Annotated in this window: 54 protein-coding genes and 2 pseudogenes (2 of these 56 only partly in view); 35 read left to right on the top strand and 21 right to left on the bottom strand. The window is 55.9% G+C overall.

Going from position 1 to position 57521, the window contains the following annotated elements; genetic code table 11:
- The 3 genes from ACR0EV_RS07710 to ACR0EV_RS07700 all read right to left on the bottom strand — a co-directional run.
- A protein-coding gene (locus ACR0EV_RS07710; RefSeq protein ID WP_171647122.1) for an IS6 family transposase crosses the window boundary here: on the bottom strand, positions 1-409 show its 5' portion. Its footprint begins 275 nt before the window's first position; the window shows 409 of its 684 coding nt (coding positions 1-409); its start codon is at positions 407-409; its stop codon lies beyond the left edge, outside the window.
- 813 nt (positions 410-1222) lie between these two features.
- On the bottom strand, positions 1223-2332 hold the full coding sequence (locus tag ACR0EV_RS07705; protein WP_480799553.1) for a ParB/RepB/Spo0J family partition protein: 1110 nt from the start codon (positions 2330-2332) through the stop codon (positions 1223-1225).
- Positions 2329-3636: an AAA family ATPase gene (locus ACR0EV_RS07700; protein WP_171095421.1), complete on the bottom strand. Its 1308-nt coding sequence runs from the start codon at positions 3634-3636 to the stop codon at positions 2329-2331. Before ACR0EV_RS07700 ends, ACR0EV_RS07705 begins: the two co-directional genes overlap by 4 nt.
- Positions 3637-4026: 390 nt before the next feature.
- On the opposite strand from ACR0EV_RS07700, the gene ACR0EV_RS07695 reads away from it, so the two are divergent.
- The 5 genes from ACR0EV_RS07695 to ACR0EV_RS07675 all read left to right on the top strand — a co-directional run bounded on the left by ACR0EV_RS07695 (position 4027) and on the right by ACR0EV_RS07675 (position 9195).
- Positions 4027-4788, top strand: coding sequence for a DnaA N-terminal domain-containing protein (locus ACR0EV_RS07695; RefSeq protein ID WP_480799552.1), 762 nt, complete (start codon positions 4027-4029; stop codon positions 4786-4788).
- Between the two features lie 263 nt (positions 4789-5051).
- A complete protein-coding gene (locus tag ACR0EV_RS07690; protein ID WP_480799551.1) occupies positions 5052-5927 on the top strand; it encodes a helix-turn-helix domain-containing protein in 876 nt (291 codons plus the stop codon).
- Positions 5928-6136: 209 nt separating this feature from the next.
- Entirely contained in the window at positions 6137-7300 is a 1164-nt protein-coding gene (locus tag ACR0EV_RS07685; RefSeq protein ID WP_480799550.1) for an LLM class flavin-dependent oxidoreductase, read from the top strand.
- 96 nt (positions 7301-7396) lie between these two features.
- On the top strand, positions 7397-7924 hold the full coding sequence (locus tag ACR0EV_RS07680; RefSeq protein WP_480799549.1) for a flavin reductase family protein: 528 nt from the start codon (positions 7397-7399) through the stop codon (positions 7922-7924).
- A 140-nt stretch (positions 7925-8064) separates the two neighbouring features.
- Complete coding sequence (locus tag ACR0EV_RS07675; protein ID WP_480799548.1) at positions 8065-9195, top strand: CobW family GTP-binding protein; 1131 nt, start codon at positions 8065-8067, stop codon at positions 9193-9195.
- A 61-nt stretch (positions 9196-9256) separates the two neighbouring features.
- Here ACR0EV_RS07675 and ACR0EV_RS07670 read toward each other — a convergent pair whose 3' ends face one another.
- Positions 9257-9964, bottom strand: coding sequence for a GntR family transcriptional regulator (locus tag ACR0EV_RS07670; RefSeq protein WP_480799547.1), 708 nt, complete (start codon positions 9962-9964; stop codon positions 9257-9259).
- 463 nt (positions 9965-10427) lie between these two features.
- Between ACR0EV_RS07670 and ACR0EV_RS07665 the strand changes: the two genes are divergently transcribed.
- The 3 genes from ACR0EV_RS07665 (at position 10428) to ACR0EV_RS07655 (ending at position 12430) form a co-directional block, all read left to right on the top strand.
- Positions 10428-11318: a dihydrodipicolinate synthase family protein gene (locus ACR0EV_RS07665; protein WP_480799546.1), complete on the top strand. Its 891-nt coding sequence runs from the start codon at positions 10428-10430 to the stop codon at positions 11316-11318.
- Between the two features lie 222 nt (positions 11319-11540).
- Complete coding sequence (locus ACR0EV_RS07660) at positions 11541-11891, top strand: hypothetical protein (protein WP_480799545.1); 351 nt, start codon at positions 11541-11543, stop codon at positions 11889-11891.
- Positions 11888-12430 (top strand): RES family NAD+ phosphorylase, encoded by a 543-nt coding sequence (locus ACR0EV_RS07655; protein ID WP_480799544.1) that lies wholly within the window; start codon positions 11888-11890, stop codon positions 12428-12430. The genes ACR0EV_RS07660 and ACR0EV_RS07655 overlap by 4 nt, the downstream gene beginning before the upstream one ends.
- Before the next feature lie 114 nt (positions 12431-12544).
- On the opposite strand, the gene ACR0EV_RS07650 is transcribed toward ACR0EV_RS07655, so the two are convergent.
- Both ACR0EV_RS07650 and ACR0EV_RS07645 read right to left on the bottom strand, forming a co-directional pair.
- Complete coding sequence (locus tag ACR0EV_RS07650; protein WP_480799543.1) at positions 12545-14614, bottom strand: lipase family protein; 2070 nt, start codon at positions 14612-14614, stop codon at positions 12545-12547.
- Positions 14615-14964: 350 nt separating this feature from the next.
- Positions 14965-15945, bottom strand: coding sequence for a helix-turn-helix domain-containing protein (locus ACR0EV_RS07645; RefSeq protein WP_480799542.1), 981 nt, complete (start codon positions 15943-15945; stop codon positions 14965-14967).
- Between the two features lie 268 nt (positions 15946-16213).
- Between ACR0EV_RS07645 and ACR0EV_RS07640 the strand changes: the two genes are divergently transcribed.
- From ACR0EV_RS07640 to ACR0EV_RS07630, 3 genes are all read left to right on the top strand, one after another.
- Positions 16214-17869: a sulfatase-like hydrolase/transferase gene (locus ACR0EV_RS07640; RefSeq protein ID WP_480799541.1), complete on the top strand. Its 1656-nt coding sequence runs from the start codon at positions 16214-16216 to the stop codon at positions 17867-17869.
- Positions 17870-17940: 71 nt separating this feature from the next.
- Complete coding sequence (locus ACR0EV_RS07635; protein ID WP_480799540.1) at positions 17941-18693, top strand: porin family protein; 753 nt, start codon at positions 17941-17943, stop codon at positions 18691-18693.
- 90 nt (positions 18694-18783) lie between these two features.
- Entirely contained in the window at positions 18784-19644 is an 861-nt protein-coding gene (locus ACR0EV_RS07630; RefSeq protein WP_480799539.1) for a tyrosine-protein phosphatase, read from the top strand.
- Between the two features lie 51 nt (positions 19645-19695).
- Here ACR0EV_RS07630 and ACR0EV_RS07625 read toward each other — a convergent pair.
- Together ACR0EV_RS07625 and ACR0EV_RS07620 are read right to left on the bottom strand one after the other, a co-directional pair.
- A pseudogene (locus tag ACR0EV_RS07625) lies at positions 19696-19830 on the bottom strand (IS6-like element ISPmar1 family transposase); the annotation flags it as partial.
- Between the two features lie 36 nt (positions 19831-19866).
- Positions 19867-20027 (bottom strand): annotated as a pseudogene (locus ACR0EV_RS07620) (IS6 family transposase); the annotation flags it as partial.
- A gap of 273 nt (positions 20028-20300) precedes the next feature.
- Here ACR0EV_RS07620 and ACR0EV_RS07615 point away from each other — a divergent pair.
- Genes ACR0EV_RS07615 through ACR0EV_RS07595 form a run of 5 tightly spaced genes read left to right on the top strand, consistent with a single transcriptional unit; the run spans position 20301 to position 24385 of the window.
- The gene (locus ACR0EV_RS07615; RefSeq protein ID WP_480799538.1) at positions 20301-21002 is read left to right on the top strand and encodes an SDR family oxidoreductase; all 702 of its coding nucleotides are present in this window, start codon (positions 20301-20303) and stop codon (positions 21000-21002) included.
- 7 nt (positions 21003-21009) lie between these two features.
- Positions 21010-21834, top strand: a complete 825-nt coding sequence (locus tag ACR0EV_RS07610; protein WP_480799537.1) for a pyrroline-5-carboxylate reductase — start codon at positions 21010-21012, stop codon at positions 21832-21834.
- On the top strand, positions 21831-22592 hold the full coding sequence (locus tag ACR0EV_RS07605; protein WP_480799536.1) for an SDR family NAD(P)-dependent oxidoreductase: 762 nt from the start codon (positions 21831-21833) through the stop codon (positions 22590-22592). The genes ACR0EV_RS07610 and ACR0EV_RS07605 overlap by 4 nt, the downstream gene beginning before the upstream one ends.
- A complete protein-coding gene (locus ACR0EV_RS07600) occupies positions 22592-23347 on the top strand; it encodes an SDR family NAD(P)-dependent oxidoreductase (protein ID WP_480799535.1) in 756 nt (251 codons plus the stop codon). The genes ACR0EV_RS07605 and ACR0EV_RS07600 overlap by 1 nt, the downstream gene beginning before the upstream one ends.
- 21 nt (positions 23348-23368) lie before the next feature.
- Entirely contained in the window at positions 23369-24385 is a 1017-nt protein-coding gene (locus ACR0EV_RS07595) for a proline racemase family protein (RefSeq protein WP_171095402.1), read from the top strand.
- A gap of 155 nt (positions 24386-24540) precedes the next feature.
- Here the strand turns inward: ACR0EV_RS07595 and ACR0EV_RS07590 are convergent, their stop codons facing one another.
- The 7 genes from ACR0EV_RS07590 to ACR0EV_RS07560 form a co-directional block, all read right to left on the bottom strand.
- Positions 24541-25032 carry a DUF2165 family protein gene (locus ACR0EV_RS07590; RefSeq protein ID WP_171670887.1) on the bottom strand — a complete coding sequence of 164 codons (492 nt, stop codon included), beginning with the start codon at positions 25030-25032 and terminating at the stop codon, positions 24541-24543.
- Positions 25033-25084: 52 nt separating this feature from the next.
- On the bottom strand, positions 25085-26746 hold the full coding sequence (locus ACR0EV_RS07585; protein WP_480799534.1) for an ABC transporter substrate-binding protein: 1662 nt from the start codon (positions 26744-26746) through the stop codon (positions 25085-25087).
- Between the two features lie 88 nt (positions 26747-26834).
- Positions 26835-27719, bottom strand: coding sequence for a TauD/TfdA dioxygenase family protein (locus ACR0EV_RS07580; protein WP_480799533.1), 885 nt, complete (start codon positions 27717-27719; stop codon positions 26835-26837).
- Positions 27720-27728: 9 nt separating this feature from the next.
- Complete coding sequence (locus ACR0EV_RS07575; protein WP_480799532.1) at positions 27729-29135, bottom strand: FAD-binding oxidoreductase; 1407 nt, start codon at positions 29133-29135, stop codon at positions 27729-27731.
- A complete protein-coding gene (locus ACR0EV_RS07570; protein ID WP_480799531.1) occupies positions 29132-30382 on the bottom strand; it encodes an amidohydrolase family protein in 1251 nt (416 codons plus the stop codon). Before ACR0EV_RS07570 ends, ACR0EV_RS07575 begins: the two co-directional genes overlap by 4 nt.
- Positions 30379-31173, bottom strand: a complete 795-nt coding sequence (locus ACR0EV_RS07565; protein ID WP_480799530.1) for a creatininase family protein — start codon at positions 31171-31173, stop codon at positions 30379-30381. Before ACR0EV_RS07565 ends, ACR0EV_RS07570 begins: the two co-directional genes overlap by 4 nt.
- Positions 31170-31868 (bottom strand): glutamine amidotransferase-related protein, encoded by a 699-nt coding sequence (locus ACR0EV_RS07560; RefSeq protein WP_480799529.1) that lies wholly within the window; start codon positions 31866-31868, stop codon positions 31170-31172. Before ACR0EV_RS07560 ends, ACR0EV_RS07565 begins: the two co-directional genes overlap by 4 nt.
- A gap of 128 nt (positions 31869-31996) precedes the next feature.
- On the opposite strand from ACR0EV_RS07560, the gene ACR0EV_RS07555 reads away from it, so the two are divergent.
- From ACR0EV_RS07555 to ACR0EV_RS07545, 3 genes are all read left to right on the top strand, one after another.
- A complete protein-coding gene (locus tag ACR0EV_RS07555; protein WP_480799528.1) occupies positions 31997-32386 on the top strand; it encodes a RidA family protein in 390 nt (129 codons plus the stop codon).
- Positions 32387-32594: 208 nt separating this feature from the next.
- The gene (locus ACR0EV_RS07550; protein ID WP_480799585.1) at positions 32595-34535 is read left to right on the top strand and encodes a CocE/NonD family hydrolase; all 1941 of its coding nucleotides are present in this window, start codon (positions 32595-32597) and stop codon (positions 34533-34535) included.
- 154 nt (positions 34536-34689) lie between these two features.
- Entirely contained in the window at positions 34690-36717 is a 2028-nt protein-coding gene (locus tag ACR0EV_RS07545) for a DEAD/DEAH box helicase (protein ID WP_480799527.1), read from the top strand.
- A 119-nt stretch (positions 36718-36836) separates the two neighbouring features.
- Here the strand turns inward: ACR0EV_RS07545 and ACR0EV_RS07540 are convergent, their stop codons facing one another.
- Positions 36837-37934, bottom strand: a complete 1098-nt coding sequence (locus tag ACR0EV_RS07540) for a Gfo/Idh/MocA family protein (RefSeq protein ID WP_480799526.1) — start codon at positions 37932-37934, stop codon at positions 36837-36839.
- A gap of 12 nt (positions 37935-37946) precedes the next feature.
- Positions 37947-38657 (bottom strand): GntR family transcriptional regulator, encoded by a 711-nt coding sequence (locus ACR0EV_RS07535; RefSeq protein WP_480799584.1) that lies wholly within the window; start codon positions 38655-38657, stop codon positions 37947-37949.
- Positions 38658-38764: 107 nt separating this feature from the next.
- Here ACR0EV_RS07535 and ACR0EV_RS07530 point away from each other — a divergent pair, with 107 nt between their 5' ends.
- From ACR0EV_RS07530 to ACR0EV_RS07500, 7 genes are all read left to right on the top strand, one after another.
- Positions 38765-39919, top strand: a complete 1155-nt coding sequence (locus tag ACR0EV_RS07530; RefSeq protein WP_480799525.1) for an LLM class flavin-dependent oxidoreductase — start codon at positions 38765-38767, stop codon at positions 39917-39919.
- Positions 39919-40809, top strand: a complete 891-nt coding sequence (locus ACR0EV_RS07525) for an aldo/keto reductase (protein WP_480799524.1) — start codon at positions 39919-39921, stop codon at positions 40807-40809. Before ACR0EV_RS07530 ends, ACR0EV_RS07525 begins: the two co-directional genes overlap by 1 nt.
- A complete protein-coding gene (locus ACR0EV_RS07520) occupies positions 40809-41324 on the top strand; it encodes a flavin reductase family protein (RefSeq protein ID WP_480799523.1) in 516 nt (171 codons plus the stop codon). The genes ACR0EV_RS07525 and ACR0EV_RS07520 overlap by 1 nt, the downstream gene beginning before the upstream one ends.
- 53 nt (positions 41325-41377) lie before the next feature.
- Positions 41378-41965: a TRAP transporter small permease gene (locus tag ACR0EV_RS07515; RefSeq protein WP_480799522.1), complete on the top strand. Its 588-nt coding sequence runs from the start codon at positions 41378-41380 to the stop codon at positions 41963-41965.
- On the top strand, positions 41966-43255 hold the full coding sequence (locus ACR0EV_RS07510) for a TRAP transporter large permease (protein ID WP_480799521.1): 1290 nt from the start codon (positions 41966-41968) through the stop codon (positions 43253-43255).
- 24 nt (positions 43256-43279) lie between these two features.
- Positions 43280-44347, top strand: a complete 1068-nt coding sequence (dctP, locus tag ACR0EV_RS07505; protein WP_480799520.1) for a TRAP transporter substrate-binding protein DctP — start codon at positions 43280-43282, stop codon at positions 44345-44347.
- A gap of 69 nt (positions 44348-44416) precedes the next feature.
- Positions 44417-45121, top strand: a complete 705-nt coding sequence (locus tag ACR0EV_RS07500; protein WP_480799519.1) for a phytanoyl-CoA dioxygenase family protein — start codon at positions 44417-44419, stop codon at positions 45119-45121.
- A gap of 4 nt (positions 45122-45125) precedes the next feature.
- Here ACR0EV_RS07500 and ACR0EV_RS07495 read toward each other — a convergent pair whose 3' ends face one another.
- On the bottom strand, positions 45126-45596 hold the full coding sequence (locus tag ACR0EV_RS07495; protein WP_171236618.1) for a tetratricopeptide repeat protein: 471 nt from the start codon (positions 45594-45596) through the stop codon (positions 45126-45128).
- Between the two features lie 15 nt (positions 45597-45611).
- Between ACR0EV_RS07495 and ACR0EV_RS07490 the strand changes: the two genes are divergently transcribed.
- Positions 45612-46880, top strand: coding sequence for a cytochrome-c peroxidase (locus ACR0EV_RS07490; protein ID WP_480799518.1), 1269 nt, complete (start codon positions 45612-45614; stop codon positions 46878-46880).
- Here ACR0EV_RS07490 and ACR0EV_RS07485 read toward each other — a convergent pair.
- Both ACR0EV_RS07485 and ACR0EV_RS07480 read right to left on the bottom strand, forming a co-directional pair.
- Complete coding sequence (locus ACR0EV_RS07485; RefSeq protein ID WP_480799517.1) at positions 46877-47722, bottom strand: TauD/TfdA dioxygenase family protein; 846 nt, start codon at positions 47720-47722, stop codon at positions 46877-46879. The genes ACR0EV_RS07490 and ACR0EV_RS07485 overlap by 4 nt on opposite strands.
- 115 nt (positions 47723-47837) lie before the next feature.
- On the bottom strand, positions 47838-48467 hold the full coding sequence (locus ACR0EV_RS07480) for a response regulator transcription factor (RefSeq protein ID WP_480799516.1): 630 nt from the start codon (positions 48465-48467) through the stop codon (positions 47838-47840).
- A gap of 219 nt (positions 48468-48686) precedes the next feature.
- On the opposite strand from ACR0EV_RS07480, the gene ACR0EV_RS07475 reads away from it, so the two are divergent.
- The 6 genes from ACR0EV_RS07475 to ACR0EV_RS07450 all read left to right on the top strand — a co-directional run bounded on the left by ACR0EV_RS07475 (position 48687) and on the right by ACR0EV_RS07450 (position 55380).
- Positions 48687-49928 carry a pyridoxal-phosphate-dependent aminotransferase family protein gene (locus ACR0EV_RS07475; RefSeq protein WP_480799515.1) on the top strand — a complete coding sequence of 414 codons (1242 nt, stop codon included), beginning with the start codon at positions 48687-48689 and terminating at the stop codon, positions 49926-49928.
- Positions 49929-49956: 28 nt separating this feature from the next.
- On the top strand, positions 49957-51153 hold the full coding sequence (locus ACR0EV_RS07470; protein ID WP_171187159.1) for a malate--CoA ligase subunit beta: 1197 nt from the start codon (positions 49957-49959) through the stop codon (positions 51151-51153).
- Complete coding sequence (sucD, locus tag ACR0EV_RS07465; RefSeq protein ID WP_171187157.1) at positions 51153-52040, top strand: succinate--CoA ligase subunit alpha; 888 nt, start codon at positions 51153-51155, stop codon at positions 52038-52040. The genes ACR0EV_RS07470 and sucD overlap by 1 nt, the downstream gene beginning before the upstream one ends.
- Positions 52040-53011 carry a 2-hydroxyacid dehydrogenase gene (locus ACR0EV_RS07460; protein WP_480799514.1) on the top strand — a complete coding sequence of 324 codons (972 nt, stop codon included), beginning with the start codon at positions 52040-52042 and terminating at the stop codon, positions 53009-53011. Before sucD ends, ACR0EV_RS07460 begins: the two co-directional genes overlap by 1 nt.
- A 78-nt stretch (positions 53012-53089) precedes the next feature.
- Positions 53090-54385 carry a serine hydroxymethyltransferase gene (glyA, locus tag ACR0EV_RS07455; RefSeq protein WP_480799513.1) on the top strand — a complete coding sequence of 432 codons (1296 nt, stop codon included), beginning with the start codon at positions 53090-53092 and terminating at the stop codon, positions 54383-54385.
- A 17-nt stretch (positions 54386-54402) separates the two neighbouring features.
- Positions 54403-55380, top strand: a complete 978-nt coding sequence (locus tag ACR0EV_RS07450; protein WP_171669743.1) for an HpcH/HpaI aldolase/citrate lyase family protein — start codon at positions 54403-54405, stop codon at positions 55378-55380.
- 86 nt (positions 55381-55466) lie between these two features.
- On the opposite strand, the gene ACR0EV_RS07445 is transcribed toward ACR0EV_RS07450, so the two are convergent.
- Positions 55467-55943 carry an Lrp/AsnC family transcriptional regulator gene (locus ACR0EV_RS07445; RefSeq protein WP_480799512.1) on the bottom strand — a complete coding sequence of 159 codons (477 nt, stop codon included), beginning with the start codon at positions 55941-55943 and terminating at the stop codon, positions 55467-55469.
- A gap of 87 nt (positions 55944-56030) precedes the next feature.
- On the opposite strand from ACR0EV_RS07445, the gene ACR0EV_RS07440 reads away from it, so the two are divergent.
- Both ACR0EV_RS07440 and ACR0EV_RS07435 read left to right on the top strand, forming a co-directional pair.
- On the top strand, positions 56031-57041 hold the full coding sequence (locus ACR0EV_RS07440) for a pyridoxal-phosphate dependent enzyme (protein WP_480799511.1): 1011 nt from the start codon (positions 56031-56033) through the stop codon (positions 57039-57041).
- Positions 57034-57521, top strand: the 5' portion of a protein-coding gene (locus ACR0EV_RS07435; RefSeq protein ID WP_480799510.1) for an amidohydrolase. The gene runs 637 nt beyond the window's last position; the window shows 488 of its 1125 coding nt (coding positions 1-488); the start codon lies at positions 57034-57036; its stop codon lies off the right edge, out of view. Before ACR0EV_RS07440 ends, ACR0EV_RS07435 begins: the two co-directional genes overlap by 8 nt.

Here is a 57521-nt window from a genome sequence, read left to right as displayed (position 1 = left end):
CGCTTTTGTCGATGACAATTTTCCGTGGCAAACCGTTCGCCTCAAGCGCACGAGCGAAGAACTTGGTCGCAGCCGCTTTGTTCCGGCGCTTGGATAGCATGAAATCAAGGGTCTTTCCGTGTTTGTCGATAGCGCGATAGAGATAAACCCACTCACCCTTCACCTTCACATAGGTCTCATCCATGCGCCATGAACGGTCGGCAGGGCGCTTTTTGTACCGTGAAGCATCAGCTACAAGACCGGCATATCGACTCACCCAACGGTTCAGTGTTGCATGATCCAGTTCAACGCCACGTTCCGCCATGATTTCTTCCAGATCCCGGTAAGACACACCGTATCGGAGATAGAAGAAAACAGCATACAAGATCACTTCTTTCGGAAAGTGTGCACCCTTGAATGAGATTGTCACGGTCTGCTCCTGTAATTTGGAGCATGCGCTACCAAAACTAAGCTTGACCTGACAGGTGGGAACAAAGTTTGCGACAGAACCTCCGAGGTCTCGCCCATGCGCCACGAACTCTGTATTGGACCCTTCTTTGACTGCGTGCTCATCCTATACTAAGAAAATTTCTAATGCTCTTTATTTGGCTATTTTGGTTATTAGTATGAGGCCTATGTAGCGGCCCAATGTGCGTCATCAACGGTCCGGACACTGCAAGTGCATCGCAAGGTCAAAAGTCCCGATTAGCAATACATCTGCCTTGCCATTCGTCTCCATTAAAACACGAGGTTCTCTCAAAACTCTGCGAACCCCAATCTGTGAAGCGCGATGCGCTGTCTTGCGGGCATATGCCCGCATTCTCGAGGGAATCGTACCGCTCGAGATTAACAGCCAGTCTGCGAGAAACTCTTCCGTGCCTGCCCTGCCCTCGCAACACTCCGTTGTTCCCGGAGTTCAAAGGTCTACTCCATTTGATACCAATGATGCGCCGGTTATCTGCCGTGCCGAATTTCACTGAAGCGTGCCTATGCACTGATCCTTCTGAGGGGCATGTTTGAGCCATCAAATTCACAAGGAAATCGAAAGCAAGTCGAAGCTCCTTGCTCGAAGTATTGCGCAAGGACTCCACCAGTCAGTGCCGATTTCAAAGCTTTGCTTTTTGGACGGTTATGGCTCGTGGCGCCTGAAAGCTTCCGGGTACAGGAACCAACGCGAAAACTTGTGCCTCTAAAAAGGCGCGGACCAACGTCCGCGCCCTTCTAAATCTATTAGTTCGAAACCTTACCCGTGGGTAAGATCGTCCTCTTCGGGCAATGCTTCAATGAAGGCTGAAATCGCTTCCTCCAATTTGTTGCGATCCACCCGCGTAAAATCCAAATCGTATTTCAACTCGATGCGCCCGCTCGAAGCAGAGCATTTTGCGACCCCTGCCCGTCCCGACACTTGGAACGTCGTCTTTGCCCGCCGTGGCTTGCTGCTACCTTCACTTGCCGACTTCTTACTTACGCTAGGCTCTTGCTCTCCCAAGAACGACCTCAGTATCGCAACTTCCCGAGCGCCATCACGATCTGGTTCACTCATCAGCGTGTCACTCACACGCCGGACCAAACCTGGCGTTGCGTCGAACTTTCGCTTCAATTCCACTCCGACATTGCGCGGAATGTCATTCGGATGCATGAGCGCCTTGTCCATCATCATCAGCAAGCTGGCGAAAGATCTTATGTAGCTGCGCTTGGTATAACTCGCGGACTTGAAAAGTTTCGACACGGCCTTGTCCACATCGGGACAATTATTTGCGGGATCTTCAGCATAAGCACGCGCCAACGCGCCCATTTCCGCGAATGAGATATCCTTGCGGATCAGGTTTTCATCCACCATCCGCCGATAACTATTGTCGAGATCACTTGACTCGGAAATCCCGGCAGGGATCTTCGCGTATATCTCTTCGCCGGTTTCCTCAAACAGAGCTCGATATGCAGATAGTCGACGCATCCCTTGAATCAGTTCAAACCGACCATCTGCACGACGCTCAAGCCGGATCGGATTGGACAAACCGATATCTCGAATGGATGCTTTGAGCTCGTCCAACTCAGGGTCCGGGCCCGGCTTGCGATCTCGCGTCAATTTCTCGGTCAGAACGTCAGCCAGTGCCACATGCTCTGTAACAAGCCCTTCGTTCCGCAAACGAACCAGTTCATGCGCGAGTGCATCGTTTTCGGCACGAATAGTTTCTTCTGTTGACTGCTGATCCCGTAAAGCGTCAGCGTTTTCTGAAATCGCTGCGGCCATAGGGCCGCGTCGCTTTTCCAGAACTTTGTCCGGCACCTTGCCAACAGGAATGTCGTCCATGGCCGGTATATCGATATCGAACATTCTGCGCTTGCGGCTCATGCCTCATCCTCCAGCTTGTCCCAGGCCGACAGCATGACGCCCCGGAATTCCTCATATACGTTGTCAAAAGTCGACCGAGCGCGGCGCCATGTTTCCCGCGTCATCTCTCGGTAATCCATCTCATATACTGAACTGAGAAAGCGGCCGGACTGTTCAACCGCGCGCGTCATCTCGACCGGATGTTCGGCGACATGCTCACCAAAGACTTTCTTGAAAGCCTCAAACATCGCAAGGTGAAGAGCGTTACCGGGCTCGTACCGTGTCAGCAGGAACCGCAGCTCGCAAAACGTTTTTGGCAGGCCGATCTTACCCGTGGGTAAGGTTTTGTCGAAACCATAAGCCAAATCCTCCAAAGCCTCAGCCAGCTGACCTATGAAGGATGTGGTGGAATCATATTCCCAATATCCGGGGCCTGACGGGATATACAGCATGTCCGCCGCGAATACCGCGTTCATCGACTGATACCCAATGGCCGGGGGGCAATCGAAAATGATCAGGTCATACGCGTCATCAGGTATCTGATCCAGATATCGGGACACGGCTGCAAAGAATGACCACTCGGGGTTAAGGTGTCGGTACTGGGCCGAGGCAAACTCGACGAAGGCTGCGTTTGCACAAGACGGGATTGCGTCGATGGTGGACCACGACGTCTTGCGAATGAAGTCAGAGATTCTCAGATCGCCAAGACCCATGTCTGTAATCGCAGGTGGCAACTCGCGGCGGGGCAGGGCGGTTCCCGATTGTGCGGCAACGGGACGGTTGTTCATACGCTCCGTCTCGCGGATCAGGTCACGCGCCATGATGCCCCAGACAGTATAGTCTTCTGCAACGTCCGTCAGGCCCATCGAATGGCTCAAGGTCGCTTGCGGATCAAAGTCAACCACAAGCACACGATACCCGTCCAACGCTGATGCATGCGCAAGGTGCAGCGCCACAGTCGATTTACCGGCACCGCCCTTGAAGTTGGCAACAGCAGCGCGAATTGCGCGCTTGCCTTCCGGGCGTGGGGGCATCAGGGATTTACGGTTCACTTTGAGGCGGCGGCGCAACTCATTCACTTCTTCCAGGCTGAACCAGCGCTGGCGACCGTCGGGCTCGACCTCGCCACCCGGAAGCGAAGGATCCGCCGCCAGCTTGCCACGAAAGGTCGATTGATTGACCCGGAAGATCAGCTCGGACACCTCCCAGCTGGAAAACCGGCGGAGGGTCTTCTCCATCTCGGGGCTAAAGGTCTGCTGGCGAATCCAACCCTGCAGCTTAAGGGATTGGTTACGCAATGCGTTCAGGTCTTCGTGCGTGTACATGCCTCAGGTCTCTTAGTTTGGAACGTAAATTTCTGTTCGTTTTCTATTTACGACCGATTTGCACTTTACGCAAAAGAAAATATGATGAGACTACAATCTTACCCACGGGTAAGAAAACAAAGCCTTTAGGGGTTGGAATCGATTCGGCAGCCCCACCGCATAGCTCGATGGAATAAAGGCCCTCGCTCCACGGCATTTAGGGGGACAGTCAAAGCCCAAAGCCTACATATAGGGGGACATATAGGTCAAATAAGGGGACAGGCAGGATGTCCCCCCTCACCAATACTTCACCAGATTCTTTTTTAAATTTGATTTCGAATGGTCCCAAAATTCTCCTGAATTCAGACTCTTCTTGACAGAATCGAAGCTTTGGACGCTAATTGAGCCAAGATGACGAAAAGCGTTGGCAAACGGCGCGAACATGGCGGGAATAACCCGTCTGAGGCAGATAAAGCGGTGAGAACGGGTATGCAGCTGGCTAAACCGGTCGGGCGTAATGCAGCGGCCTTGAAATACGATATACTCTCTGCGCTGACCGTTCACGCGTTGTCCGGAGATAAACATAGACAACGCAGTATTCTGCGTATCATTGCCTTGATTACGACCAGATATAACTGGCGAAGCAATGAATTGTCGATCGGGCGTGAGGAAATAGCGCGCCTGTGGACAGTGAACGAAAGGACGGTAAAGCGCGAAATGGCCAAATTTCGCGCATTAGGTTGGGTAACGGTCAAAAGGCCCGCAGCGCGCGGCAGAGTTGCCGTGTACGAAATTGACATCAAACAGATCATGATCGACACCCGGGAAGTCTGGCCTGTCATAGGTTCTGATTTCCATGCACGAATGACGGATGAGCCCGAAGCGGAAACAAACATCGTACCTTTTGCGATCAAGCCTGCAACCAGCGAAGTTGGCGAGGGTGATGTCTGGTCACAAGTTCAGTCGATTCTTCACGGTCGCGATCCTGAACTTTGGACCAGTTGGTTTCAGCACCTGTCCGAAGGTGAAAGGGCAGGGGGGTCTGTGACCCTTTATGCACCGTCGCGGTTCATGGCTGATTACATCTCGCAAAAGTGGAGCCAGCGTTTGCTTGCCGCGTATAGTCGCGTAGATCCCGATGTCAGAGTTGTGCGCGTGGAATCAACTGAGTGAAGTCTGCCGGACTGATGTGAGTGGCTCTTTACCAAAAGTCTTCATTGAACCCGTAGGACTGACCCAATTGGATACTGCATAAGTCAACATGACATATCTGCGACAACTTCCCGACGACAAGGCTTGCAGCGCCTGAACTTGACAGGTCTCGAGGCGCCATAGTTTACTTTGGCAGGTGGCCAGGCTCCGGTTCCCCGACCCACCTTGTTTGTCGGCCGATTGCCTGTTGAGCTCTTGAGCGCGAAGCCTCAGGAGGAGGGAGAATGAGCGAAATTTCCTATAAACAACTCCCGGACTACGCGCCGGGAAACTTGTTGGGTAGTGGCGACGGGCGCGGATGGTCTGGCATCAATTACCGCAGCTACCGGCATCTTGGGATGGAAATTGAGCTGCCGCCAATGGAAGATTTCCTGGTGATTGCGTACGATAAAGGCCGCACACCTGTGCAGCGAAAAGTGGGCACCACTTGGAGCGACTATAGCCTTGGCGTGGGCGATCTTACACTATTGAACAAGTCAGACCGATCGGAATGGGCGTGGTCAGAAACGGTTGAAGTGTCACATGTGTACCTTAGCGCCGAATTGGTCGAGAGCGTAGCCAACGAAGTCTACGAACAGGAGGTACGCGACATTCGCTTGCGGGATACATTGAAAGCGCGCGACCCCGGTATTTCCAGATGCGTTTCGGTTATCAAAACCGAGGTCGGCGAAAACAGTGTTGGCGGTTCCTTGATCGTCGAAGCGGCAGCGCGGGAAATGTCGGTCCGACTGCTGCGGAAATATGCTGACACCCGGTTTGGTTCTACCGCACGTTTTGGCAAGCTCTCGCGGGCTGAAACAAAACGCGTTGTCGCTTTTGTTCAGGATCAGTTGCGCGAGAAATTGTCTTACGAACAAGCTGCGGCCGAAATGGGCCTTGGGGACTGGAACTTCATGCGCAAGTTCAAATCCACTTTCGGGCATTCCTTTCACGACTATGTCCTGACGCAACGGGTGGAACGTGCGGTTTCCCAATTGCGCAACACGCGCAAACCGATAAAGAACATCGCTTTGGATTGCGGGTTTTATGACCAACCGCACATGAACCGCGTGTTCAAGAAAATAAAGGGCGTGACTCCAGGATCTTTGCGCAGAGCGTGAACTGTTTTCCCCATCCTCATGCAGGGCGGGGACAACGCGAGCCTGTGCAAGATTGTGCAAGAAATTCACAGAATCTTCCAAGAGATTATCGGGCCAGCTTGATTGACTTAGCGGATCTTGTGCCTTGGCGTTTCGGGTGGTCCCGAGTCAGCGGCACCAAATCGCGCTGCGCGCATGCAGCGTCGCATGGACTTTACGGGAGGATACCTATGCGGATGAACTTCGGGATTTTCATGGCTCCGTTTCACGCGCCGGGGCACAACCCTACGATTTCACTGGAAGACGATCTTGAACTGCTCCAGCATCTGGACACGCTGGGCTATGATGAGGCTTGGATCGGGGAACACCATTCCGCTGGCAGTGAGATCATTGCATCCCCTGAGATTTTCATCATGGCCGCCGCCGAACGCACCCAGCGCATCAAACTGGGGACAGGCGTCGTGTCGATGCCCTATCACAACCCCCTGTGGACCGTGGAGCGCATGGTTCTGCTGGACCATCTCACGCGCGGGCGCGTGATGTTCGGTATGGGTCCGGGTGCCCTGCCTACGGATGCATCCATGCTTGGCCTCGAACCCCAGCAGATGCGCCCGATCTTTGAGGAATACATTGATATTGCCTATAAACTGCTGACGACGGACGAGCCGATCAACTACCAGTCCGATCGGCTGACGTTGAAAGATGCCCGGTTGCATCTGCGTCCGTATTCCGATCCGTTGTTCGATCTGGCTGTTGCTGCCGTTGCCTCACCTTCCGGAGCAAAACTTGCCGGGCGTTACGGGGCCGGTCTGCTGTCTTTGGGTGCGACCGTTGCCGTGGGCATGGATGTTCTTGCACATCACTGGACCATTCAGGAACAGGCTGCGGCAGAACATGGTCAGGTCGCGGATCGTGCGAAATGGCGGTTGGTCGGGTTGATGCATCTTGCGGAAACTGAAGAGCAGGCCCGTGAAGATGTGAAATACGGAATGACCCAATGGTTCAGGTATTTCCAGAACGTGGCAGCCTTCCCGCAGATGGCCGTTGAAGGTGGCAATCTGGATGAGATGATTGATTTCGTGAATGGCGGTCTCGGCGTGATCGGCACACCTGAGATGATGGTCAAGCAGATCAACGAACTTGTCGAACAAAGTAATGGCGGGTTCGGTGCTTATCTGACGCTTGCGCATAACTGGGCGAACAAGGCGGCGACGTCAAAAAGCTTTGAGCTTTTTGCACGCGAAGTCATGCCGCATTTCCAGTCTTCCGGTAGCGGTTTGCAGGCAGCCGCAGACCGTGCGCAAGCGCGCCGTGATGGGTTGGCAGAGAAGCAACTGAAGGCAGTGGCCGAAGCCACGGAACGGTATGAAAAAGAAACCGGCACTGCAGGCTAAGATTCAGGTTTTCTTGTCTTTACTGCCAAGCAATCAAGGGTCACGCGCTGGGCGATGTCGCGCGCGTGGCTCTTTCCCACGCAAGGTTGCACAGTTATGAACACCCCAAAAACAACGGCTTCGCACCACGAATCCGTGGACGAAACGGCGTTTCGCCAAGCCTGCGGTCACTTTCCCACCGGTGTCGCGATTGTCACAGCTTTGGATATCGAGGGGCGGCCAATTGGGCTGACGTCAAACAGCTTTACTTCGGCTGCACTTTCGCCGCCGATGGTGCTTTGGACGATCGGCCCCAAATCGCGCAGCTTCGAGAGCTTTGCGCGCGCACGGTTCTATGCGGTTCACATTCTGCGCGACGAACAAAAAGAGATTGCCGCGCATTTCGCGGGTCGCAGCGACGACAAGTTCAGGGATCTGGAATGGCAGGCCGGCACGCAAGGGCTTCCGATCCTGCCGGATTTCTCGGTGTGCATGGAATGCGCTGTCGAAGACGTGCACCCCTGTGGCAATCAAAGGCTCATGATTGGTCGCGTGGTGAATATCCGGCAAAACGAGAGTACCGGTTCACTTTTTTATTTCCACAGCACCTTCGGCGCGCTTGATCGTCCAGTGACCGATCAGTGAAGAGGACCAAAGGCGTTGGTCTTTGGCAGGTCCGTTCCTTTCCCGGGTCGCTTGATTGTCCTGGTCTGTGCCTGACTGGACAGCCCAATTGAATCGCTTTAGTGATGTAATGTTATTACAAAACAGAGCTTGCGATGTTTATGACCCATGCCTCCCAAACTCAGCCAGAGCAAACTGACGACCTACGCGTTCCCGTGACGTTGCTTACTGGTTTTCTGGGGGCAGGGAAAACAACGCTGCTGAACCAGGTTCTTTCGGATTCATCTTCGGGGCGCATTGCGGTCATTGTGAATGAGTTTGGTGAAGCTGGGCTGGACCATGACCTGATTGAAACGGTGGACGGCGATGTCATGCTGATGTCATCAGGGTGTTTATGCTGTTCTATCCGTGGTGATCTGTCGGACACTTTTGTCAAACTGCTCGCGCGGCGGGATGAAGGTATGCTCAGCTTTGACAGGGTGGTGATTGAAACCACAGGGCTGGCAGATCCGGGACCGATCCTTCAGACACTGCTGGTGGATTCATTTCTTGCGCGCAATACGCGGATGGATGGTGTGGTAACGGTGGTGGATGCAGTGAACGGACCCGCGACCCTGGATGCCCAATTCGAGGCCGTATCGCAGGTCGCGATGGCCGATCTGATCGTGTTGAGCAAAACAGACCTTGTTTCCAAAGCTTCAGCGAAAGCCGTCACTGACAGACTGCGCGATTTGAATCCGACGGCCGACATTCTTCACCGGTCAGACCATGAATTCGCATTGAATAAACTTTGGAACCTGACGAGCATGCGGGAGGACACGCGTCAACATGAGGCTATTTCCTGGACGACGCCCAAGGTGGTCAACGATCCACTGGGCAACATTTCGGGGTTGATGGCAACGTCTGTCTCAAAACCTGTGACGACATCCGAGTTTAGTCGTCATGACACTGATATCTCATCCGTTTCGATTGTTCTGGATGAGGCGTTGGATGACGCAGTTTTTGACAAGTGGTTTGACAAATTGATCGCCTATAAGGGTCACGACATCCTGCGCGTGAAAGGCATCTTGTTTCTCGAAGGGATCGAGACGCCGTTTGCATTCCACGGTGTTCAGCACATCTTTGACCCGCCTGTTCCGTTGAAGAACTGGACCGGGAATGACCGGCGTACCCGTATCGTGTTGATTGGCCGCAACCTCAGCCGACCCGAGATACAGCGAAGCCTTGATTTGCTCCGCAAACCTGAGAATGCCGACGCGAAGCCTGTTCAAGCCGCCCGTGGCAGTGATTGAAACGCTGACCTGTCGGGACTGGCACGATCAAAAGAACAACATGCTGACGTCGCCTTATTCTTTAGGTCAAAGTCGACACAGCAAAATCAAAATCTTCGTTGTATTGCGCACTTAGGAAGTCAACGAACCGTTTGTGAAATTGTCGCGTGTGTTCATGGGCCAAATGGTCCGCGCGCGCGATGTCACGGTCCCGGATCGCTGTGATCATGTCCTCGTGTTCTGACCCCAACAGGGTGTCGGTGGCTGAAGACTGAATATAGTCGAAGTGCATATGAAGGATACGGCGGCCTTCGTCCAAAAGCTGGCCATAGGCTCGCGCCAAATACGGGTTTTTACCTGCTTGGGCGATGGTCATGTGAAAGTCGCGATTGGTGGCGGACATCGCGAGATAGTCGTTGGCAACACAGGCCCGGTCAAATGCCTGTGCTTCTTTCTGCATCAATTCAATCTCACTGTCGGACCGGTTTTGCGCGGCAAGCCTTGTGTTGATCCGCTGCAGGATATCCAACGCTTCGACGTAACGGGGAAACTCAGTCAAGTTGATGGGCGCAACAAGGGTAGAGCGGTTCGAAAGCATGACCACCAGCCCTTCGGCGGATAACCGGACAAGCGCTTCGCGCACAGGTGAGCGCGACATGACAAACCGTTCCGACAGGCCGGTTTCATCGAGTGGCGTTCCCGGTTTCAACGCTAGTGAAAGGATCTCGCGTTTGAGGGTCTCGTAGACGTATTTTGACCCTCCGCCCTTGGCGCGTTTCTTCGTTTCCATCTGTTTTCTGCTCATTTCCATTTTTTCCACAGTGGAGCGAAGACCCGAGAAGAAACTTGTGGTGTCTTGGTTTTTTTGTCGGCCCGCTGTGTTTGTATCAACAACAAGCATTTAGGCAGGATGTTGACAAGGCAATGGCTGACAAACGGTAGCTTGCTGTTTGTGGCACCGTATCGTGGCGCGGTTTTGCGCAGGAGGCCAGCAGGACAAGTACCAAGTAGAACAGGTGCCGTTCCGCTGCTCCTTTCAGTCGGTTGCGTGTGTGTGAATCTTGTCGACATATAATCGACAATATGCGAAATCACGGAAAGGGACCACAGTAGAATCAAGTTCCCGGTTGGCAGCTGTTGCGGTGTTCCCGCTCTGAAAAGTGCGCCAGTTTCGATTGCGCAGTTTGACGGTAGTACCTTCCCCACTGTTGGGCGGCATGGGGATTTGCAATGCGAGGAAAATAGGACCGTAAATGAGCTTTAACGTCAAACTTTCGGGTGTCATGCCTGCATTGGTCACTCCTTTCGGTGCGGATGACCAAATCAACTTCACTGCCTTTGAAAACCTGCTGACTCATTTTCGCGACGCGGGCGTGACCGGTTGGGTCCCGAACGGTTCGACGGGGGAATATTTCAGCCAGTCCACCGAAGAACGCCGTCAGGTGCTGCAATTCGTCAAGGATTTTGCCAAGGACGAAGAGATCCTGATCGCAGGCACCAATGCCCCCGCTACCCGCGAAGTGATTGAACAGACCGCGATGGCGAAAGAGATTGGTTATGACAACGTTTTGCTTGCGCCTCCGTTTTACACGCGCCCCACGCAGGACGAATTGATCAAGCATTATGAAATGGTTCTGGCCGAGGTCGATGTGAACATCGTGCTCTATAGCTATCCGCTCAAGGATGGGGCCGACATCTCATTTGATCTGATGGACCATTTTGCCGACAATCCGCGCGTGATTGGCATCAAGGAAAGCTCGGGTGTTTTGCAGCGCGCGATCGACATCGCGTCGCGTTACGAGGGTAAGATTCAGTTGGTTTCGGGGTCTGACGACATCGCGCTGGATTTCATGTTCTGGGGCGCCAACAGCTGGATCTGCGGGCCGTCGAATTGCATGGCCAAGGCCTGCTGCGAACTGGACCGGCTTTACAAGGCGGGTGAATTGGTGGCTGCCAAAAACCTGATGAAAAAGCTGTATCGGGCCATGAACATCCTTGAGAGTGGAAAGTTCGTGCAGAAGATCAAATTTGGGGCTGAGTTGCAGGGATTGGACGTTGGCGAATGTCGCGCACCGCTGGGTCCATTGACCGAGACGGAAAAAGCCGAGTTTTCTGAGGCCATGCAGCCCATTCTGGCAATGTAGTCGCATCTCTGAGTGATGGTTCGAACGGGTCATCACACAGCCAACAGAAGATGCCGCTTGGTGCAACAGGATCAGTCCAATCACAGCGTCGTCGTCGGAACCGGATTTATTGGCGCTGCCATAGTTTGTCAGCAGCAATAATGTGTTGGTCGATGCAGGGGATTGGGTTGCCTTGATTGTCAATAATTTGGTCATTATATTGTGGCATCAGGAGTGATCGATATGGAATTACGTGATCTTGTAGAAGACCGAATGATCTCACCGGATCGTTTGGCCCGGCATCTGAAAACCACCAAGCGTGAGATTGGTGAGACCTTGGGCATTGCGCCGGAATCCTTGTCTCGGCGGAAACGTGTTGCATCCGTTTCGGTTCAGACGTCGCTGCGTCATCTGGTCGAGATTCTGAATGCTGTTTCGCCGGCCGTTGGAAACTCGCTCATGGCCTATGCCTGGTATCGGTCTGAACCCATTATGGGGTTTGGCGGGCGCACTCCCGAAGAAATCGTCAAGGACGGAGAAAACGCGGCGTTGAAATCCCATATTCTGCGGCGTCTTGAAGGCGGTTACGCTTGAAATATACCATTCGGGTTCGGCGCACCGTCATCCGTGCTGCCAAACCGCGCTGGTCATATCTGCCGACTTCGGGTGAGGGGGCCGCGCGACGAGGTGGACGGTTCAACGCGATCGGGGAACCCGCTCTTTACACATCGCTTTCTCATGAAACAGCTGCGCGTGAAGTGCGTTTCAGCCTGAATCAAGAACCTTATACCTTTTATTTTCTGGCAGTTGATTGCCATCATATCGTTGATCTGACCAGCCGGGATACAAGGCAGGCATTGGGCATCTCGTGGGAGGAGATCGCCAATGATAACTGGGAATCCGAGATGCACCGGGGACTGATCCCTTCAACCCACGACGTTGCGAACAGGCTGAAAGGCAATGGCTGTGCCGGTGTTCTGGTGAACAGTTTCGCATCGGGCGCCTCGCCCGATGACGTCAACTTGGTTCTTTGGGATTGGGACACGGTTGACCATTTGCCGTCAAGCAAAGCAAACGCGGTGAAGGTCCTGCACCGGGACGATCTACCAAACAGTGAATTATCCTGGCAATAAGGCCACTCCCCCTGTTCTCGAGAACGTCTTAGTGGTCTGCAAACCACATTTTTTTAACAACACACTGAAAAAGCTTGGCAACGAACACTCATGTTCGCGTCGTAACGTTTTGTCTCAGATCTTCCGGAGTAGCCACAGCATTGCTCCCAACCAAAGTACGGTCATCGCCCCTGAAAGGAATGCAGCGTCAACACGAGAATAGTGTCCAGTGCTATCTGCGATCGCGTTGATGTCAGGGAACCGTGCCCATATCAAATAAAGTGTTCCGGTGAATATGACAGCCGCCAAACAACTTCGGACAATACCCATACTACGCCCGTACTTTTTTTGGCTGACGGCAAAGATAGTCGCAATCACAACCGCTATGCTTGCAAAGGCGCCCATGGCAGACACTTCGATCGTTGAGGAAACTTGCCCAACAAGCGGCACAAACCAGTTTATCAGCGCGTTTGGCACATAGGCTAAGAGTAAAACGGGAAGTACAACCAAAAGAACTATGGATACATTGCTGAAAGCCCTAACTGACTTCGCAAATGTACCGCTCAATGAGTGCTCCAACTTACCCGTATAGTCCTTGTTTCCTTGTTGAAACTCCAAGAGTGGGCTTGGTAGATTCTGGGTCGGAGTTCCAATTACAAACTCAGCAATTGCATCCCACATCTCTTCTTCTCTTGCGGCGCTGTGACCTCCGACAACGTATCGTATCTCGAAGCGCTCTTCATCCGCGGATGCGTCTTCAAACCCAAGGTGGCCGGCACCGCCGAGATCTTGAATGTTCCAGAGGTCGAAAATTCGCGGAAAGAACGCGACGACCCAATCCTTGGTCGCAACAAAGTTGAGTAAGCGGCGCACTTGTCCGTCACGTTGACGCGACTTCCAAGGATAGCCGCGTCGGACCACGGAACCTGCAAAAACAACATTTTCGAACCGACAGTCAGGAAAAAGTTCCAACATTTTCGCAAGCAAGTATGTTCCGTGGCTGTGGCCTACAAAGTGAAATTTTGCGTCTGGATATTTCGCACGGGCTTCGATGTATCGTTCAATAAGCCAGTGGACCTTTTTTCTTCTGTACCAAGGTAGCAGGAATGGTCCCATTCCGAAGTATCCATAACTGTCGACGACGCGCTCGAAAACAAGTCCTTTCTGTTTGCCTTGTTTCCAAATGCGCCGTGCAATCTTATCGGTCCAATACCCGGGGTCACGTATGCCATGAACAACAAAGATCACGTTGTTTGTTTCTTCGATCTCTGCTGTACCGCATTGTCCTGTGAAATTTGGGCTTGTTTCTTCAAAGGCTGGCCGTCTCAGTCCCCATGGTCGAACTTCTTCTTTTTCAAGGCGCTCGTCATCGTAGGTCAGAGCGGCTTTGATCGCGCGCCATCGAGGGGCCGCTTCGGGTGTGTTTTTACCCAGCTTCAGAATTTCTTCGTGACTGGTTTGGGGTACATCCAGGTAGTAGAAATTTTTTCCGGTGACCAAGTCCAGGGAGTCGTCCGGGCTTACAATATCGTCACGAGACCCCAGCAATTGAACAACCTTTAGATCTTTGAGGCGCTCGGCTTCGCTTGCCCAACTCAGGCGAAGCGTCGAGATAAAACTGGAGTTGCGTCTAACGGTGTTGACCAAATGCGGTAAGACCGGCTCAAGCGCGGTCAGGACTGAACTCGCTACTTGAATGCCAAGCGCTTTAAACGCGGACATGCCTCGGGTTGGTCCTATTCCTTTGTTCACCGCCGCAAGCAAAACCATCCGATCTTCGACGGTCGGTTGGCTCCAGTGACGAGATCTGACCGTGTCTCCATTCGGATTGAGCTCCGAGCCCTTCAGATACATCGCTCTTAAAACGAGGCCTCCTAAAGAGTTCCCAATAAAGACCACGCGATCATATTTGCCTTGCTTCCAAATCTGGTTGAGTTCCGAGGCGAGGCGGTCAATTAGGGTGGTCATCTTTCCGAAGCAAAAGACCGTACCCAATGAACCTTTCCATGGTAAAATTGGGGCCCAAATGGTGACTGGTGCTTCGTCCTTATCGTGAAGCTGCTTTATGTGATCAATTAGATCAGCCTGCATTTCTTGAGAGCGGCCGATACCGTGTGCGACAACATAAAGTGTGCGTGAGTTTTGATCCTTAGGTGAAAGGTTTTCGTTTAAAGTTGATCCAGGGTCGCGTTTGAAATGTGCCATGAGAATTCCAATGCAAATGAAACGGATACTAAGCCAGGTCCGCAAGTTATGTTTCTATCACAGGCACCAATTTATTGTGCGCGGTAAATTCGGCCGCCGCAGAACGCCTACGGAAACAAAAGAAGCCTGGTTCAAGTACCTTTTGCATCGCAAGCGTCATTCAAGTTGCCGCCTCGCATTGGTGCTGTGCGACAGGTATGTCCTTGCAAAGCCCACAACGCCGCAACAACTCAGTTCATCGCGGCCCTTAAGTGTATGGCCGAGAAATTCGGGTTTACAGGGGTCTGAGAATGTCAGAGGAAGCGTGCAGTGAACCGAGATTGGCTGCGAGTCAAACGGCCTTTATCTGTTCACGCGTTCCGTTTTTTTAGTGTCTCTGACGGCAACTCACCAAAAAACAGGCGATAATCCCGCGCAAATTGACCCATGTGCCAAAATCCGTGGTTATTGGCGACGTCAACAATTGTCTCCCCAGAAGATCCATTGAGCAAATCCTCTCGAACGTAATCGAGCCGCAGCCTGACGTAGTACGCTTTAGGCCCTTGCCCGAAACGTTCATTGAAAGCGCGATTGAGCGTTCGGAGAGAAGCTCCGCTTTCGACGCACAGTTCTTCGATAGAAACGGGCGATGTTAAGTTGTTGCTCATTATCTCCAAAGCTCGGTCGAGAGCCCGGCGTCTGGTTTGGGCCGTGCTTTTGTCCTGATGAACTTCGCTGTTTGTCAGGATGGTTAGCACTGCAAGCATCAGCGCTTCGTCAACTCCGTCGGTCCATGGCCGATTGGGGCTGCCCAACAAATGGGCAATCTCGTGTTCCAACCAGTCCATTCTGCGAGCGTTGTTTTTGGAAAGCAGCAATCTAATCGCTGGGCTGCCCGTTGGCAGAGCAAATCCGCAAGACTGTGCAAGGGTTTCAAACCGTCGCGTGTTGAAAGAAACGACGTTGCCAAAAAAACCGTCTTTAGACACGCCATCAAAACCGTCGCTGTTCCCGAACGTGAGAAACGCGTCGCGGTCCATTTCGCAACCTTGCCATGAATCGATAGTGCCCTGGCGTGAGATACCGAATGTGCTCCAGCCTTCGGGCGAGACACCGCGCTGATGTACGGCACCGCTCAGAGAAATATTCAACACCGATGACGCCGGGCCGGAACGAACAGCGATTTGCGTTGACAACCGGCCTTTACCCAGTTGGCGAAAATCTATCTCCCAGGGCGTCATCCCTGCAAGATCGTTCGGATGCATCAAGTCTAGCTTGATTGCAGGAGAGGCGGCTTCACTCGCGGTTTCTTCTTCGTCAGGCAAGTTTGGCCGATTTTTGATGTGGTCCATTCCAATACCCTGACAGTTTACCGGTAAAGAAAACAAATTCGAATAGGATTGAGTCAAGTGTCACGTAAAGTTCCAAAGCCGCCTATGGGGCGGCCTCGCCTGCCCACCTCTGATGCTCGTTCAGAGAGGGTTGTGACCTTTCTTACCCCGCCAGAATACCAACGCCTCACGAAACTGGCGCACAAATCCGAACAATCGCTTTCAGCCCAATGTCATGACCTGATTGCTGATGCGTTGAAAGAAGCCGTTTCCAACAGGAGAACCAGAAATGAAGACTAGACTAAAACATCTAGCGTCAGCGTCTGTCATGCTAGCGTTACTGTCAGGCGCACAGGTCGCAGCCCAAAGCGAACCAATCATCCATGATGGCGAATTCAATTTCTTGCGGGCTCAATTCGGGGAACAATGGGACGCGCAGGACGCGGATATTGAGGCAAAGCTGGCCGAGCTCCGTGACGCCAATGGCGGTCAGCCGCCCAATTTTCTCTATATTCTGATTGACGACGTAAGTTTCGGTCAAATGGGAGACCGGACAATGAACTACGTCACCGGCTTTGATACGCCCAACATCAATGATTTTGCTTCACAGGGCATGTCTTTGATGCGGATGTATACCGAGCCGTCGTGCACCCCGACACGCACGGCCATGCTAACGGGCCGACACCCGGTACGCGCGGGCGTAGAGGAGGTGAAAGTTGCCCTGGTTGGCGAGGGTCTTTCTTCGGAGGAAGTCACAATCGCCGAAATCTTGAAAGAGGAAGGCTACAACACGGCGCATGTTGGCAAATGGCACCAGGGGGATATTGAGCAAGCATATCCGCACAATCAGGGTTTTGACTGGGCTGCTTTCCCTTTGCATCAACAGGTCCAACTCAGCTTGATGACACGTGATGCGATGGTTGCCAACAACATGCTTGGCTTTCATCCATCCGGCCAGTCCAATCAGTTCCTGTTGGATGAGCGCTTCAAACCTTATGGCCTCGTAACTGGCGTAGAGGCGGTCGCCGGAGGTCAGGCCCGAGAAGTGGAAATGGAGCCGGGTGAAGAATGGACGCAGGCCAAGTACGAAGAGATGAACCTTCGGTATCAGCAACAGGCCTTGGAACAGATTGAACGCCTGGCAGCCAGCGATGAGCCGTTTTTCATACAATACTGGCCGTTATATCCGCTGAATTTCGCTTACCCTGATCAGGCCGTATCGCGTAACGGCGGTTTTCATGCCGATAAACTACAAGTGCTCGACGGGTGGATTGGCGACGTTCTGGCCAAGCTGGAAGAAACCGGTAAAGCGGAGAACACAATTGTAATGATCATGGCCGACAACGGCTTGATGTATCACTACGAGGGCACATCCGGGCTGAACCAACTCATCTACCGTGGGGGTAAGACTCAACATCTGGAAGGTGGGGTGCGGACAAACGCATTCATCAGATGGCCCGGTGTTATCGAAGCGGGAAGCGCTGCGGGCGACATTGTCCACGTGTCGGATCTGTTCACGACTTTCGCCAGGATTGCGGATGCGACTGACCGGATTCCACGCGACCGCGTCATTGACGGGATCGACCAAACCGCGCTGCTTTTGGAAGGCGAAGGCAATTCCCGCCGAGACTACGTTTATGTTTATGAGGGGCCGGTACTGCGCTCGGTGGTAAAGCAGGAGTTCAAGATGCACTTGCCTGCACCCGGGCAGCCCGGAGCTGCAGCGCCAGTCTTCAACGTCTATCGTGATCCACGCGAACAACATCCCTTGGTCGGGTATTCGCTTTGGTCCGGCGCTTCTTTTCAGGACATGGTGAAGCGACATCAGAAGACTATCGAAAAATACCCCCATAATCCGCTTGGCAAGGGTGTCCCATACGAAGGGATTGAAAACCTACGACCTGAAAGTGAACTGGCTCGCGAAGTCTTCTCAAGCTGGCAATAAAAACAGGTGGGCGCAGGGATTTGAGTCGCTGCGCCAACTTCAGCGTAAAGACGATCACAAAGGCTCCGGAAATGAACGCTATTTGTTTCGCCAATTACAAGCGGCGATTGTCCGCGCTTGTTTGCGCGCTTTGGGTCGGATTTGCCCCATCTGCACGTGCAGAAAACCCAACCTGGGATTTCACCGCCTACCTTTACCTTTGGGGACCAGCCTTGAGCGGTGAAACAAGAACAGGAACCAGCATCGACATCAGTTTCAGCGAGATGTTGGACAACCAGGATTTTGGTCTGATGGGTGCGTTGGAAGCGCGGCGCGGAAAGCTCTCGGTCTTTGTTGACGGTTTGTATCTCAACTTGGGCAATGACCAAAGTACCACCGCTGGCCCCGGTATCCCGTTATCCGGAGACGTCGATGTAACAGGTACAGTGTTTACCGGTTCGGTTGGCTACGACCTGATCGCAACGCAAGAAGCGCGCTTTTCGATATTGGGCGGAATACGAAACTTAAGCCTGGAAAACACCGTCAACATTGCAGTCGCGGGGGGATCGCAACGTGTTTCAGGCAAAATCAACAACTGGGATGCCGTCATCGGGTTTCGCGGCACGCGTCAGTTCACCGACCGCTGGGGGGTTTCATACTATGCCGATATTGGCTCTGGCGACAGTGATCTGACGACCCAGGTAAGTCTGGCAGCAAACTACAGGATTAACAGCTGGGATCTTGTGTTGGGCTATCGGTATCTCGATTGGAACCTCGGAAATTCGCAGCCGATCTCGGATCTGACTTTTGACGGTCCATTCGTTGGCGCAAGGTTCGATTTTTGAAACTGGTGCAGACAGCACCTTTGTTTCACCGAACTCAAGTCTGCGCTTGGCCAAGAACGGACATAACGATCACTTAAGAGGAGCAACCAAATGACTATCATACGAATGTTGATCCTAGCCGCCGCTTTGTTAGGTGGTGGAAACCTTAACAACGCTCTGGCTTCTGAAGAGCGCGCTATCCCCATCGAAGGCGTGGCCAACACACGGGACCTTGGGGGCCTTAAGACCACAGATGGTCGAACGGTGCGCACAGGGCAACTCATTCGTTCCGGTGAAATAGATGGCATGGGCACGGACGGAATGACCCTCGTCGAGACCCTTGGCGTGACGTCCATCGTTGATCTCAGGACCACTTTGGAAGCAACGGCTCATCCAATTCACTGGCCAACTGGACAGGGACCAACACGTTACAATTTTCCCGTCATGGAAAAAGAAGCTCAAATGATTGAGGACATGCGCAACGACATTAAGTCTGGAACCGCTACTAAGGCAGGAACAGACGCGCTTTTCTTCGACGCTTTCGGGTACATTCCGACCGACTACACGACTGAACTTCGAAACCTGTTTGACGTCTTGATCAACCAGCCGGAGGATGAAGCGGTGCTTTACCATTGCTCGGGTGGGAAAGACAGAACCGGCGTTGCAACAGCCTTAATCCTAAGTGCCTTAGGTGTCACGCGAGAGGACATCGAAACAGATTTCATGATGAGCAATGTCCTTAAAGATGCCGACAACGCGTCTGTGAAGATTGCTGACCAAGTGAATGCCGAGCACGGCACCAGCATGCCCCCAGAAGCTGTTTGGCCATCCTTGGGCGTTCGAATGGAGTACTTGGACAACTTCTACAAAAGCGTGAACGAAACCTATGGCTCGGTGGACAACTACTTGCACGAGGGGCTGGGCCTGACGGACGAAGACTTGGAAAAAATGCGCAATCGGTACTTGAACTGAACGAAGCCGAGTGTGAGCTGGATGTGTCGCAAACTTTTGGAACGGCCATAGGCAGCCAAATCTCCTCAGGATCCTATTCACCTCTCGAATGCCCACCGCGTTGGCGCCACTTTTGTCGATGACAATCTTGCTCGGGATTCCAATCGAAGACAGCGCTTTGGCAAAGAACTTTGCTGCCGCTGGACGCTTCTTTGACTGCGCAAGAACTGCGACGATCGGCGCGTATTTCACAACCCACCTGTTGAGAGTAGCGTGGTTAACGTGAATACCGCGCTCTACTGTGATCTCTTCCAAATCACGATAGGACCCGTGTACCGCAGTTAGAAGTAAACAGCGTACAAAACTGTATCCTTAGGGAAAGGACGGCCCTTTAACCAGATTATGCTCGAATAACCTGTTCGAAAACTATTCGACGAGTACAAACCTCAGATCACCCAGGCTCGTCAATTCAGGCTCAATGTTTGGGACACATCCCTGTCGAATTGCTTTACCGAATCTCAAGACTAAGGAAATCAGCACGTGGACGGCCATCTGGGCCTGACCTATGCAGCGACAACCGCTAAGCTGATAGGGCAACTCATTTCGGGTGGTCGGCTCGTTCTCGACTTATAACCCTATCGAGTTTATCGATTTTGACAGTGAAACAGGAGCGGATCATGGCCGGAAAAACGTGCTTGCTTATTGGTGGTGGACGCGGGATGGGTGCCGCCACAGCGCGCGAGATGCACGCGCGGGGGTACCAATTGACACTGATGTCGCCTTCGGACTCCTGCGAGTTGCTGGCGCAGGAACTGGGCGGCGTCGCGCATCGCGGAAAGGCAGAGAATGCCGCGGACACACAGGCCGCCTTCGATCTGGCCATGGCAACATACGGACGTATAGACGCCTGCCTGATCCATGTGGGCGGCCCGCCCAAGGGCGATCTGTTGGAAATCCCCGAAGAAGACTGGGACCGCGCGCATGAGATGGTTCTGAAGCCGGTTATTCGCATGGCCAAGCTTCTGGCCCCTGTGATGGAGGCGCAGGGTGGTGGCTCAATCGTCAATATCACCACGTTTTCAGCCTTCGAACCATCGCTGACCTTCCCGACCTCAAGTGTTTATCGTGTGGGTGTATCCAGTTTCACCAAACAGTTTTCGGATCGCTACGGCCCAGCAAATATTCGCATGAACTGTTTGTTGCCGGGATTTACCGACAGTCTGGATCTGCCGCATAAATTTGCTGAAATGTCCGCGCTGGGCCGGTTGGCAAGGGCCGAAGAACAAGCGAAGGCGGCCGCCTTTCTTCTGAGCGACGACAGCAGCTATATCACCGGCCAATCTTTGCGCGTCGATGGCGGCGTCACCCGGCATATGTGAGCGGATCATGCAGGTCGAAAAACCAGCCCGACAGTTGCATCTGGGATTTGTCGGAACCGGTGTGATCACCGAAGCGGTTGTGACCGGCCTTTCGGCGACCGATCTGGAAATAGCGGCGGTTCACGTAACCGAGCGCAACCAAGAAGTGTCCACGCGTCTGGCCGCCAACAGCGCGCGGGTGCAGGTCCACCCGTCCGCTCAGGCGGTGGTTGATCGCTCTGATCTCGTGTTTCTGGCCGTCCGTCCGCAAGATGCCCGGGAAGTGCTGTCCTCGCTTACATTTTCCGAAGGACAACATGTATGCAGCCTGATCGCCACGCTGACCCATGAAGTTTTGCAAGGCTGGATTGGCACGCGCGTGCGCCTGTTTCGATCAATCCCTCTGCCATCGGTCGCCCACCATCGCGGTGTCACAGTCCTGTTTCCGCATGACCCATTGGGTGAGGATCTGTTTGGTGTCTTGGGCACGGTGGTCAGTGCCAAAACGGTAGAGGAGTTCGATGCCTTTGCCGCAGCCAGCGCGCTGATGGGCACGTATTTCGGTATTCTGGGTACAACCGCGGATTGGATGCAGTCCAATGGGATTGGGCGGGTTGACGCCCAGCGCTATCTGAGCGGCGTTTTTTCCGGGCTGGCGCACACGATGATGGAAGATCGTGACAAGCCTTATGAAACGCTGCGGGTTGAACACTCAACTCCGGCCGGGCTGAATGCGCAATTGTTCGAAGTCTTTGCAGATACCCGTGGTCCCGACGCATTAAAAGCGGGGCTCGACAGCGTTCTGCTACGGTTGTCTGATGCCCGCAAAACATCCGGTGGAGGCGTCAAATGACGCGTCATCTGCAAGATAAAACCGTTCTATTGACGGGGTCCTCAGGGTCGATTGGCCAAGCCATCGCACGCGAATTGGCGGCTGAAGGCGCGCGTGTTCTGCTGCACTATAACAGCAATGCGGCCCGTGCTGACGCTCTGGCGGCAGATCTCGGGCAAGGCGCAATTGCGCTTGCGGCCGACTTGTCTGATCCAATGGGGCCAAACGCGCTTTGGGACGCTGCCGTGGCCCAGGCTGGGCACATAGATGCGCTGATCAACAATGCCGGGATTCTGACCGCTTCATCTGTGGACGATCCTTTCGAGGCTTGGCACAGGGCCTGGCACGGTGATCTTCAGCTTAATCTGATGGCCGCCGCCGACTTGAGTCGTGCGGCGATCCGGCATTTTCGGGCGCATGGCGGCGGCCGGATCATCAATATGGCGTCACGCGCTGGGCAAGGCGGATATCGGGCCGAGGCTATGTCATACGGTGCCACCAAGGCGGCCTTGATCAACCTGACCCAAAGCATCGCGCGCGGCTTTGCGGCTGACGGGATCACCGCAGTGGCTATTGCGCCGGGCTGGGTCCGCACCGAAATGTCCGAAAGCTATGTCCGTACTCATGGAGAAGATGCCGCCCTTTCGGGTATTCCGCTGGGCCAGATGGCCGAGCCGAAAGAACTCGCCGAGCTTGTCGCTTTTGTTTTGCGGCCATCACAAGCGTCGCTCACTGGGGCAGTTCTGGACGTGAATGGTGCAAGTCAAATGAGGTCCTGATGTTGCGATTCAAGGGAAAATCAGTTGTCGTGACCGGCGGGGCAGGGGGCATCGGAGCTGCGATCTGTCAGCGCTTTGCTGATGAAGGTGCTTTGGTTTGCGTTGCCGACGCGGATCTCGCCGGGGCGGAGTCAGTCGCACAGCACGTCCGAAAGAATGGTGGCACAGCTGAAGCCTTTGGCTTTGATCTGATGGACTCCGCGGAAATTCGTGAATTTGTACAGCGCTGGACCGAAGCCGGTCGAAGAATCGACGTGCTTTGCAACAATGCCGGGTTGATGCGCCGGGGCGCGTTGATGGAGTTGTCAGCTGAAGACTGGTGTCAGTCTTTTGCGGTCAATGTCGATGCGTTGTTCCATATGTGTCAGGCGAAGATTCCAGTGATGCAGGCCCAAGGCGGTGGGGCGATCGTCAATACCGCATCGCAATGGGGCATGCATCCGGCACCGGGCCATATTGCCTATAACACCACCAAAGCTGCGGTTGTGGCCTTTACCCAGAATCTGGCTCGCGACTATGCGCCGGACAATATTCGTGTGAATGGCGTGGCCCCAGGCGAGGTTCGGACACCGATGTTGGAAAGCAATCTGGCGCGTTCGGGCCGAAGTCTTGATGACCTGAATGCGCTGGTGCCATTTGGTCGGATTGGTGAGCCCGATGAGATCGCCGCATTGGTTGCCTTCCTGGCATCGGACGAGGCGCAATATCTGTGTGGGTCGGTGGTGGAAATCACGGGTGCTCAGGCTGTGGCCTGAAGTAACGAAAAGGGAGAGACCATGCGCTGGTCCAGAACGCTGCAAACGGTCGATGTGCATTGTGCCGGTGAAATTGGCCGGGTGGTTACAGGAGGGGTGCTGGACATCCCCGGCGCAACCATGGCTGACAAGCTGGACCATCTGAACAAGGTGGATGACAGCCTGCGCCAGCTGCTTTGTTCGGAACCCCGTTCAGCCCCGGCAGGATCTTTTTGCCTGTTGGTTCCAGCTTGCGATCCGCAGGCAGATATTGGGTTCATTGTGCTGCAGCCGGATCAGGCGCACGCGATGTCAGGTTCGAACGCCATGTGCGCTGTGACGGCTCTGTTGGAAACTGGGATGATCCCGATAACCGGCCCCGAAACCGTCATCACGCTGGACACAGCGGCGGGCCTTGTACGGGCACGGGCCACATGTGAAGACGGGAAGGTAACGCGGGTTTCGCTGGATATGCCGCCCGCTTTTGTGGCCAAGAAGGACGTTGAAATTCAAACGCCCGATTGGGGAACAATCCGCTATGATCTGTGTTTCGGCGGTGTCTTCTATGCATTGGTTGATGTGGATCAGGTCGGGTTGTCGATTACGCCGGACAACGCCCGCGCGCTTGCAACGCAGGGCGTTGCCCTGCGCAATTTGATTGCCGAAATCGAGGACGCTCCGCACCCGACCACGTCGGCCCTGAACGGTTTGGCCTATGTCATGTTCCGGTCGACAGACCCGGACGGTGCGGTGCGAACCTGCACAACACTGCGTCCGGGCCGCGCGGACAGATCGCCTTGTGGCACCGGATCGAATGCCAACATGGCGGTGCGCCACGCAACGGGGTTGGCCTTGCCCGGCGACAGGGTCGTGTCACGTTCGATTATCGGCGGAGAGTTCACAACCGAGCTGTTGAGCCTCACCAAAGTGGGGCCCTATCAAGCCACCCAAAACCGTGTTTCCGGGCAATGTTGGATCTATGGGATCAGCCAGATCGGATTGGATCCAAGCGACCCGTTTCCAAATGGTTTCAGACTGTCAGACACCTGGGGTGGTTAGCGATTGAGGCCGCTTAAACAGCGTGTCCAGATTTCAGCCCTGCACGATCATGACCGCGCATTTTGCATGGCGTACAACCTTGGCAGCGTTTGGACCCAGCGGATAGTCGCGACATTAGTGGCAATTGGCTTGCGGGTGAAACCAAGTGTGACGATTCAAAAGACAATCAAGAGCACTATCGTTGCCAGACCCCATAGCGTCATCTGGTAGTGCGTATTCTGCGCGCCTTCGTGGCAAAACCAATAACAGAACCAGTTTCCTACGATCAAAAAGCCAGCCCAGGTGGCGGTGAACAACAAAACCCCCAGCACCCCGATTGCTCTGGCGTTGGCTGGTTCAATCACACCTATGGTGGCGAGGATCAGAGAAGCGACTCCGATCCAAAGCGTAAGCGTCGCGAGGCCCTCCCAGCAAACAATCAGTTTGAACAGAATCTTTTGAATAGCGGGGTTTTCGATGCTGCGATGGGCGACGACCTCATACGCCTCGGGGTACTCTTCTTGCATCCGCTCCATGCTGAGCACTTGCGCAGTGAACGTTTCGTTGAGGTCCGGATGCAAGACGTTCTCGACGAACCCAGTGCTCAACCAAGCCGCAAGGAAAAAGACAGCCGCGGATTGCGCAACAAGGACCATTGTTTCTAACAAAGTAACCTACTCCGCCAATGTGACGGGGTGGTCTGTGCCACCCCGTCGCGTTTTAGCTCCAGTACATTTGGGCCGGGCGTATTTCCAAGGAAATATGTTGCGCTGCCCCGCCAAGCCCTTCGCGCGTGTGGTTATAAAGCGACCGCCAATACGGTTGGATCGTGACACCGTCTTCGCGGACAATCTGTTCGCCCTGCGCCATCAGTTCGCGACGTTTCTCAACGTCTGGCGTCGCAAGCGCTTGTTCGAGGATTGCGTCGAAGTCCGGATTGGCCCAGCCGAACTCGTTCCATGGCTCACCTGACCGATAGGCCAGCGCCCAGATTTGGACGCCCAGCGGACGGTGGTTCCAGTTGGTTGAGCTGAACGGGTACTTTGCCCAGTCATTCCAGAACGTCGATCCCGGCAGAACCGTGCGCTTGACCTTGATACCGGCGTCTCTGAGTTGAGCAGCAACGGCGTCCGTGGTGTCTTTGCGCCACGCATCGTCGATTGATAGAAGCTCGTGCTCATAATCTTCCATCCCGGCTTCTTTGATCAATTCAAGTGCTTGGGCGGGATCATAGGTTGGCATACCGATATCGGCATATTCCGGATGCGCCGGGCCGACATGGTGGTTGGCGGCAACAGCCCCTCTTCCGCCATACCCAAGTTCGAGCAGAACGGCGTTATCCACTGCCATTGAAAGGGCCTGACGGACACGTTTGTCGGCATAAGGCTGCACGCCGTCAACTTCGGCCTGTTGGTTGGGGCGGATGACGATGGTCGCCATGGTGACGACCTCGTTTTCAACCCAGCCGTCCAGCCCGGTCAGGATGTCAATGAACTCGCCTTCCGAGATATAGACCATGTCGATCTCGCCGGCATCCGCCGCCGCAAGGTGGGCCGATGGGTCGGTTCCGAAGTCGATGAACTCGATGCGGTCGAGCCAGGCGCCGTTGCCGGCATTCCACCAGGTGTGGTCGTCATTGCGGACCAGAACGCCTTTTACGCCAACCTCAAGGCTTTCCGGCAGGTAGGCACCGGTACCAATCGGGTTACCCAGCATATTTTCTGCGTCATGAGACGCATGCACGATGGCCGCTGGATAATCCGCCATGCCCGCGATCAGCGAAATGTCCGGGCGCGGCAGGTTCAGCTGAACCGTGTGACTGTCGACAACTTCGATGGCACCTTCCAGCGCGCGCTCTGTTTCTGGATCGACCAGAACTGAGAAGCGCCCGGCCATGGAGTTACCTTCCACCGACTTGTCGCACCAACCGGCGATGTTGCGCGCCACATCGTCGGCGGTAAACTCGTCGCCATTATTCCAGGTCACGCCTTTTCGAACGTTCAGAGTATAGGTTCGCGCGTCATCCGAAATCTCCCAACTCTCCAGCAGCGCGGGCGAAAAGGTTCCGTCGTTTTCGTATGCGACAAGGTTTTCTAACCAGCCTTTGGCAAAATTCGCGATTTCGTTCCAGTCAAATGTACGCGGGTCCTTCAGGCCGCGTACATCCATCTGAATACGCACCGTGCCGCCTTGTTTTGGTTCAGTAGCAGCCTGGGCAGGCGCGGGCAGACCCAGCATCGCATAAGCTGTGGCCGCTGTTGCCCCGAATGAACTGGCGATGGCCAGAAATTCACGGCGGTTCACCGCATCGTTGCCAACCTTCCTGGCCTGATCGGTGATCACGTTAGGCAGTGGTTTCCCTGTACGGGTTCTGAAAGTCATGTGTTTTCCTCTCTGTTGGTCGTGAGGTGGACCCCTCGGTGTGGGTGGCGTGGTTTCGCCATGTGGTGCCCGGCCGGGTTGCCGGGTTCTAATGTGATCTGCGCATGGTTTGGATTGCGTCGGCTTCCGTGACGGTCGAGCAGATGCTCGACAACACACGTGGCTGTTCGTAGGGCCAGGGTGTGCCGCGATGGAGCACCGCGCGCTGATCCCAGAGCAGAACATCGCCGACCTGCCAGTTGTGGGAATAGACAAACTGCGGTTGGGTGCAGAAGTCGATGAGTTCCTCGATGATCGCTTGACCTTCGGCTTCGTCGTAGCCATCCAGTTTGAAGGCGTGTGACGCAATATAAAGCGCCTCGCGCCCGTTGACCGGATTACGCCACAGCGCGTTCCAATGCTGGTCCGGCCATTTGTTGAACATTGGCAATTCGGCAAGTTCGGGCGAGATTTTGCGGCGCGAATGGCTGTAGCGATGCCAGATGCCGCGTCCGCGCACCTTTGCCTTTAGGTCTTCGGGCATGTTCGCCCAAGCTGCGCGGGTGCTGGCCAGTTCCGTGGCACCGCCCTCGGTCGTGGCGACGCGGCTGATCAGGATGTTGGTCAGCGCCGGTGTAGGAAGAAACGTGCTGTCGGAATGCCACAGAAAATTCGATTTCAGGTTCAGCGTGTGCAGGTCCATTTCTTCGGTGATCGAACCGTCGTCCCGCACGTTGGAAACGGTTGGAACCTCGAACTTTTCGCCCTTTTTGCGTTCGTCAGCTTTGCGATCCTCGATGGGGCCGAACAGCTCTGCCAGTTGCTTGTGCTGGGCGTCCGAGATGTCCTGACCGCGAAACAAAAGGGCCGAATGCTCTTCGAATAGGGCGCGTACTTGCCCGAACAACCGACTGTCGGTTGCGTCAGTCAGATCGATCCCGGTCACTTCAACTCCGAAATGCGGGTTCAGGGGGCGTGTTTCAAATGCGGACATGGCGACCTCTTACACGGTTGCTTTGGCTTCGATTTCTTCGGGTGGCAGATCCTTGACCAAATCCCAGGCGCGGGACTTGCCGGGGTTCAGCAAACCCTTTGGGTCCAGTCGTTTTTTCCAGGCGAGGTGCAGATAGTCAGCGGTTTTCAAACCACCGCTTTCCACATGGAAACTGTGGGCGTCAAACACGCCGTGCCCGTGCTCTTCGTAAATTCGACCGATCTCTCGCAGGCGATCTTCGGTGGAGTACCAGATGATTGGCAGATCAAAGGCGACGACCTCGCCGTTCAGCAACGAGAATTCGTGATGCTGCCAGACATCGTCACCCAAGGCTGCACCAACCTTTGCAACCGCGCCCGCGTCGGATGCATCCGGTACGCCGATTTGTTGGTAGGTCGCTGACCGGTCCGCTTTCAGAACCTGCAGAGTGGTGTGGTTATAGGCAAATTCGAACACATGGGGCAGTGATGCTGCTTTCCGGTCATCTTCGGTTAATTCCAGATCAAGGTTCCCTCCCTGATCGGCGATGAGATCGCGAAACCGAGCCATATCGGTCGCAGGTACAAGCGAAACAAGAAGGTGCTTGTCGGGCCGGACATGGCCTTTCAGTCGGGGGAAATACTCCACGATCCGAGCGTCGACAGTGCTGGCCAGCTTACATCCGATCTGATCGTCGGTCGCAACCGCGTACCCGGCAGCGTAGCAGTCTTGGTAGCTGTCGAACGTCGCCATGCACCCGATCCAATCAGGATGGGGAACCGTGCGCAGCGTCACTTCGGTAATGACCCCGTTCAAGCCCCAAGCATGATGTATTTGCAGAACGTCCTGACCTTCGAACACATATTCCTGGGGGTTTTCTTCAACGGACAAGGCCTTGAGCTGCAGGATGTTGCCGGGCTCTCTGAGAACACCGTTAGCTATTGAGCCAATGCCCGCAGACCCGCCCGCGACAAACCCACCGATCGTCGCGATATCTTGTGTCGACGGGAACATCGCCATCTCCCACCCCTTTGCCATCAGCGCTGCATTGACATCCGCCATCAGCGCGCCCGCCTCGGCACGGACAAAGCCGTCTCCGATTTCCAAAATTCGGTTCATCCGGGTGGTTTCGATGATCAGACCACCGTGCAGGGGCACGGCCTGTCCGTAATTGCCGGTCCCGCCACCGCGCAGCACGACAGGAGCATCTGCGTCATGCGCGGTTTTCAGGCAATGAGCCATCTCTTCAACAGTTTTCGGCAGGGCGACCAGATCGCCAAAACTGCGTTTGAGCTGTTGGTTCAGGATCGGGCTGTACCAGAAGAAATCGCGCGACCGTTTCTTGACCAGAACGGGTTCGTCGATCACTTCAACAGGCGCGAGGCGTTCGGCAAACGCGGCCCAGTCCAGATCGCTTTTTCCGGAAATTGACGTCATGCAATCTCTCCTGTCAGAGCGTGCTTCAAGGGTTTGGGCGCGGATGTCCCGGTCAGCCAGTCCGAGGTTGATGCGGCATCAAAGATCAGCAGGTCTTCGACGGCTGCCCCATCCACGGTGTTTGGTGACAGACCCAGCGCCTTTTGCGCGTTCGTCGTGATCATAGGAAGCAAATCACCAAATGGCGGGTCCAGATGCGCTGTCAGCGCTGCCAGTTCCAGACTCTTGCGTGGGTCGTGGCGGCCCAGCGGACAGAAGGCATCACGCACGTTGTCGGTGCCCACCACGACGGGAACGCCTGCGGTCTGCAACTCGGCTATCCGGGTTATGCCGCGCCTGTCGGGGGTCCCCTGTGCCCGTCCTTGCAGATACAGGTTCGAAGTCGGCAGGCTGGCGATTGTCAAACCCGCGCGCGCCGTTTTGTCCAGCAGCGCTTGCAAAGGCGTGTCGGCCAAATTCATCAGGCTGCACGCGTGACCGCACAGCACAGGGCCCTGAAACCCGGTTTCGATGAGCGTGTCGGCTATGATCTCCAGCCCGTCCAGCCCTTGGTGCAACCCTTCATCAACGTGAAAATCCAATGCGAGGCCATGTTTTTCAGCCAGCTGAACTGCAACTTGTATCGCGGCGTGTCGATCCGGTTGGTTCAATACGAACAGGCCGAGTACCCCATTGCCACGGGCGATCTCGCGCCCTATCGCATTTGCCGTTGCCGGGTCGGCCAAATCGGTTGTGTTCAATAGCGCGGCGACTTGTAGGTGGACCGTATCCTGATAATCCAACGCGAGCTCTTGCAGCACGGACCACGCCAACGGGGGGGAAGTACTCTCTGGATCAGCGGCCCAGTCGAAATGACTTCGAACGATGCCGCACCCCGAGGACATCAACTCTTGCAGCCCCCGTTCGGCCCGCTGGCGCAGGTCGTCTTCCGTCCAAAACATACGGTCGCGGCGTTGGGCGTCCATGGCGGCAATTAGATCTCCGCCAACCTGGCCCATTCTTGAGATCGTGTGGCATTTATCCAGATGCACATGGCATTCGGTCAGGCGCGGGGTGACCAGGCCCGAAACTTCGGCCTGTCGGACACAGGGCTGCAGAGCGACGGCATGCCCGTTGCGGATAACCAAATCACCATTCACACAGTCCGAAACTGGAATGCCGCCGAACTCTATTGCGTTGGCGATCATCGAGGACGGCACCAGAACATTTTCCACGGTCAGAAGATCAGAAGAGGGTAGCACATTCATGTCACGCCACTCCGGTGATCGAACCGGGCGAACTCGGCCAGAAACTGCGCGAAATTGTCGGCGGCTGTATCCAAGAGGCGTTCACCCTTTTCCACCGTCGCGGCAGAGGCATCCCCACAAGCACCGTCCAAGTGCAAGTCATCGATGATCCAGCCTGGCCGTGCGGTTTGCCCCGTCAGACCAATATGGTGAAACTGTTTTTCCCAATCCCGGATGGCGGGAACAAAGTTCCGCGCGCGGCTCATATCCACCAGATGCGGTTTTGCCGCCAGCATTGAAGAGGTCTCGGACTCTCCGGCATGCAGGTCAACTGACGCAGAAGTCGGATCAACTACGTCCTCCCACTCGGAAAAACCGAACCACGAGCATGTAACAACGATTATCTCGTGCGCGATCCGCAAATCGCGCGCTGCAATCTCTAAAAGGGCTGTGTTACCCCCATGGCCGTTGAACAGAACAAGCCGCTGCACACCTGCCCGCGCGACCGAGGCTCCGATGTCGCGCAACACCGCCAGCAGAGTATCCGCAGACAGGCTTAGGGTACCGGGATGACGATCATGTTCGCCGCTTTTGGTGATAGTCAAACCCGGCAGGATCAGCACGTTCTGCTCGGCATGCAGCCGAGGCAAAGTACGCTCGACCACAGCGGCCACCAGGTCACTGTCAACAGATACCGGCAGATGGGGCCCGTGTTGTTCTGTGGCTCCGATTGGCAGGACGGCAACCAGATCATCTGGCACGTTGCGAAAATCCGGCGCCTTGTGATCGGCCCAATAGCCTTGAATGCTCATGCGGCCCTCCCGAACAGGCGGCCCAGGAATCCGTGAAACCAGACGGCGAGCGCAGGATCGTGCTGCTTCATCAACCGGGTCTGTTCTTCGCGACTTTGCACGCCGGGGCGACCGTAAATGTTCCACTTGGCCTCTTGCCATCGCTGGAATCCAGCCACCGTAACCTCGGGATGGAACTGCAGACCAAACACCTTATCCCCGTACCGAAAAGCTTGGTTTGCGTAGTTGTCGTTGCCGGCAAGTCGGGTTGCGCCTTCCGGCAAATCGAACGTGTGAAAATGCGCCTGCGTTACCCACATGGGTCCGGACATGAAGCCGGGTTCAGAAGGTTCCGGCTCGATCTTATAGTACCCGAACTCAAAATATTCGGATTCGGGTGCTCCGGCCCACGCGCCAAGATGATAGGCAATCTGCTGCGCGCCCTGACAGATTCCGAGCATTGGAACATCGGCATTCAGGCATGCCCCGATCCAACGATATTCTTCGTTTAGAAAGTGGTGCGTGTCGGTTTCGTAGACGTTGAAGTTTCCACCGTAGATGACCGTACCGGCCAATTCCTCATCCGGCTCGCCCAGCAGGTCGCCATCAAAGGGTTTGCGGCTATCGATTTCAAAGCCTTCCTGGCCAAGCCAGGTGACAATTCGATCATCGGCGGGTTCATTCCCATGGCGCACCAAAAGAACACGTTTGCCCATATCGCCCTCTTTGAAAGACGGTGGATTTACGTGGCCCTTGGAATATCCGTGCCAGAGAATGACGTTAAGACTTGCAAAGATCGTTCAAACTCGCAAGCATAATTTATCAGCGAAAAAGAGTGTGGGAAATGAAAGCGTTAAGCCCATCAGACATGCCGCAACCGTTCGCGCGCTATGCACATGGTGTCGAAATTCCCGGCGACTGGAGATTGGTGCAAACGTCGGGGCAATTGGGGATTCGCATGGATGGAAGCACCCCCGAAGACGCATATGACCAAGCTATTGTCTGTTTTCAAAACGTCGAAAAAATTCTGCGGTCAGCGGGTATGGGTGCAGGTGATGTCGCGCATATCAAAGCTTTTGTAACTAACCGATCGCATATGTCAGGCTACATGCGCGCCCGTGATGAATTTATTGCTTCGACCAGCCGCTTGCCAAGCTCGACGCTGTTGATAGTCAGCGGTTTTACGAGGCCGGAGTTTAAGGTCGAAGTTGAGGTGCTTGCCGCCGCCCCATAGGGGTGGTGTTAAATTCAGTGGCGTCATTAACCCTGCCGACAAACGGGCCAGTGAAGATCTGCACTTTCTGTTTCAAATGTCTTTTTTGGGCTTCGGTGTCGCTGATGTCGTTAAGTGCGGCAGCCAAAGGAGTTAGGGTGCCTGAGAATCGCTGAGGGAATACTTCGTGACAAATGATCATAGCGTAATTGAAAACGTCTTCATCCCAATGGCGGACGGTCGCAATCTGGCCGCCCGGATCTGGTTGCCGGCAAGCGGCCCCAGTCCGGCCATTCTGGAATACCTGCCGTATCGCAAACGCGATGGCACGGCACCTCGGGATGAATCTACTCACCCCGTGTTTGCCCGCGAGGGCTATGCGTGTGTCCGGGTGGATATCACGGGTACCGGCGACAGCGACGGGCAGTTCGATGACGAGTATTCCGAGCAGGAGCTGAGCGACGGCGAGGCGGTTTTGGCGTGGATTGCAGCGCAGGATTGGTGTGACGGCAATATTGGTATGATCGGGATTTCCTGGGGTGGTTTTAACGGGCTGCAATTGGCGTACCGCCAGCCTGAGGCGCTCAAGGCCGTGGTTTCCGTTGCTTCGACTGTGGATCGTTATGCTGATGACATCCATTTTATGGGCGGCTGTCTGCTGAGCGACAATGCAAATTGGGCCAGTCAGATGTTTGCCTATCTGTCGCGACCGGCGGACCCGGACTTGCGTGAGGATTGGCGTGAGGATTGGCTGAACCGGATGGAAACGCTGCCCTTTTCCGCAGTGGATTGGTTGCGGCATCCCACGCGTGATGCGTTTTGGAAACACGGATCCGTGTGCGAGGACTGGGATGCAATCAAAGTTCCGGTTCTGGCCATGACGGGCTGGGCTGATGCCTATGTCAACGCGCCTTCCGCGCTGGCGACCCATTTGAAAGTCCCGGCCAAAGCGATGGTTGGCCCTTGGGAGCATCGCTATCCACACATCTCAAAACTTGCGCCATCCGATTTCCATTCGGAGGTGATTACGTGGTTTGATCGCTGGCTCAAAGGGCGGCAAAACGGGGCTGAGGATCTACCAGATTATCGTACTTTCATGCAGGAACACTTCCAACCGACCAAACAGAATGGCCCACGCAAAGGGCGCTGGATTGCCGAACAGAAATGGCCGTCGGACAATGTGAAAGATCGGGTTCTGCACCTGACGCAGGACGGGTTTGGTGCTGGACCTACCAAAGGCACAGTCACCGTAAGCAGCCCGGCCAGTGTTGGAGCGACCAGCGGTTATTTCTGCCCGGGCATGCGCTTTGACAATGAGCTGTGCGGTGATCAGGCCCCCGATGATGTGCTGTCGCAATGCTTTGACACTGCCGTGCTGGATGAACCGCTAGAGATTTTGGGACGGGCGCGGCTGCGCTTTGCATTCAGCGTCGATAAACCGGTCGCGCAATTGATGGCGCGGCTTTGTGATGTTTCTCCCGAAGGGATGTCCCAGCGTATCAGCTACCGGCCGCTCAATCTTTGCCACTATGCCAGTCATGAAGCGCCCGAAACCCTTGTGCCGGGACAGGTTTATGAGGCGGAAATCCTGCTCAATGAATGCGCCCATCATTTGCACGCAGGGCACCGGTTGCGGCTGGCGCTATCGACCAGCTATTGGCCCGTTGTCTGGCCCGCACCGGAACAGGCCAAGGTTACGCTCCATCTGGACCGCAGCGCTCTGCAACTGCCCGTGCGCGAGGTCGAGGTGGAAATCGAACCGCAGAACCCGGGTCCGGCACGGGATTTTCCTGTACTGGAAACAGAGGTGCTGCGCGCGCCGTCCGGGCGATCCGATCAGCATGTGCTGGACGATGGGACCCTCGTTTTGGACACGTTCGACGACTATGGTAAAGCGCGCGATCCTTATCACGGACTGGTCGTTGGCAGCCATGTCGCCATGCATTACAGCATCCACCCCGACGACCCTGCGTCCGCCCGTTTCAACAGCCAATGGCTTTTCACCTTCGAAAGGGGCGACTGGAACGTGGAGATTGAGACCGAGAGTTCCATGCATTGTGATGCGCAGAATTTCTACCTGACACGAAAACTGCGGGCTACCGAAGGCGCAGAGGGTGCCGAAGTCATGGTCAAAGAGTGGACGGAAAGCGTCCCGCGCGGATTTCACTGACAGCTTCAAGACTGCGAGCATCAACAGTTCAAAAAAGTCAAACCCTGCCGGTTCCGGTTTGTTTCATTGCTGATCGGACCTGCAGGCCCAAACGAGGCTGTACAAACTCTGCCATCGTCGTTAAGGGCGTGATCTTTCTTCTGCAAGGTGATGTATGCCCAACCTCTTCGACCTGCCAATGACGCTTTCGCAGGCGTTGACCAACAAAGGTTACAGCGAACTTACGCCCGTTCAGGTGGCGGTGACCCAGCCTGAGCTGGCCCAGCTTGACCTTTTGGTGTCAGCACAAACCGGATCAGGAAAGACGGTTGGCTTTGGGTTAGCCATAGCACCCGACCTGCTGGACAAAGACGGCCGGTTTGATCGACCGGCTGCCCCTTTGGCCCTGGTCATTGCGCCCACACGTGAACTGGCCATGCAGGTTCAGCGAGAGTTTGACTGGCTTTTCTCTGAAGCAGGGATCGTTACTGCATCTGCCGTGGGTGGTATGGATGCGCGCACGGAACGCAGAGCGATTGAGCGCGGCGCACACGTCATCGTCGCCACGCCCGGCCGTCTCAGAGACCACGTGTCGCGAGGAGTGATCGATCTGGGTGATCTTAGAGCGGTTGTCCTGGACGAAGCGGATGAGATGCTGGACATGGGATTCTCCGAGGATCTGGAATTCATTCTGGATCACACTCCGGAAAACCGTCGGACATTGCTGTTTTCTGCAACGGTGCCGCGCGGCATCGCCAAGCTTGCGCAGACCTATCAGAAAGAAGACGCCCGTAGGATCGAGGTCGGCAACAAAAACGCCCAGCACGCGGACATTTCCTATCTTGCGCTGTCCGTGGCCCCGTCAGACATCGAAAAGGCAATCATCAACCTTTTGCGTTTTCATGATGCGCAAACGGCGATCATCTTTGCCAATACCCGGTCTATAGTGGCCCGCCTGACAGCGAAGTTTTCCAACAGGGGGTTTTCGGTGGTTTCGCTTTCGGGCGAGCTGAGCCAGTCCGAGCGCACCCACGCTTTGCAGGCCCTGCGCGACGGGCGCGCGCGTGTATGTATCGCAACAGATGTGGCTGCACGCGGTATTGACTTGCCCCGGCTGGAACTTGTGATCCACGCGGATCTGCCGTCCAATGCGGAATCCCTGTTGCACCGGTCCGGGCGAACAGGCCGCGCCGGACGCAAGGGCACTTCGGTGCTGATTGTACCTGGGCGCCAACGGTCAAAGGCACAGCGCCTGTTGAAATCCGCCAAACTGGAGGCCGAATGGGGCACGCCACCCTCTGCCGAGGCGGTGCTTGCCCGCGATGAAGAACGGCTGATGTCCGATCCGGGATGGAGTCAATCGCCAAGCCCCGAAGAACAGGCGTTTGCCCAACGCCTTTTGCAAGAGCATACAGCCGAGAAGATCGCGGCGGCGTTTCTGCGACTCTACCGCGAGCGCAATTCCGCGCCAGAGATTTTGGGTGATGTGCCTGAACCGGGTGCCCGCAAAAAACGAGAGGCTTCGGATTTCGGGCCAAGTACGTGGTTTTCGTTGTCGTTGGGTCGCAAACAGCGGGCTGAGCCGCGTTGGTTGCTGCCGATGCTGTGCCGAAATGCCGGGATCTCTAAAGACGCGATTGGGGCCATTCGTGTCCAGTATCAGGAAACATTCGTTGAAATTCTCAGCGACGCGGTACCGGCAATGAAGAACGAGCTTGGCCCTGAGCTTGACCTTGAACAGGGTGCGCGCTTGACCGAATTGCCGGGTGTTCCGAATTTCGACGCCTCGCCCAAAGGCCCTCCGGCTACGCTGAAAGCACCACGTAAAACGCCACGCCCGGATCGGAAAGAGAACACATCGCGTCGAGACAGCAAGCCCGCTGGCGCGTCGAAACCCGCTGAGTTTGAACCAAGCCCAAAAAAGCCGCAGAAGCGCCGGGAAAGCCCGGACAAACCAAAGTCTGCAAAGCCAAAGGCAGGTCATAGCAAGAGTCAGGGCAACCCCGGGAAGAAACCAACGGGCAAAAGCGGCGGTGCGGAAAACAAGCGGCGCAAAAACGCGGCGGATCCGTCGAAACCGATGGGGTCTCGGACCGAACGTCACAAAAGCCGACATGACGGCGAGAAGCCCAAGAGCTTTAAAGTGCGTGCGAAAAAAGGCCCGGATGCGCGTCCGATGAGGAAACCATCGCGGACAAATTGAACCTTGACCATGTGCTTGCGGATCACGTGCAAGCACACATCCACAAAGGTTTCGGGCGGTCGTACGAGAAGGGTTGAGTTCCAAACGATTTGAGAACACAACCCTTCGCGACGCTTTGGTCAGCCGCCTAAGCGTACGGTTTCGCCGCTTTCCATCGCCTGTTGTGCGGCGTGTCCGATCCGTACGGCCCAAAGACCGTCCTTTAGGCTGACATCGGGTTGGGCCTTTTCGCCGCGCAGTACGGCCAGAAACCCTTGGTGCTGATAATAGGTTGATCCATTGTGGTCTCCGGCCGCCAGTATTCTGGCGTCTACGGGGACGTCTATTGACGTGGGCCCCTTGGGGTTGCGGGGGCTTACGATAACCTTGGGCACCGGCGGTTCCCCCAGATGATCCGGCCAGAAGCGCCCTGGTCCGGGAACCAGCGCTTCGACTTTGGCGTTGGGTCCAACAGCAGAAATTTCTTCCTGATACCGAGCGCCTTCGGCAAACATGCACAGCTCTAACATGGCGCGTGCGCCCGAGGCGAAATCGACAATAACGTACCCGTGGTCCAGAATATCCGGTGTTTCGCCTTCGTAGCTTTCGTCCAGATGATTGACGGCTTGCCCCCCACTTGCGGTCACGCGTACCGGGTCGGATTGCAGGATCAAGCGCATGAGATCGAAGAAATGACAGCACTTTTCAACAAAGGTGCCTCCGGTATTGCGATTAAACCGGTTCCAGTGGCCGACCTTTTCCAGAAATGGAAAACGATGCTCGCGGATAGACAGCATCTTCACGCCACCTGTCGTTCCAGCCTTGTCGATCAAAGCGGCAATTGGGGGCATGTATCGGTATTCCATCGCAACCCAGATGGGGCAGGGATAGATACGCTCAACCTCTTCCAACCGGGCCGCATCCTGTGGGTCGGTGAACAACGGCTTTTCCACCAGCAGCGGCAGGGGTCGCGTTTCCGCAACTTCGCAGATCTGGTCCACGTGCAAGTGATTAGGGCTTGCTATGACAAGGCAATCCAAGTCCTCGACCGCCAGAAGCTCTTTGACCGAGCTCACCATCGTGGCATCCGGCGCAATGGCTTTGGCGGCTTTTGCCATCACCGGATCCGGCTCAAAAATCGCTGCCACGCGCGTCCCTTCCAACAGGCCGATATTGTGCAAGTGCTCTTGCCCCATCATGCCGCATCCTATCAGCCCGTAGTTGATGGTCCGGGTCATGCGTGTTTCCTTTTACTTCAAACGTTGGACGTAGTTGGCCCGATCCGGGTCGAACCATGTTTTCGAAAATTCAACGGGTTCAGCGGTCTCTGACCAGCTGAAACGCTCGATATACCCCACTGTTTGGCCTGCTGGTTTGGTGAAGCTTTCGGGCGTCCAATCGGGAAGCGATTGGACCGAGACCCTGTCTTCGGCCCGAATGATCCAAAAACCCAATTGGCGTTGATAGTAGCGGTAAAGAGAGTCGGACAAGAGGGTCCGGTCGATCAAACCTGCTGATTCGTCCAGCCAGATTTCTTCGACAGCTATGATTGTATCATTCAAATAGCGCATCCGGCGCACGCGTGATCCACGGTTCGACTTACCGAATTGCGGCAGACCGGATGGTTTGTCCAAGTGATCAACCGACAGGATATCGGCGCGTGGCAGGCCACCGCCTTCGGGCAGTTCAAGCCGGAACATAGCATAGACGCTGTTCTGCGTGCCCGTTTCGCGAATGTAGTTTCCTGAACCCTGGATGCGTTCCAGCATCCCCTTTTTTTCAAGCTCGGCGAGCGATTTTCGCAGAGTTCCGACCGAGACATTCAGATCAGCCGCCATCTCGCGTTCGGGTGGCAGGCGCTCTCCATCCATCAACCGCCCGGCCGCGACATCGCGGATCAGCAGTTCCGCAATCTGGATGTAAACCGGAAGTGCGTTCGGATTTCGATTGGCAGAGGGCACAGTCTGTCGCTTCACTTGGTCGCGGGAAAAATTGATACACTATTGATCTACATCAAAGCGATTGCTACGCAAGAGAAAAAGCAAACGCTGCGCGGAGACCGACTCAGATGACTATCGTCCCCATCACATCCCCTGATCTGGACGCTGCTGAAGTATCGTGGTTTGCGGCACTTTGTTCGGACGATTATCAGTTTCTGGGTGTGCCGGACGGCGATCTTCGATCCAGTTGGGAGCATTGCTCGGGCATCGTGAAAGAGGCCGAAGCGCAGGGATTTCGCAACATCCTGTGTCCGTCTTCGTATCAGGTTGGTCAGGACACGCTGAGTTTTGTCGCTGGCTGCGCACCGATCACCGACAGGATCAACATGCTGGCCGCTGTACGCTGCGGTGAGATGCAACCGATCATGCTGGCGCGCACCATCGCAACGCTGGATCATATGCTGAAGGGGCGGCTGACCGTCAACATCATCTCATCGGACTTCCCCGGTGAGAAAGCCGACAGTGCATTCCGTTATCAGCGATCGCGCGAAGTGGTCGAGATTTTGAAACAGGCCTGGACGCAGGATGAGATCAATCACGCCGGCGAGGTATACAATTTTTCGGGTCTGACGACCGAGCCCGCGAAACCCTACCAGACAGGCGGCCCGCTGTTGTATTTTGGTGGATATTCACCTTCGGCTTTGGACTTGTGCGGTGAACATTGCGACGTCTACCTGATGTGGCCTGAAACAAAGGACCAACTTGCCGAACGGATGAAAGCCGTGCACGCAGTTGCCGAGAATTACAACCGAACACTGGATTATGGACTGCGCGTCCACATGATCGTCCGCGATACCGAGGCTGAGGCGCAGGAATATGCGGATTACATCGTTTCGAAGCTGGATGACGAATACGGTCGCGCCATACGTGAACGGGCGTTGGACGCGACGTCGCTGGGTGTTGCACATCAGGCCAAGAACCGCGATCTGGCGGATGAATACGGCTATGTTGAACCCGGGCTGTGGACCGGGGTCGGACGCGCGCGGTCTGGCTGCGGGGCGGCTCTGGTCGGATCGACTGATCAGGTTATGTCCAAGATCGAGGAATACCAGAAGATGGGCATCCGTGCTTTTATATTCTCGGGCTACCCGCATATGGACGAGGCCAAGCATTTCGGCGCGCGCGTGATGCCGAACCTGAAAACCTGTTCCCTTCCAGAAGCTTATGGAAGGGTTCCAAAGACGACCCCGGCCACACCGCTGGGCAACGGAGTACGCCGCTGATGCAACGTGTGAAACTATCTGCAACGCTGGAAATGAGCCGCCTTGTCTATGGCATGTGGCGGCTGGGCGATGACAGCGACACGTCTGTCGGTCATGTCGAAGCCAAGATTCAGGCTTGTCTGGATCAGGGCATAACCACCTTCGATCAGGCCGATATCTATGGCGGTTACGCAGCCGAGGCCGTTCTGGGCAACGCTCTGCGGGCTAATCCAAACCTGCGCCAGAAGATGGAGATCGTCACCAAATGTGACATCATCGCCCCGGTGGGCCGTTACGCGGATGCGAAGGTGAAATACTATGACACGTCGCGTGCGCATATCGTGAAGTCGGTCGAAACCTCGCTTACAGAAATGGCCATTGACCATATCGACCTGCTGTTGATTCACCGCCCTGACCCTCTGATGGACCACAATGAAACTGGTGCCGCGCTGGACGAAGTTGTCGCCAGCGGTAAGGTGGGCGCTGTGGGTGTATCGAACTTCCGCCCCTGGGACTGGTCGCTGCTGCAATCGACCATGAAGACCAAACTGGTCACCAACCAGATCGAGATTTCTTTGGGTGAGATCAGCCCCTTCACAAATGGCGATCTGGCGTTTCACCAGCAACACGGCCATCCGTTGATGGCGTGGTCGCCGCTGGGCGGAGGTCTGTTGATGGCCGGAAACCCTCCGGTCGGCGTAGTGGCCGATGGAATCGCAGCCGAGTTTGGTGTGGATCGCGCCGCCGTTGCCGTGGCTTTCCTGTTGGCACATCCGGCGAACATCATGCCGGTTCTGGGCACCAACAATCTGGACCGGATCAAGCGCGCTTCGGACGCTTTGAAAGTCAAACTGGATCGCGAAACCTGGTATCGCCTCTATGAGGCTGCGCTGGGACATGAGGTACCTTGATGAACGCAATCTCAAAGGACATGACCCATACTTTCGTTCCGCATAAGGACGACACCCGCACCCTTCGTGACGCTTTTGGTCGTTTTGCGACCGGCGTCACCATCGTCACCTGCGACAGCGCGGATGGCCCGGTTTGCATTACCGCAAACAGCTTTTCGTCCTTGTCACTGGACCCACCACTGATCATGTGGGCAGGCGACCGCAACTCGCGCCGCTTCCCATATTTCCATGCGGCGCGACATTTCAGCGTTCACGTCTTGTCATCGGAGCAGGCCGAACTGTGCTTTGGCTGCTCGAAAGACGCCTTTGCCCTGCGCGACATCGCCCATGAGCGCTGCAAAAACGGTACGCCGTTACTGTCGGATTGTCTGGCACGGTTCGAGTGCGAACAACATGCGTATCACGACGCGGGTGATCACGTTATTGTCGTAGGAAAAGTTCTAAGGGCCAGCATGGCGGATGGAGACGCGCTGACCTTTTACGCCGGGAAACTCGGCCAATTCGCGCAGCACTAAGCGCGATCTGACGACCGTGGGACATACCCGCGGCTGAACAAGGGAGGATCCGCATGGGCGGACTGGCATCGGTGCTTGCGCCGATTGCATTCGTGAACGAAACCGTGCTGCGTCTTGGCCGCGCGGTTGGTGTCGTTGCGATTGCACTCATGGTAATCGCAATCCTGATTCAGGTGTTCTTCCGATATGTTCTGGGCAATGCTCTGCCTTGGCCGGATGAGGCCGCACGGTTCTGCATGTTGTGGATGACCGGTCTGATGGCCCCCACAGCGTTTCGGCGCGGGGGCTTTGTGGCCATTGATATGCTAGAACGCTTTTTAACGCGTTCTATTGGCCAAACGTTAAACCTGTTCCTGCTGCTAATCTCGCTTGCTGTCTTGCTAGTCGCCGTCAATATCGGCTGGTCCGAGGTGACCGGTTTTGGTGGTAGGTTCGCCACTGCCGCGCTCTACCTGCCCACCTCGTTGGGGTTTGACGAATGGTACCGCATTCCGCGCAGTTGGATGATGGCCTCACTGCTGGTGGGGGTGGTCCTGCTGATCTCGGTGAATATCGAGTTGATCCTGCGATCCTTCATCACTCTGCTGGGTGGGGGTCACCTGTTGCCTGAAATTCCTGATGCGGCAGTGGGGGCCGAATAAATGCTGATCTGGTTCCTACCCACCTTTCTGATTTTCCTGCTGATCGGCCTGCCGGTCTTTTTCGCCCTTCTGGCCGCGCCGGGTATCCTGCTGTGGCTCAACGGTCAGACCAACGACATCACGCTGCTCTATCGCAACGTCTATAACGGCATGGACAGTTTCCCGCTGATGGCGATCCCCTTCTTCATGCTGGCTGGCGAACTGATGAACCGCGGCGGCATCACCATCCGCCTTGTCGAGTTTTCACAGGCGCTTATGGGCCATCTGCGTGGCGGTCTGGCGCATGTGAATGTGCTGAGTTCGATCCTCTTCGCGGGCCTCTCGGGGTCCGCGGTGGCGGATACCTCAGCGCTTGGATCGATGTTGATCCCGGCCATGGAGAGACAGGGCTATACCCGCAAATTTGCCGCCGCGATTACAGCGGCCAGTTCGGTGATCGGGCCGATCATTCCGCCTTCGGGCATCATGATTATCTACGCTTATGTTATGGGCGAAAGCGTGGCTGCGCTGTTCCTCGCGGGCATCGTGCCCGGTGTGATGGTCGGCGTCGGTCTGATGCTGATGATCAAACTGATGGCCGACCGCTACGACTTCCCCGTCGCCAGCCGCAAATACACATGGCCCGAGCGGCGTCAGGCCAGCCTGAAAGCCTTCTTCCCGCTGATGACTCCGGTGATCATTCTGGGCGGTATTCTGGGCGGCATCTTCACCCCGACCGAGGCGGCAGCTGTTGCCGTGGGATATGCCTTTATCATTGGCTTCTTCGTCCTGCGCACGCTTACATGGAAAGAAGTGCCCGAGGTGCTGAGCAACGCAGGCATGACATCAGCCGTTGTACTTCTGCTGGTTGGCGCGGCGATGGCGTTCAAGACGGTGGTCAGCCTCAGCCACGCGCCGGAGCAACTGGCCTCGCTGATCCTCAGCCTGTCTGAAAACCCGTTGATCCTTCTGTTCCTGATCAACTTACTTCTGTTCATCGTCGGCATGTTTTTGGATGCAGGCCCGGCGATCATCATCCTTGGTCCGATCCTTGGCCCGATCTTCACCAGCCTTGGTGTTGACCCGATCCACTTCGCCATCATCATGAGCGTCAACCTGACCGTCGGCCTCGCCACCCCGCCCATGGGGCTGGTCCTGTTTGTGGCCGCGGCCGTCTCGCGCGAACGTGTCGAAACCATCGCCAAAGCGATCCTGCCGTTCCTGGCGGTCGAAATCATCGTGATTTTCCTGATTACATATATCCCCGCACTATCCATGACGATCCCGAGGATAACGGGATTTGCCAACTAACTGAGTTCCACAGGGAGGAAACGCATGCTCAGAAACTTTATCAAAACCGCAGCGGTTGCCACTTCGCTTGTGGCCGCGTCTGCCGTCGCGGCAACGGCTGCCGACTACACGCTGCGCGCCACTGCCAATTCGAACGAAAACGACGAGGACTATGACGGCCTGATCGTCTTCAAGAACTATGTCGAGGCCGCCTCGAACGGCGCGATTGAAGTCGAATTGTTTATCGGCACCCAGCTATGTTCGAATGGCGCCGAGTGCTTGCAGGGTGTGGCAGAGGGTCAAATCGACATCGTCATCCAAACCTCGGGTGGCACGTCTGGCATCTTCCCCTTTGTTCAGGTTCTGGACCTGCCCTATCTGATGTCGGATGACCGCGTTGCCGAATCTGCGCTGGCCAACGGCTCGCCTTTTGTGACCAAGATGCAGGAAATGGTCGCCGAGAACTCGGGCGGCGCGCTGCGTCTGATGACGATTGGCAACACCGGCGGCTGGCGCAACTTTGCAAACACGCAGCGCCGCATCCAGAGCCCCGGCGACATGGAAGGGCTGAAGATCCGCACCGTAGTCGCAGATCTGCCGCAGGAACTGGTCAAAGCGCTGGGCGCGGCCCCGACACCGATCCCGTGGCCAGAGCTGTTCACCTCGTTTCAGACAGGAGTTGTCGAAGGCTCCAAGAACGGCATTACCGACATCATGAGCATGAAGTTCCCTGATGCGGGTCTGAAATACGTCACTCTGGACGGGCATGCTTATATGGGTGCGCTATGGTTCATGAACAACGAAAAGTTCATGTCGATGCCGCCAGAGCTGCGCAATGTTATCGTCGATGGATTCTATCAGCTGCAGCAGGCCACATTTGCCTCGCCCAAGCGCAAGTCGATCCAGGCGTATGAGGAATTCGTAGCCGAAGGTGGCGATCTCTATGTCCCGACCCCGGAAGAGAAGGCAGCGTTCAAGGAAGCTGCGGCACCTGTCTATGATTGGTTCAAGGCGAATGTCGACGGCGGAGAAGCCGCCTTTGACGCCTTGAATGCAGCGGTTGCCGAAGCCGAAGCCGAGATTGCGGCGACGCGCGCTGCCGAGACGCAGTAAGGCCGTCTAAAAAAAACCCTGCGCGCGGCCCCGGTCGCGCGCAAGCCTGCCCCCGCCGGAGAAACTCAGATGCTCGACCAAACCGATGCATTTCGCCGCCAAGGTTACCTCGTTTTCGAAGATGCACTCAGCCCAGAAGACCTGCAGATGCTACGCGGCACCTGCAACACGCTTCTGGAAGAGCCAGCCCATGATGGCGGCGGCAACGTGCACAAAATTGGGCTAGGCGATGCGCGACGCTTTCTCCGCCATCGTCACGCCGAGTTTCCGTTGCTGGAAGACTTCTTGCTCGGCCCCAAAATCGCCGAAATCATAAGCGCCTGCGGGATCGAAGACCCGATGCTGTTCAACGAACAATTCGTGGTCAAAGGTGCGGGCAAAGGCGCGAGTTTTGCCTGGCATCAGGACGGTGCCTATGTCGGCTTTGATCACACACCCTATCTGACCGTCTGGATCGCAGTGGATGATGCGACCGAAGAAAATGGCTGTGTCTATATCCTGCCGCGCGATTTGGACGCCGAGCCGGGTCTGGACCCTCACGAATGGCAGGATGAAAGCAACGAACTCAACGGGTATTTCGGCTCGGAGACCGGCACACCGATGACCTGCAAGGCGGGAACGATCGTAGCGTTTTCCAGCCTCACGCTTCACAGCTCGGGTGCGAATACGACTGCGAATCCACGACGGGCTTTTGTGTGCCAATACTCCTCAGGCCCGATTATCGATCCTGAAACCAATGCACCGAAACGGTTTGCTAAACCGCTAAAGGCTTGATCCCTCATCTGAAAGGGTACATCCACCCTTTGTAATCATTGACCAGAACATGCGCTCTTTCGATCTGCTCCGGCGACATTTTCTTGACCACTTCCTCAAGGCTGATCGCCGCATCGGGATCGCCGCCAATGGCGCTGAGCGTGTACCACATGTAAGCCCTGACCAGATCAGGCGCGGGCATCCCAAGACCCAGCTCATAATACCAGCCAACCCCCGACTGGGCCCCCGGATGCCCCTTCATCGAGGCGCGCAGATACCATTCGAACGCGCGCTCATAGTCCCGTTCGACGCCCAGGCCCAGCCCGTACATCACGCCAATCAATTCCTCGGCCTCGGCATTGCCCGAGCGGGCGGCGGGCAGCAGTTCTTTGCGCGCGGCTTCAAACTCCCCAGCCTCCATCAAGTCGCGCGCCTGTTCCAGTTCGGCGAGCGCCGGGCTGGCAAGCAGACAAAGTGCAAGTACAAACTGGCGCATGGAGTTGCTTTCCTCTTGGCCGGGAGCGCGGCGGCACAGGATGTGCCGCGCCCGCTGACCGATGATGACTTCTTGCCCTTTGATATGGAACAGGCCGCCATCGGTCATCAACTGTTTTACGACCCGATCCTGTCAGGTAATAGGAACATATCCTGTGCCCATTGCCACCACCCGGATTTAGGCACCTCGGATGGGGTGTCGCTGGGCATCGGAGAAGGCGGACAGGGGTTGGGGCCGGAGCGTACACCCGGCATCGGTGCAGACAGAATCCGTAAACGCATTCCCCGAAATTCGCCCGGTCTTTGGAACCTCGGGGCAAAAGAGATCCACACGGTGTTTCACGATGGCCGGTTGAGCATCTCGGATGTCTACGGCAACGGGTTCAACTCACCCGCGCAGGAGTGGTTGCCTGAAGGCTTGAACTCGCTGCTCGCTGCGCAAGCGCTTTTTCCGCTGACCTCGCAGTTCGAAATGGCTGGTAACGTGGCCGAAAATCAAGTCACCGGGGCCGTCCACGATCGCATCGACAAAGGGTGGCCGATCCTTGCCAAACGCGTAAGAACGGATCCCCATTACGGCCCGGCAATGGTCGCAGCATTTGATGAGATTGAAACCACGGAAGACATCACAATCACCCAAATCGCCAACGCTTTGGCCGCGTTCATGGCCATCGAGTGGAGGAGCACCGACAGCCCATTCGATCAGTATCTGGCTGGGGACATGAATGCGTTATCAACCCTTCAAAAAGACGGGATGGATCTGTTCTATGGCAAGGCAAACTGTTCCGCGTGCCACGCGGGCCCATTGATGTCCGATCAGGAATTCCATGCTTTGGCCATTCCGCCTTTTGGTCCGGGCCGAACCCGTCAATGGGATCCGCATGCCCGCGACGTCGGTCGTATGGGTGAAAGCAATCGGTTGGAAGATGCCTACAGGTTTCGCACCCCCATGTTGCGCAATGTTGCTTTGACGGCCCCTTACGGTCACAACGGGGCTTTCCCCGATCTCGAAAGCATCATTCGCCATCATCTGAATACTCAGGCAAGTTTTGATGCCTGGACGCCCGATATGGCTGGTTTGCCCGAGGTTCCGTGGTTGCACGATGCTGACTTTCTGGTTTGGGACGATCGATTGGAAATGGAACGCCAACGCAGCAAAGCTGACATTGATCCGATTGAACTCTCGGAAGTGGAAATCCAGAATCTGATCGCTTTTATGGACGCTTTGACAGGCTCCAGCGTGGATGCACCGATTTTTGGCGTGCCCAGTGGATTTGTTCCTTAGCTGTCCTTGTTTTCAGTAGGGTTGGACAAAGCCACGCCTTCAACCGTGACCCGGTGCATCAGGCGTCGAAAACCGTGATAGTCGTTGATTGCCTTGTGCCATGTGGCCCTGTTGTCCCACATCGTTATGTCGCCCGCGCGCCAACGCACGCGGCATTGGAACTCGGGTTGTTTGCAGTGCTCGTACAGCATCGCAAGAATTGCATCTGACTCGTCTTTGCTGAGCCCTTCGATATGCGTTGTGAAGACAGGATTCACAAAAAGACCACGACGCCCGCTGAGTGGATGTGTGATGACAATGGGATGGTGCGCATCTTGTGTCGCGGCGTCTGCGTTGCCCAATCGACCGCTCTTGGCGGCTTCGCTGTCTTGTATGGCGGCACCAAAGACGTGACGCGAAGAATGCACAGCAGTCAGCCCGTCTAGAAACTGACGCATTGGGGCCGAGAGTGCCTCATACGCGGCTGCCATAGACACAAACAGCGTGTCTCCGCCATAAGGCGGCATCTCAATCGCATGCAGGATTGATCCCATGGCTGGCGCTGCGTCATAGGAATGATCAGTGTGCCACCCTTCACCCACCGCTTCTTTCTGGTCTTTTTCTTTGAGGACCGTCGCAATCTCGGGATAGCCATCAACCGGTTTGAAGAAACGGTTGACGTTGATCGCGCCAAAGCTGCGAGCAAAGTGCAGATGGTCTTCAGGGGTAGCGGTTTGACCCCTTAAGACGATAACGGAATACTTGGCAAAGGCTTGGTGGATATCAGGGAATTGCCCGTTGTCTCGAATATCGGCGCCGCAGATTTCAGCGCCTAAGCCGCCGGTGAGGGGTGTGATGTCCATCGGGGTGCTCCTGCTTTTTCAAGATCAGGATAAAGGACGATTGGGCTTTGGAGAAACGGAATTAGTGAGCACTTCGCCATCGCGCATTCTGGACAGCAGACCCCGGACCATGGTCCTAATCCAGTGCGGATCTGGACGAATAGTAATATGCAATGGCCTGAGTTCTGTTTTTCACGGCTAGCTTGTCATAGATATTGGACAGGTGAAATTTCACCGTATTCGTCGAAATCTGAAGCTCTTTTGAAAGATCCCGATTGGACATGCCTTGGGCCAAGGCTTCAAGAATGGTGCGTTCTTTGCGGGACAGGCTTTGGATTGGGTCCTGTTGCATTTTTCGAACGTCGATGAACGGAAAGACCATCTTACCGGCGGCTACATCGGCGCAGGTTTCAAGCAAGCCTTCGACCTCGCCGGATCGCGCGGCAAAACCGGCGGCACCGGCTTGCATGGCCAGCCGCGGCGTTTCGCTAGTCACATCCCCGTACACCACAAACCGGGGTGCATTGGCCTGTTCTCGGAGAACCTCGATCAGCTTTGCTGCTCCGAGCACCGGGAGGTTCCAGTCGACCACCCCCACCTGAACCGGAACCCGCATGACGGTTCCCAGGAACCCTTCGGCAGTGGCTGACGTCGCCACCAACGAGAATCGTTGGTCGCGTTCAAAGATTTCAGACATGGCAGACAGAACCAGCGGATTGCCGTCTGCCAGCATAACATCAATAGGGGTACTTGGCGCGCCAATCATCTGTTTTTACCCAACTTTCGCGATTTCCCACCCAAACGGGTAGGTAAAAATTCAGTATACCTTGGTATTTTTACCAATTCGGGTGGGAATTTCCCCATCCTTTTGGCCATCCTAAAGCAGTAGTAAGTTACGTTGCGTCATCGCGCAAGGCGGCGTTTTCTGTCCGGCAACGAAACACGACGGGTCCAAGAGCCCGACCAACGCCGAGGATGACAGACGATGACTTTTCAGATTTTCCCTCCTCTTGAGATCCCCGAGACATTGGCCGCTGGCCCGGGGCCGGGCAACACTGACGCCCGTGTCCTGCGCGCCTTCAGCAGCGCTGGCGTGGCAGATCACATGCAGGGTGACGTTCTGCGGGGCATGATCGAGTGCAAACACATGCTGCGAAAGATATGGGGCACGTCCAACACGTATACTTTTGCGGTCGCAGGCACCGGTTGGAGCGCTCTGGACGCGATGTTCTCTGCCGTCATGCCTGGCGACAAGGTTGTGGCGTTTGCCAACGGGACATTCTCGGGTATCGACGCTCTGACCCTGCGGATCAAGGCGGCTACACCTCAGGAACACGCATCCAACCCGCTTGACCCGCAAGCCGCCAGTGTCACCGTAATCGAGGTTCCGCACGGTCAGCCGGTGACAGGTGAACTGGTTGACGCAGCTTTGTCTGAGCACAAGCCCAAATGGGCGTTCATGGCCCATTGGGAAACCGGATCCGGACGCGTCAACGATCTGCGCGGTTTTTCGGACGCCTGTGAACGCAATGGTGCCTTGGGTCTGATCGACGCGGTGTCGTCGCTGGGTGCCGATGACTTTTCGATTGATGATTACCCCGGTATCGCCGGGTGGGCGTCTTGCCCGCAAAAAGGTCTGTGCTGCCTGCCGCTGACCTACGCGCCGGTCAGCTTTACGGATGCCTACATCGAAAGTCTGAAGGCGTCAGGCGCGTATTCCTATGTTCACAATCCGATCTTTGAAGCGCGCCATTGGGGTATTGTCGATGGGCAAGACGTAGAAAAAGGCACCTATCACCGGACGCATTCGGGTTATGCCGTTGCGGCGTTTCATGAAGCCCTGCGTCTGACCCTGCAAGAAAGTTTGGCAAAGCGGGCCATGGCCTACCGCACACACGAAAAGGTCCTGCGCGATGCGGTGATCGAAATGGGCTGCGAAGTGACTTCGGACATGCCCAGCCTCGTCGTGCTGAACCTGCCGCCTGAACTGGCCGGGCGCGAGATGGAGCTGGTCCAGAACTGCCGCGCACGGGGATTTGGCATCTGGCCGACACTCAGCGCACCGGTACAGGTCCGGATCGGTATCCTCAATCAGTTGAACCGGGACTCGGTCAGCCGGATCGTACGTCTGTTCGCCGAAGCCCTGCGAGAGCTGGGCGGAGAGGTCGATCAGGATGCGATCGAGGCTTTGCTTGAAAGCCGCTACGGCACTTCAATCGCTGCTTAACCACACTGCATGAACGGGAGGATTGCAGATGGATATTCATGAATACCAAGCGAAAGAACTTCTTTCCAATTTCGGGGTGGACGTCCCTGCGGGCGCGCTTGCCTACAGCCCGGAACAGGCGGCCTATCGGGCGCGCGAGTTGGGCGGCGACAAATGGATCGTCAAAGCACAGGTCCACGCTGGTGGGCGCGGCAAGGCCGGAGGCGTCAAGCTTTGCAACACTGAAAACGAGATTTATCAGGCCTGCGATGACCTGTTCGGTCGCAAGCTGGTCACGCATCAAACGGGCCCGGAAGGCAAAGGCATCTACCGTGTTTACGTCGAAGCCGCCGTGCCGATTGATCGCGAGATTTATCTGGGCTTTGTTCTTGACCGATCCAGCCAACGGGTGATGATTGTCGCCTCGTCAGAAGGTGGGATGGAGATCGAAGACATCTCGGCCGACCGCCCGGACAGCATCGTGCGATCCATCGTGGAACCAGCAGTCGGGCTTCAGGAATTCCAGGCGCGTGAGATTGCGTTCAAGCTTGGTCTTGAACCCAAGCTGATCCAGCAAATGGTGCGCACACTACAGGGGTGTTACGCCGCGTTCAGTGACCTGGATGCTACCATGGTCGAGATCAACCCACTGGTTATCACCGGCGACGACCGCGTTCTGGCGTTGGATGCGAAGATGAGCTTTGACGACAACGCACTGTTCCGTCACCCGCAGATCGCCGAGCTGCGCGACAAAAGCCAGGAAGACCCGCGTGAAAGCCGTGCGGCGGACAGGGGGCTGTCCTACGTGGGTTTGGACGGAAACATCGGCTGCATTGTCAACGGTGCCGGTCTGGCGATGGCCACTATGGACACGATCAAGCTGGCCGGTGGTGAGCCTGCCAACTTCTTGGATATCGGCGGCGGGGCTTCGCCAGAACGGGTCGCCAAGGCGTTTCGGTTGGTTCTGTCTGACACCAATGTTCAGGCCATCCTCGTCAACATTTTCGCAGGCATCAACCGCTGCGATTGGGTGGCAGAGGGCGTCGTTCAGGCGTTGAAGGAATTGGATATCGACCTTCCTGTCGTGGTTCGGCTGGCCGGAACGAATGTCGAAGAAGGCCAGAAGATCCTCGCCAAGTCGGGCCTTCCGATAATCCGCGCGACAACACTGATGGAAGCGGCGGAACGCGCCGTGGGCGCATGGAAAAACGACCTTACCCAAGGCACCAAGATGAGGGCTGTGTAATGAGCATTCTTCTCGATCGCGACTCGCGTGTCATCGTACAAGGCATCACAGGCCGGATGGCGCGGTTTCATACCAAGGACATGCTGAAATATGGCACAAATGTCGTGGGCGGCGTCGTACCCGGTAAGGGCGGCGAAACCGTCGAAGGTGTTCCGGTTTTTGACACCGTCAAACAAGCCGTTGAGGCGACCGGCGCAGATGCCAGCCTTGTTTTCGTTCCTCCTCCGTTTGCGGCAGATTCGATCATGGAAGCAGCGGATGCCGGTATCCGGTACTGCGTTTGCATCACCGACGGTATCCCGGCGCAAGACATGATCAGGGTGAAACGCTACATGTACCGCTACCCCAAGGACAAACGTATGGTTCTGACCGGTCCGAACTGTGCGGGCACGATTTCGCCGGGCAAAGCGTTACTGGGCATCATGCCGGGTCACATCTACCTGCCCGGACATGTCGGGATCATCGGTCGCTCGGGCACGCTGGGCTATGAGGCCGCAGCGCAGCTGAAAGAGCGCGGGATTGGTGTTTCAACCAGCGTCGGGATCGGGGGCGACCCCATCAACGGGTCATCGTTCAAGGACATCCTTCAACGGTTCGAAGACGACGAAGACACCCATGTCATCGCCATGATTGGTGAGATTGGCGGCCCACAGGAAGCCGAGGCGGCAGAGTATATCCGTGACCACATCACCAAACCGGTGATCGCCTATGTTGCGGGCCTGACTGCTCCGAAAGGGCGGACCATGGGCCATGCGGGTGCGATCATTTCGGCCTTTGGCGAAAGCGCCAGCGAGAAGGTCGAAATCCTGTCTGCCGCTGGAGTGACTGTGGCGGAAAACCCTGCCGTGATTGGTGAAACAATTGCGCGTGTGATGGAGGCTGCGTGATGGTCAAACCTTCGGTTCTTGTGACCCGTCGCTGGCCTGCTGCCGTCGAGGCGCAGTTGGCCGAGAACTATAACACCGTACTGAACACCGGGGACAAGCCCTTGTCCCCGTCTGAAATCCGGCAGGCGTTGAAATCCTATGACGCAGTACTGCCGACTGTAACGGATAAGCTGAGCGCCGAGGCGCTGGACGTATCTGGTGCGCAGACAAAAATCCTTGCCAATTATGGGGTCGGCTACAGCCACATTTGTGAGCCGTCTGCCCGCGAACTGGGTATGACCGTGACGAACACGCCTGATGTTCTGTCAGAATGCACCGCAGATATTGCCATGACCCTGCTGCTGATGGTGGCGCGTCGGGCGGGTGAGGGCGAACGCGAGCTGCGTTCCGGCAACTGGACCGGTTGGCGGCCCACGCATCTGGTGGGGACTAAAGTCAGCGGTAAGACGCTTGGCATCATCGGTTATGGGCGCATCGGTCAGGAAATGGCCCGCCGTGCGCATCACGGCTTTGGCATGGACGTGCTGGTCTATAACCGCAGCCCGGTGGACCCGGCTGTATTGGCGCGGTGCAATGCCACTCAGGTCACGTCAATTGATGAGTTGTTGCCGCAATGCGATTTCGTCTCACTTCATTGCCCCGGCGGGGCTGCGAACCACCACATGATCAATGCGCGCAGGCTGGACCTTATGAAACCCGACGCGTTCCTGATCAACACGGCGCGTGGTGAAGTCATCGACGAACGGGCGCTGGTCCAATCGCTGATGTTCGACATGATCGGTGGTGCAGCACTGGATGTGTTCGATGGTGAACCCCGTATCTGTGCAGATCTGCTGCAATGCGACAACCTCGTGATGCTGCCGCATCTTGGCAGCGCCACCCGCGAGGCGCGTGAGGCAATGGGGTTCAGGGTTTTGGATAACCTGAGTGACTTCTTTGAAGGCCGAGAGCCACGCGATCGGGTGATCTGACCCACCCAACATACCAATCGAATTTGTCGATGCGGCCCTGAGGACTGCATCGACACCTTCCCACAGGAGAATTGCCCCGTGAATGCGCCGCACCGTACAGACGGATTTTTCACCCAGTCCCTATCGGACCGTGACCCTGAGCTTTTCGACTCGATCACGTCCGAGCTGGGCCGTCAGCGCGACGAGATCGAGCTGATCGCATCCGAGAACATCGTCTCTGCCGCCGTGATGGAAGCGCAGGGCTCGGTCATGACCAACAAATACGCCGAAGGCTATCCGGGTCGGCGCTATTATGGCGGTTGTCAGTTTGTCGATATTGCCGAGAACCTGGCCATCGACCGGGCCAAAGAACTGTTTGGCTGCGGCTTTGCCAATGTGCAGCCGAACTCGGGCTCTCAGGCCAACCAGGGTGTGTTCCAGGCGCTGATCCAGCCCGGTGACACCATTCTGGGCATGAGCCTGGATGCCGGTGGTCACCTGACCCACGGCGCGCGCCCGAACCAGTCGGGCAAGTGGTTCAACGCGGTGCAATACGGCGTCCGCAAAGAAGACAACATGCTGGACTATGATCAGGTCGAGGCGCTGGCGAAAGAGCACCAGCCCAAGCTGATCATCGCGGGCGGCTCAGCCATCCCACGCCAGATCGACTTTGCCCGCATGCGTCAGATCGCCGACATGGTGGGCGCCTATCTGCACGTGGACATGGCGCATTTCGCCGGTCTGGTGGCGGCAGGCGAACACCCCAGCCCCTTCCCGCACGCGCATGTGGCGACCACGACCACGCACAAGACCCTGCGCGGCCCGCGTGGGGGTATGATCCTGACCAATGATGAAGATATCGCTAAGAAAGTGAATTCGGCGATCTTCCCCGGCATTCAGGGCGGCCCGCTGATGCATGTGATCGCTGGTAAGGCCGTGGCCTTTGGCGAAGCCCTGCGGCCCGAGTTCAAAACCTATATCAGCCAAGTCATCACCAACGCGCAGGCGCTGTCGGATCAGCTGATCAAAGGTGGTCTGGACACGGTGACCCACGGCACTGACACCCATGTGGTGCTGGTCGACCTGCGCCCCAAAGGCGTGAAGGGCAACGCGACCGAAAAGGCCCTGGGCCGGGCCCATATCACCTGCAACAAGAACGGCGTGCCGTTTGACCCCGAAAAGCCGACCATTACCTCGGGCATCCGTCTGGGTTCGCCCGCCGGCACCACCCGCGGCTTTGGCGAGGTCGAGTTCCGCCAGATCGCCGATTGGATCATCGAAGTGGTCGACGGCCTGGCTGCCAATGGCGAAGACGGCAACGGCGCCGTCGAAGCCAAGGTCAAAGCCGAGGTCGCAGACCTCTGCGCCCGCTTCCCAATCTATCCGAACTTGTAAGGCCAAGGACCCAACACATGAGTTTTCATTCTATTGAACAAGCCCCAGCCCGTCTGAACCGCAGCGAGCTTGCCGTTCCCGGCAGCCAACCCGGAATGTTTGAAAAAGCGGCAAAATCGGATGTGGACGTTATCTTCCTGGATCTGGAAGATGCCGTCGCACCGGACGAAAAGGAACAGGCCCGCAAAAACATCATTCAGGCGTTGAATGACATCGACTGGGGCAACAAGACCATGTCGGTACGCATCAACGGGCTGGACACCCACTACATGTACCGCGATGTGGTGGACGTTGTTGAACAGGCTGGCGCTCGGCTGGATCTGATCATGATCCCCAAGGTCGGCACAGCTGCTGACGTCTATGCTGTTGATATGCTGGTCACGCAAATCGAGGATGCCAAGGGTTACAACAAGCGGATCGGGTTCGAACACATCATCGAAACTGCGCTGGGTATGCAAAACGTAAGCGAGATTGCTGCCGCTTCGAAGCGCAACGAAAGCCTTCATTTTGGTGTTGCCGATTATGCAGCGTCGACTCGGGCCAGGACGACCATTATCGGCGGTGTGAACCCCGATTATTCAGTGCTGACCGATGCGGATGCCGATGGGGGCCGCCTGACGCATTGGGGCGACATGTGGCACTATGCGCTGGCGCGTATGGTGGTCGCTGCCCGCGCCAACGGCCTGCGCCCAATCGACGGGCCGTTCGGAGATTTCCAGGACCCTGACGGCTATAAAGCTGCCGCCAAACGTGCTGCTGTTTTGGGGTGCGAAGGGAAATGGGCAATCCACCCCAGCCAGATTGCCTTGGCAAACGAAGTTATGTCGCCGTCCGACGCCGAAGTGACCAAGGCTCAGCGTATTCTTGTCGCCATGGCCGAGGCCGAAGCGGATGGGAAAGGAGCCGTATCTTTGGACGGCCGGTTGATCGACTACGCCTCGATCCGCCAAGCGGAAGTGCTGGTTGAGAAAGCAAGCCAGATTGCGGCGGCGTAAATGAAGTGACAAGGCAAAGACCAAATCAAATGCGCACGCGCGATCTTGGTCTTTGCCTCCCACCGATACCGGAAACGCATTTGGCCCTAACCTGTGTCCTGATCTCTTACAGGAATGCCCAAACCGACTTTCTTTCGCCCCATCACAACAGAGGTGCGAAACCGGCGGACGTTTGAATTGTCGAAGAACAGCTTTTTGGTAAGCTCTTCAAAATCATCCATATCACGCGCCGTACAGATCAGGCAGAAGTCCGCGTCACCTGTGATGTAATAGCACTGCTGCACCATGGGATCGGACTGTGCCTGTCGCGAAAAGGAGTCGATCTGATCCTGACGTTCGCGCTCCAATTCAACCATGACAATGAAGCTCATCGCGACGCCCACCTTCTTGGGGTCAACTATTGCGACTTCTGATTGAATGGCACCAGAGTTTCTGAGCGCTTTGAGCCGACGTTGTACTGAAGCGACCGACAAGCCTGTTTCTGATGCAAGAGCATCAAGACCCATTTTTGCGTCACTTTGCATCAATCGCAGCAAGTGGCGGTCGAAGTGATCGATTTTCACAATGTGCTACCCTTGTTTGAGAAATTTTCTCGTAGTGTTATCAAAATTGACCATAATAGATCACGAATTGCGCGTAAAACTTGGTGCATGGAACACACCACGATACTCGATGCAGAAAAACCGCTGGCTCTGCTGGCGGAATGCCCCGTTTACAGACAAAGCCCGTTGGAGACCCGCAGATTCCGGGGGCGATCCATCCTCATCAAGGATGAAACCAACAGGATGGGCCTGGGTGCGTTCAAAGCTCTGGGCGGTGTTTACGCTGTTGCCAAGCTGATTGAAGCGCGTGTTGTTCACTCTTTGAAACCCAGCGCCTTTCTTAGCGACACGGTAAAGGACGCGGCAGGATCGATGACTTTTGTGTGTGCCAGTGCAGGTAATCACGGCATGGCTGTGGCGGCTGGAGCGCGCCTCTTTGGTGCGGCAGCGCGCATTCATCTTGCCGAAACAGTCCCCGAAGAATTTGCCGTTCGTCTTCGGGCAAAGGGCGCAGATGTTGTTCGATCCGGGGATGATTATGAGGCAAGCGTCGTCGCAGCCATCGCCGACGCCGAGGCAACCGGTGCCATCCATCTCGCCGATGGATCCTGGCCGGGATATACCGAGCCTCCGCGATTGGTGATGGAGGGTTATACCGTCATTGCCGAAGAAATGCGCAACGATTTGGAAGTGTCCGCAAATTGGCCGAGCCACGTGTACCTGCAGGCGGGTGTTGGCGGGCTGGCCGCGGGCATTGCCTATATGATCCGGTCGAACTGGCCGGTGCAGCCAAAGATCACAGTTGTTGAACCAGATGCTGCACCCTGTCTGAAGGAAAGCGCCCGAGCTGGAGAAATCGTCACAGTTGAAGGGCCCGTCTCAAACATGGGGCGTTTGGATTGCAAAACGCCATCCATGTTGGCTTTGGATATCTTGAAGCGCTGTGCAGACGATTGGGTTACAATCAGTGACCGACAGGCGCAGAACGCTGTAAACAGCGCCTTTGAATTAGGTTTCTCGACCACGCCATCCGGAGCAGCCGGGCTGGCCGCCTGCCTTGAGGGTGACGATAATTTGCCATTGGTCATCTTGTCCGAAGGGGGCGTTTCTGATGCTTGATCTTGTTGCGTTTCGTCGTGATCTTCATGCCCATCCGGAAACCGGGTTCGACCTTGACCGGACCCCCGATTTGATTGCGGCCGAGTTGGAGCGCGCCGGGCTCGAGGTCACCCGAGGTGTGGGTCGAACCGGAATTGTTGCCACCTTGCGCCGTGGGCCTGATGAGACCGCAATCGGGTTTCGTGCCGACATGGACGCGCTGCCAATTCACGAAATGACCAATTTGCCTTACCGGTCGAATATAGAGGGCAAGTTCCACGGTTGCGGTCATGACGGGCATAGCACAATGCTGCTTGGTACTGCTTTGGCGCTTGCTGCAGACACATCGTTGGACCGGACCGTTCATTTCATTTTCCAGCCGGATGAAGAGAACGGAAATGGGGCCGCCGCGATGATCGCTGACGATCTGTTCGAACGATTCCCAATGTCTGCAATCTTTGGGCTTCACAACATGCCGGGAATGGAACTTGGGCATTTCGC

Source organism: Ruegeria sp. CF8 (genome assembly GCF_056537285.1).
Note: the sequence above shows the minus strand (reverse complement) of the source record. Positions and strands in the feature narration are given on the sequence as shown.

Coding starts and splice junctions, on each gene's coding strand:
- ACR0EV_RS07705 (WP_480799553.1), bottom strand. CDS start 2,332: ATGAGCCGCAAGCGCAGAATGTTCGATATCGATATACCGGCCATGGAC.
- ACR0EV_RS07700 (WP_171095421.1), bottom strand. CDS start 3,636: ATGTACACGCACGAAGACCTGAACGCATTGCGTAACCAATCCCTTAAG.
- ACR0EV_RS07695 (WP_480799552.1), top strand. CDS start 4,027: ATGACGAAAAGCGTTGGCAAACGGCGCGAACATGGCGGGAATAACCCG.
- ACR0EV_RS07690 (WP_480799551.1), top strand. CDS start 5,052: ATGAGCGAAATTTCCTATAAACAACTCCCGGACTACGCGCCGGGAAAC.
- ACR0EV_RS07685 (WP_480799550.1), top strand. CDS start 6,137: ATGCGGATGAACTTCGGGATTTTCATGGCTCCGTTTCACGCGCCGGGG.
- ACR0EV_RS07680 (WP_480799549.1), top strand. CDS start 7,397: ATGAACACCCCAAAAACAACGGCTTCGCACCACGAATCCGTGGACGAA.
- ACR0EV_RS07675 (WP_480799548.1), top strand. CDS start 8,065: ATGACCCATGCCTCCCAAACTCAGCCAGAGCAAACTGACGACCTACGC.
- ACR0EV_RS07670 (WP_480799547.1), bottom strand. CDS start 9,964: ATGGAAACGAAGAAACGCGCCAAGGGCGGAGGGTCAAAATACGTCTAC.
- ACR0EV_RS07665 (WP_480799546.1), top strand. CDS start 10,428: ATGAGCTTTAACGTCAAACTTTCGGGTGTCATGCCTGCATTGGTCACT.
- ACR0EV_RS07660 (WP_480799545.1), top strand. CDS start 11,541: ATGGAATTACGTGATCTTGTAGAAGACCGAATGATCTCACCGGATCGT.
- ACR0EV_RS07650 (WP_480799543.1), bottom strand. CDS start 14,614: ATGGCACATTTCAAACGCGACCCTGGATCAACTTTAAACGAAAACCTT.
- ACR0EV_RS07645 (WP_480799542.1), bottom strand. CDS start 15,945: ATGGACCACATCAAAAATCGGCCAAACTTGCCTGACGAAGAAGAAACC.
- ACR0EV_RS07640 (WP_480799541.1), top strand. CDS start 16,214: ATGAAGACTAGACTAAAACATCTAGCGTCAGCGTCTGTCATGCTAGCG.
- ACR0EV_RS07635 (WP_480799540.1), top strand. CDS start 17,941: ATGAACGCTATTTGTTTCGCCAATTACAAGCGGCGATTGTCCGCGCTT.
- ACR0EV_RS07630 (WP_480799539.1), top strand. CDS start 18,784: ATGACTATCATACGAATGTTGATCCTAGCCGCCGCTTTGTTAGGTGGT.
- ACR0EV_RS07615 (WP_480799538.1), top strand. CDS start 20,301: ATGGCCGGAAAAACGTGCTTGCTTATTGGTGGTGGACGCGGGATGGGT.
- ACR0EV_RS07610 (WP_480799537.1), top strand. CDS start 21,010: ATGCAGGTCGAAAAACCAGCCCGACAGTTGCATCTGGGATTTGTCGGA.
- ACR0EV_RS07605 (WP_480799536.1), top strand. CDS start 21,831: ATGACGCGTCATCTGCAAGATAAAACCGTTCTATTGACGGGGTCCTCA.
- ACR0EV_RS07600 (WP_480799535.1), top strand. CDS start 22,592: ATGTTGCGATTCAAGGGAAAATCAGTTGTCGTGACCGGCGGGGCAGGG.
- ACR0EV_RS07595 (WP_171095402.1), top strand. CDS start 23,369: ATGCGCTGGTCCAGAACGCTGCAAACGGTCGATGTGCATTGTGCCGGT.
- ACR0EV_RS07585 (WP_480799534.1), bottom strand. CDS start 26,746: ATGACTTTCAGAACCCGTACAGGGAAACCACTGCCTAACGTGATCACC.
- ACR0EV_RS07580 (WP_480799533.1), bottom strand. CDS start 27,719: ATGTCCGCATTTGAAACACGCCCCCTGAACCCGCATTTCGGAGTTGAA.
- ACR0EV_RS07575 (WP_480799532.1), bottom strand. CDS start 29,135: ATGACGTCAATTTCCGGAAAAAGCGATCTGGACTGGGCCGCGTTTGCC.
- ACR0EV_RS07570 (WP_480799531.1), bottom strand. CDS start 30,382: ATGAATGTGCTACCCTCTTCTGATCTTCTGACCGTGGAAAATGTTCTG.
- ACR0EV_RS07565 (WP_480799530.1), bottom strand. CDS start 31,173: ATGAGCATTCAAGGCTATTGGGCCGATCACAAGGCGCCGGATTTTCGC.
- ACR0EV_RS07560 (WP_480799529.1), bottom strand. CDS start 31,868: ATGGGCAAACGTGTTCTTTTGGTGCGCCATGGGAATGAACCCGCCGAT.
- ACR0EV_RS07555 (WP_480799528.1), top strand. CDS start 31,997: ATGAAAGCGTTAAGCCCATCAGACATGCCGCAACCGTTCGCGCGCTAT.
- ACR0EV_RS07550 (WP_480799585.1), top strand. CDS start 32,595: ATGGCGGACGGTCGCAATCTGGCCGCCCGGATCTGGTTGCCGGCAAGC.
- ACR0EV_RS07545 (WP_480799527.1), top strand. CDS start 34,690: ATGCCCAACCTCTTCGACCTGCCAATGACGCTTTCGCAGGCGTTGACC.
- ACR0EV_RS07540 (WP_480799526.1), bottom strand. CDS start 37,934: ATGACCCGGACCATCAACTACGGGCTGATAGGATGCGGCATGATGGGG.
- ACR0EV_RS07530 (WP_480799525.1), top strand. CDS start 38,765: ATGACTATCGTCCCCATCACATCCCCTGATCTGGACGCTGCTGAAGTA.
- ACR0EV_RS07525 (WP_480799524.1), top strand. CDS start 39,919: ATGCAACGTGTGAAACTATCTGCAACGCTGGAAATGAGCCGCCTTGTC.
- ACR0EV_RS07520 (WP_480799523.1), top strand. CDS start 40,809: ATGAACGCAATCTCAAAGGACATGACCCATACTTTCGTTCCGCATAAG.
- ACR0EV_RS07515 (WP_480799522.1), top strand. CDS start 41,378: ATGGGCGGACTGGCATCGGTGCTTGCGCCGATTGCATTCGTGAACGAA.
- ACR0EV_RS07510 (WP_480799521.1), top strand. CDS start 41,966: ATGCTGATCTGGTTCCTACCCACCTTTCTGATTTTCCTGCTGATCGGC.
- dctP (WP_480799520.1), top strand. CDS start 43,280: ATGCTCAGAAACTTTATCAAAACCGCAGCGGTTGCCACTTCGCTTGTG.
- ACR0EV_RS07500 (WP_480799519.1), top strand. CDS start 44,417: ATGCTCGACCAAACCGATGCATTTCGCCGCCAAGGTTACCTCGTTTTC.
- ACR0EV_RS07495 (WP_171236618.1), bottom strand. CDS start 45,596: ATGCGCCAGTTTGTACTTGCACTTTGTCTGCTTGCCAGCCCGGCGCTC.
- ACR0EV_RS07485 (WP_480799517.1), bottom strand. CDS start 47,722: ATGGACATCACACCCCTCACCGGCGGCTTAGGCGCTGAAATCTGCGGC.
- ACR0EV_RS07480 (WP_480799516.1), bottom strand. CDS start 48,467: ATGATTGGCGCGCCAAGTACCCCTATTGATGTTATGCTGGCAGACGGC.
- ACR0EV_RS07475 (WP_480799515.1), top strand. CDS start 48,687: ATGACTTTTCAGATTTTCCCTCCTCTTGAGATCCCCGAGACATTGGCC.
- ACR0EV_RS07470 (WP_171187159.1), top strand. CDS start 49,957: ATGGATATTCATGAATACCAAGCGAAAGAACTTCTTTCCAATTTCGGG.
- sucD (WP_171187157.1), top strand. CDS start 51,153: ATGAGCATTCTTCTCGATCGCGACTCGCGTGTCATCGTACAAGGCATC.
- ACR0EV_RS07460 (WP_480799514.1), top strand. CDS start 52,040: ATGGTCAAACCTTCGGTTCTTGTGACCCGTCGCTGGCCTGCTGCCGTC.
- ACR0EV_RS07450 (WP_171669743.1), top strand. CDS start 54,403: ATGAGTTTTCATTCTATTGAACAAGCCCCAGCCCGTCTGAACCGCAGC.
- ACR0EV_RS07440 (WP_480799511.1), top strand. CDS start 56,031: ATGGAACACACCACGATACTCGATGCAGAAAAACCGCTGGCTCTGCTG.